Here is a 57,003-nt window from a genome sequence, read left to right as displayed (position 1 = left end):
TGGGAGCAAAGGGGATTGCTTTTTTGTCCGGGAAGTGGGCAGAAGACACAAAAGAACAGGCATATGCACAGCTTCTCAAGACAACCCGCAATATCTGCACTTATGCGGCATCAAAAGGAATGAACGTAGAATTAGAGGTTTTTGACTTTGATATTGACAAAGCAGCACTGATCGGCCCGGCTCCTTTGGCTGCAAGGTTTGCGGCAGACATGAGAATTACACATAATAATTTTGGATTGCTGGCAGATCTTAGCCATTTCCCAATCACCTATGAGAAGTCGCAGTTTGTTGTCCGGACTCTCAGACCTTATATCACACATCTGCATTTTGGAAATGCAGTAGCCAAGAAGGAGTGTGCGGGCTACGGCGACAAGCATCAGCGCTTTGGATTTCCCAACAGCGCCAATGATATGGAAGAGCTGTTAGATTACTTAAGAGTACTTAAGGAAGAAGGATTTTTTAATGCTGCAGATCCCATGGTACTGTCTATGGAAGTATCGCCCTTTGAGGATGAGGAAGCAGATATTATTCTGGCAAATACAAAGCGGGTATTAAATCATGCATGGGCTTTGCTGGATGATTAAAGACAGCAGTCCAAACAGATAAGGATGTGTTGAGAGAATTATTAGGAACTTTTAGTAGGAGGAACTGTTATATGAAAATTGTAGTATTGGATGGCTATACAGAAAATCCAGGCGATCTGAGCTGGGGAGAGTTGGAGAAGCTGGGAGATTTAACTGTATATGATCGCACAAGCATTACCGACGAACAGGAGATTATTGACCGAATCGGAGATGCAGAGGTTGTTTATACAAATAAAACACCTATTACCAAAAAGGTTATAGATGCATGCCCGGGCATTAAGTTTATCAGTGCGCTGGCTACAGGCTATAACTGTATTGATTACAACTACGCAGCAGAAAAGGGGATCCCGGTAACCAATGTACCGTCCTACGGCACGGCATCCGTCAGTCAGTTTTCCATTGCACTGTTGTTGGAGATTTGTCATCACATTGGCCATCACAATGATTCTGTTCATGCAGGCGAATGGGCAAATTGTAAGGATTGGTGCTATTGGAATTATCCTTTAATCGAGCTTGAGGGAAAGACAATGGGGATTATAGGATTTGGCCGGATTGGTCAGGCAGAGGGGCGTGTTGCAAAGGCATTGGGCATGAAGGTATTAGCCTATGACGTTTATCCAAATGCTTCCGGCAAAGAGATTGGGGATTATGTAGATCTGGATACATTATTTGCACATTCAGACGTCATAACGCTTCACTGCAATCTTACACCAGAGAATACGGGAATGATAAACAAAGAAAATATCTCCAAGATGAAGGATGGAGTTATCTTAATCAACAATGCCCGCGGACAGCTGATTGTGGAAGAAGATGTGGCAGATGCACTGAACAGCGGAAAGATGGCAGCTGCCGGTTTGGATGTGGTATATACAGAGCCGATTCGGGAGAATAATCCTCTGCTGAAAGCAAAGAATTGTATTATAACACCGCACATCTCATGGGCGCCCAAGGAGAGCAGGCAGCGTATTATGGATTGTGCTGTAGAGAATCTTAAGGCATTTCAGAAGCAAGAGCCCATTAACGTGGTTAATAAAATAGAAAGATAAATTTGCTGAGAGGTCTAATATGATGGATAAAAAACAAATTTCTTTACGCAATCGGCTGTTTTTCCAATCTACAGCGGCTTCATTTCCCAAGGAGGCATCGCTGGTCAGAAAATTGCTGGAATATGAGAGGGATGCCTATATGACAGCGGAAATAGCTATGGATTTGAGCTCCTACATGGTTCATTATATTTCGGGATACACCAGTGAATGTGAAGCAGCAGCCCATAAGGAGGCAGAAAAATTCCTTGCCCTGCTGAGAAAATGGGGAGAGACAGAACTTTTAAAGACAGCAGAGGAAGAGATAAAAAGCCTTAAGACAAGCAGCTTAATAAAACTTACAGAGCTTGGGGATACAAAAGAACTGGCGGTGCGTTGGGGAAATGATAATGGTCTGGGCATTATGAAGGCTATGCGCCGGGGAGCTATGTTTGTTACCACAAACCCGCCGATTGTAAATATGGCACGAAAAGAAAAGGCAGATGTTTACGATAAAATTCGCAATCGCATCTGTGCAGATTACAAGGACGAGCCTGTGGAGAACCGCATATCCAGATTGACCATGGAGGTTGTACTGAATAACTGCCGGGCCCTCTACGCTGTATTTGAACGAAGCGGACACAGAGCAGGGTATGTTCATTATCAAGTGAATCCCTGCAGCTATCGTGACAGTAAGGCCATGACCCAAGAGATTCTGTTTGCCTATTCGCATATGCAGAAAAAATTAGGCGGCCGGCCGAATGTGCTTTTCAAGGTACCGGGCACAAAGGCGGCTCTGGAGACGGTAGAAGAAGTCAGCAGGCTGGGAATAGGTGTTACGATTACTGTGAATTTCAGTGCAGCTCAGAGTTATGCTTTTGCGAAGCGTATTCAGGAAGGATGTGCAGAGCGTTCCTTTGTTGTAATGATGGCAGGGCGCCTGGACGGACCTGTAGAAGAGGAACTGGAAAAGGCAGGGGTTTCGGATGCGGCTGTAACTGCGAGAGGGGCCAGCCGGGCAGTAACCTATCAGATTTATCACAATGTTTTATTGAAAAACAGATTGGATAAGACCAACATTTTAGTGGCCTCTCTGCGCGGAGCATGGAATTTTGAGGCTTCATTGACGAAAGACAGAGAATCTGAAATTGTTATTTCTTCATTCCCTGATAAATGGGCGGATTATGATGCTCAGGAACAGTGCTATCAGCCGATGGTACAGGAGAAGCCGCCGGAAGAACTCATAAGCCGGCTTAAGAAAAGTGAGACCTTTAAAAAAGCATATGAGCTGGAAGGCATGTCGGAGGAAGAGTTTGATACCTATGGGCCTGTAACAGCCACACTGAATTCGTTTATACAGACTTATGAGGAACTAAAGGAATATATGAGCGCCTGAGTATCTGCCGGCAGGGAAATGTACTGTGAAGGAAAGGAAGAGATAAAATGAACACAACATATTTTGATTGGCTGCAGAGAGAAACGCCTACCAGATGGTGGCATGATTCCGGAAATCCGGACGAAATTGACCTTGCGCTTAAAAGACATGCAATGGGAGTGACAACAAATCCAGTGCTTACATTTCGGACCTTTCGTATGCAGCCGGAGTTTTGGGAGGCAGAGGTAAATAAGGTTTCCCAGGAGCTGGATTTTGAGGAGCGTGCGGAGGCATTGCTTAAGCTGGTTGCGACCCATGCTGCAAGCAAAGTGTATGACATTTATCTGGCAACCAATGGGGAACATGGCTATGCTTTGGGACAATTAAATCCGGGAAGAGCCGGAGACTATGAAGGAATGCTTGCACAGGCAAGAAGATATCGGGCCTGGGCACCCAATATTGCGATTAAGCTGCCGGCAACCGCCGCCGGAATCCAGGTAATGGAGCAGATTGCGGCAGAAGGAATTCCGATTTGTGCGACCCTGAACGTATCTGTCTCCCAGGCATTGGCAGTGGCAGAGGCTTATGAAAGGGGAAGAAAACGGGCTATAGAAAAGGGGATAAAAACAGCTCCCTGCATAGCGGTACAGCAGGTAGGGCGTATCGACGATTACCTGCGGGATGTGGCGATGGATATGAAGCTTGATCTGGATGAAAGAATCATTAAGAGTGCAGGTATAGCAATTGCCAAGCGTTCCTATCAGATCTTTCAGGAAAAAGGCTGTCATGCGGTAATTATGCCGGCCGGCTTAAGAGGAGCTCACCACTTGACGGCCCTGTCAGGCGGTAAAGTAATCTTCAGCATGACAACACGTGTGCAGGATATGGTTCTGGAGGCGAACCCTGAATGTAAGGAGCATATCAATGAGCCGGTGGCGGATGACATTATGGAAAAGCTTCTCCAAATTCCTGAATTTGTACGGGCGTATGAAATAGATGGGATGAATCCTCAGGAATTTATTACCTTTGGTGTTATGCAGAAGATGCTGTCGCAATTTATGGAAACAGGATGGTCACCATTGGAAACCTATCAATCAAATAAAGAATCTGCAAGGTGGATTTAAGTTTATTGTATAATAGCGGCTTTGTAATCCATGTAAGAAAGGAATTGGAACTGGTATGAAAAAGCATATTTTTCCTCTGTGTATCCAGCTCAATATGCCCTCATCTTTGAAGGATGGGGATTTTATAAAAACAATGGAGCTTCTGCAGTCTTTGGGCTTTTATGGTGTGGAACTGAATGTGACGGATTTTGAAGGTGTTTCGCCGGATATGCTTAGCCGATTTCTTTCACAGTATGATCTGAAAATGACCATGCTTGCAACTGGTGTATATGCGAAGCAGGAGGGACTTTCTCTGGGAAGCTTGAAAGAAAAAGTGCGGAAAAAGACCGTAGATGTGATGTGTCAGACATTGGTTCCCTTTGCGGAGAAAATGGGCTGTGATTTGATATGCGGTTATATTAAGGGGGGAGCCGATGCAGCAGTTTCGCAGCTTAAAAAATCTATCCGTGAGATCAGTGAACGTATCGAGGATACAAAAGTAAATCTGTATCTGGAGGCAACAAACCATTATGATTCAGGGATTGTTCATACAGTGAGGGAGGCTGCAGAGCTTGCAGGCACCGTCTGGAGAGTACTGCCGGATATTTATCATATGAATATGGAAGAGACAAGCATGGCAGCGGCAATAGTCGGGCATAGCAATCTTTACCGCAACATTCATATATCAGATAATAACCGCTATTTTCCAGGCTTTGGAGGAATTGATTTTTATCAGGTGTTTCAGCTTTTGAAGGCGATTTCCTATGAAGGAACGGTTTCCATTGAGGGAAGAGTCTGCCGATCGCTTAGAGAGGATATTATAAAGAGCTGCCGGTATCTGGAATCTGTATATTCTCGAATGGAGACATTGGATTAATTTGTTACAAAACGAAAATTAAGGAGGAAAGTAGTATATGAAGAAGAAAATGGTAGCATTATTGTTAACGGCTGCTATGGTACTGTCAATGACAGCATGCAAAAACAGCAGCCAGGCACCCAGCAGTGACAGCAACAGCAGTCAGGAGGAAGGCAGCGAAGCAGCAAGTGATAAGGAGGAAACTGCATCAAGCAAAGAGACCTTTAAGATTGGCGTGTTCCAGCCGCTGTCGGGCGCAAGTGCAGCCTATGGTCAGGAGGCAAAAAATGCCATAGAAATGGCAGTTGATTATGTAAATGAAAACGGCGGCTTTAACGGAGTGCCGGGAGAAGTGGTTACTTATGATACCCAGGGTTCTGTAGAAGAGGCTGTAAAGGTTGTAGCAAAATTAATTAACGAAGATAAGGCGGACGCCATGATTGGTTCTATTATTTCTTCTGAAATGTTTGCAACGGGAAATGCCATGAATGATGCAGGTATTTACTCCCTTGGACTTGGAAATTCAGCAAGCTGGATGGAGGAGGATTGGCCGTATGTGTTCCGGGCGGTTATTAACAGCAGCTTTGTTATGCCGGAAGTAGTAGGATTGATTCAGGAGCTTGATTATAAAACGGTATCAGCTTTTTATGGACAGGATGACGCTTCTCTTTCCACATTAAATGAATTCCAATCATCCTGTGAAGAAGCAGGAATTGAAATTCTGGTATCTGAATCTTACGATCAGGGTGATACAGACTTTTCTGCGCAGGTTGCCAATATCATAAGATCCAATCCGGATTGTGTATTTACGTCTGTTCTCAGTGAATCGGCGCCTACGATTATCAAGCAGCTCAGGCAGCTTGGATATGACGGCATGATCTTTAATAAAGAAGCAGTTACCATGTCACAGATTGAGGTTGCCGGAGCAGAGAATACAAATCATGTTGCTTTTTCTACCCCCTATGTTACCTATAGTTCTGTTGATGACATTGATATTGAGTATGTAAAGGAATTTTGCCAGATGTATCAGGATGCTTATGGAGAAATCAATCAGACAGACTGTGCTTACCGCGGATGGGATACGGTAATAACTATATGGGAAGCAAGCAAGGTGGCCGGTTCCAATGATTCGGAGGCGCTGCGTGATGCTACCAATACCATTTCGGACCTGGAAGGTCTGGGAGGCACTCTTGATTTTACGGCAGGCAATCGGGAAGGATACTTCAAGGGCGTAAATAGCTTTATTCTTCAGGACGGTAAAAATGTACTTTGGACTGATTGGAAGGAAAATGGCGGATACGACACATTTTTAAGCGATACAGGACGTGAAAAATAAAAAACAGGTACAGGAAGGAGCTGTCTTATTTTGCAACAGCTCCTTCTAAAAAATCTAAAAAACACATAAAAGCTATCATACGTAAAGCAGTGTGATTTGCTCAAAGGAGAAGGAGGCTTTATGTTTTTTACATTGCTGATATCAGGGCTCGTGCTGGGCAGTATTTATGGGCTGATTGCACTGGGCTATTCTATGATTTTTAAGTCATCAGGACTGCTTAGCTTTGTTCAGGGAGACATTTTGACACTTGGGGCATTTCTGGGACTAACCTTTTATTCTTATTTAAAATTGCCGTTTGTTCTCTCTCTGTTTTTGACAGTAATCTGTGCCATGGCTCTTGGATTTGCACTGGAAAAGGGCGTGATACGGCCTCTTTTGAATAAAAATGTAATGACGGTTTACATTGTTTTGGCAACCATTGCGGTTTCTTATATTATACAGAACGGTTCTATGGTGGCATGGGGTTCGATTACACTGAATTTCCCTGCCATTTTCAGCAAAAGTACGATTAAAATCGGGAAAATCAGCGTACAGCCGGAAGCGCTGATGTGCATTGCAGTAGGACTTTTGTGTATGATACTGCTGCATTTGTATATGACAAAGACAAAACTGGGTACTTCCATGCGGGCGGCGTCTATGGATGCCATGGCAGCGGAGAGCTGCGGTATTGATGTTTCCCTGTCCACAGGATTGTCTTGGGGAATTTCGGCAGGTCTTGCAGCTATTGCAGGAATTCTCATCGGACCCATTTACGGCGTATATACCACTTTGGGTGCGACCATTGGACGAAAGGGATTTTCCAGTGCAATTATTGGCGGATATGGAAATATGTATGGGGCAATTGTCGGCGGGCTGCTGCTGGGACTTTTGGAAACCTTTTCAGCCAGCCTTATTTCCTCTACCTACAAAAATCTGATTGCTTATTGTCTGCTGCTTTTGTTTCTTTTGCTGAAACCCACCGGAATTTTTAATGAAAGAGCTGTAAATGATTAGGAGGCCCTCACATGAAAACATTGAAAAAGATTAATAAGACGTGGTTATTGCTTTTGGCAGCTCTGATTCTGCCATTTGCTTTTCAGGGGACAGAGTATTTCCTATTGGTTTTCTGCTTTATAGAAATATATATTATTGCAGTATCCGGCCTGGATATTTTATTTGGTTATTGCGGTCAGGTATCCCTGGGACATGCTGCATTTTATGCAATAGGCGCCTATGGATCTGTTCTGCTTCATAAGCTTACAGGGATGCCGGTGCTGCTTACGATGATAATAGGGGCCATGGCCGGGGCTGTTGTGGGAGCGGCTGTTGCCTATTCATGTTCAAAGCTGGTGTTTCATTTTCTGTCTCTGGCAACTCAGGCAATTGGTGAGATTGTATATATTCTGGTTTCTCACTCACCCAATAATATTACCGGAAATTATGTTGGAATGTATACGGATTCGGTAGAGCTGTTTGGGATAAAGCTAAATACAAATTTTAAGTTTTATTTCTTCGGACTTGCTTGTATGGTTGTTTTTATGACAGCAAAGCAATTCCTGATTCACTCAAAAACCGGACGGGCATTCACTGCGATTCGGGAAAATGTACATGCGGCGGACGGCATGGGAATCAATGTGCGGTCCTGTAAGGTGAAGGCTTTTGCAACGAGTGCATTTTATACGGCATTTGCAGGAGCAATGTTTGCTCACCTGCTTCAGTATGTAAGTCCTGACAGCTTTGTGTATAAACAATCGGTTATGTTTTTGACCATGCTTTTGTTTGGAGGTTCCGGTTCCTTCCTGGGACCTGTTATTGGCTCTGCCATCGTGCTTTTAATTAATGAATCCCTTCGGGCTTTGGAGGACTATCAAATGCTGGTATATGGAATTATGATGCTGCTTGTTATCATTGCGATTCCAGGCGGGGTTCATGGACTGCTGAAAAATATAGCAGATAAATTCAAAAACAGAAAAATGAAACCGGATGGGGGGATGGAGAATGCTTGAGGTAAAGGGGGTTACTATTAAATTTGGGGGATTGACAGCCGTTGACCATGTGGATATGATGGTCAGAGACCATAAGATTACAGGCTTAATCGGACCGAATGGTGCAGGAAAGACTACTTTTTTTAATTGTATCAGCGGTGTTTACACGCCCAATGAGGGAACCATTATTTTTGACGGAAAACATATGGAGGGAAAGCGGCCCTATCAGATCTGTCAGGCAGGCATTTCACGGACCTATCAGGTAATTAATCTGTTCTGGAAAATGACGGCATTGGAGAATGTTATGGTGGGAATGCATTCCAGACTGAAAAGCTCTTATCTAAAGGATTTGTTCAGAACGCCGGCGACCCGCAGGGAAGAAAAACAGGCCAGGGAAATGGCTTATGAATGGCTGCGGTTTGTAGGCCTGGAGAAATATGCCGACGAGCAGGCCGGCGCACTGTCCTATGGCGGTCAGAGGCTTTTGGAGATTGTACGTGCCCTGGCAAGTGATGCTAAGCTTTTATTGTTGGATGAACCGGTGGCAGGCATGAATACAAAGGAAAAAGCGGAATTTGACGAGCTGCTGAAGAAGATCCTGGATAAAGGTGTGACGATCTTGATGATTGAGCACGATATGGAGCTGGTCATGGATATTTGTGATTATCTCTATGTGCTGGAATACGGAAAGCTGCTTGCCGAGGGAACTTCAGAGGAAATACAGAGCCATCCGGAGGTGATTCGGGCATATTTGGGAGGTGAATGAAATGGCACCGATACTGGAATTGAAGGACTTCCATTATTTTTACGGCAATATAGAGGCGGTAAAGGGGATTAACCTGTACGTAGACGAAGGAGAGCTGGTTACACTGATTGGAGCAAACGGTGCAGGAAAGACAACCACGATGCAGACCGTATCCGGCCTGATCGGAATGGGGGGTGTGCGGGGTGAAATCTGGTTTGACGGAAAACGGATTGACAGGAAAAAGGGGAATAAGATCACTGCAATGGGATTAAGCCAGGTATTGGAAGGCCGCCATGTTTTTTCACAGCTGACAGTAGAAGAGAACCTGAGAATGGGAGCATATCTGCGGAAGGACACAGCAGGTGTAAAGGAAGATTTCGAGAAGGTATATCATCTTTTTCCAAGATTGCTGGAGAGAAAGGAGCAGTCGGCCGGAACACTGTCAGGCGGAGAACAACAGATGCTGGCAATTGGACGGGCTATGATGGCCAGACCTAAGATGATATTGCTGGATGAACCGTCACTTGGACTGGCTCCGATTATTGTAAAAAATATTTTTGAGGCAATTGTTGAAATCAATAAGCAGGGGACAACTATTTTGTTTGTGGAGCAGAATTCAAAAATTGCTTTGGAAACGGCTCACCGTGGGTATGTTATGCAGAATGGAAAAATTATTTTAAGCGATTACTGCGACAAGCTTGTTGCAAATGATGATGTAAGGAAAGCTTATCTGGGCATGAAATAACAGCAAGTCATCTTTGAATAGATTGAATCGCCGGAGGGAAGGAGTATATGAAATTAAGAGAAGACGCAAATAAAATAATTGAGGCATCCTTAAGAGCAGCGCAGCCGGATCGTGCCGTGCAGATTGCTCTGAAAAATGCTGATTTAAGCGGAAACTTATATCTTGCAGCAGTTGGTAAGGCTGCCTGGCAGATGGCGTATGCCGCCTCAAAGCTTCTTACCTTTCAGGCAGGCATTGTTATAACGAAATACGGTCATTGTATGGGTGAGATTCCGAGGGTTAAGATTTTTGAGGCAGGACATCCGGTGCCGGATAGAAATTCTTTTTGCGGAACGAAGGAAGTTTTGGATATGACTTCTCATTTGACAGGTAAGGATACGGTAATATTTCTGCTCTCAGGCGGCGGTTCCTCTTTATTTGAGCTGCCTTTGATTCCGGAGGATGAGCTTGCAGACATTACACAGCAATTGCTGGCATGCGGAGCGGATATTGTGGAAATGAATACCATCCGGAAGCGTTTGTCCAGAGTGAAAGGCGGCCGTTTTGCGCAGCACTGTCTGCCGGCAAGGATGTTCTCGGTTGTGCTTTCGGACATTGTGGGGGATCCTCTTGACATGATCGCATCCGGACCGGCTGCGGAAGATTGTTCCACCTGTGAAGAAGCAATGGCTATTGTAAAGAAATATAATCTAAAGCTTTCCCGACAGGCGGCCGAATTTTTAAAAAAAGAGACGCCAAAGAAGCTTGGAAATGTGGAAACTCATATTACAGGCAGCGTGCGGCAGCTCTGTGCCGCTGCTGCGAAAGAGGCAGAGAAGCTTGGATACGAGACGCAAATTCTGACAGACAGCTTGACTTGTACGGCCAGAGATGCCGGGAGCTTTCTTGCTTCCATTGCCAGATACCATAAGGATACAAAGAAATCTCTGGCATTTGTTGCAGGCGGAGAAACCGTTGTAAAATTAACCGGGAAGGGAATCGGCGGACGAAACCAGGAATTGGCTTTGGCAGCGGCCGAGGGAATTGCCGGTATGAAAAATACAGCAGTTTTTTCAGTTGGCTCAGATGGAACTGACGGGCCCACGGATGCAGCAGGAGGGTATGTGGATCAAGATACCTTCCGCAAGCTGGAGCAGGCCGGCATTTCGATATCAGATATCTTATGTGATAATAATGCATATTCTGCATTACAATGTGCTGACGGTTTAATTATGACAGGACCAACAGGTACGAATGTTAATGATGTGAGTGTTCTTTTGATTCGAAGATAATAGATAAAAAATTTATAAACAGCTTGCGCAGCTGCCCTGACGTATGATAGGATAAACCTATCCGTTAGGGCAGTTCGCCGTTTTTCCCATTTTTACTTGACAGATGAAGAAAAATATAATAGTATAGTAACCAGAAAACGAACAAACATTCGAAAATAAACGGTGTTTGATACAGGAATAAGGAGAACGATATGGTAAAAGAAGAAAAGTTAAAAGCATTGGATGCGGCCTTGGGCCAGATTGAGAAGCAGTTTGGTAAGGGAGCTGTCATGAAGCTGGGGGATAAGGGAGCTCACATGCAGATTGAGACTACACCTACCGGATGCCTGAGCCTGGACATGGCTTTGGGACTGGGCGGTGTTCCCAAGGGGAGAATCATTGAGGTGTACGGACCGGAATCAAGCGGTAAGACCACAGTAGCCCTGCATATGGTAGCGGAGGTCCAGAAGCGCGGCGGAATCGCCGGATTTATTGATGCGGAGCACGCTCTGGACCCTGTCTACGCCAAGAATATCGGCGTGGATATTGACAACCTGTACATATCACAACCGGATAACGGTGAGCAGGCACTGGAGATTACCGAGACTATGGTGCGCTCCGGTGCAGTGGATATTATTATTGTGGACTCTGTAGCCGCATTAGTACCAAAGGCGGAGATAGACGGAGATATGGGAGATTCTCATGTGGGTCTGCAGGCAAGGCTTATGTCCCAGGCTCTGCGTAAGCTGACAGCCGTTACCAGTAAGTCCAACTGCACGGTAATCTTTATCAACCAGCTTCGTGAGAAGATCGGCGTAATGTTCGGCAATCCGGAGACTACCACCGGCGGCCGGGCTTTGAAGTTCTATTCCTCTATCCGTCTGGATGTGCGGCGGATTGAGACACTGAAGCAGAGCGGAGAGATGGTAGGAAACCGTACCAAGATTAAGGTAGTGAAGAATAAGATTGCGCCGCCTTTCAAGGAGGCGGAGTTTGACATTATGTTTGGCGAAGGCATATCCCGTGAGGGTGATATCCTGGATCTGGCGGTGAATACGGGGGTAGTGAATAAGAGCGGAGCCTGGTATGCCTACAATGGAGAGAAGATTGGTCAGGGCCGTGAGAATGCGAAAAGCTATTTAAGGCAGAACCCAGCCGTCTGCCAGGAGATTGAAGAGCGTGTCCGTGAGGGCTTTGGTCTGGATTCGGCTGCAGTTCCGGAGGAGAAGCCGGCGGAGGAAGCAAAGGAAAAGAAAGCAAAGGCGGCTGCTGAAAAATAATGGATGAGTTAACAAGGGCAAAGCATCGGGCCCTGTATATTCTGGAGCGATGTGATCGGACGGAACAGGAGCTTCGCACCAAGCTTAGCCGGAATTATGAGCCGGAGATTGTGGAGGAAGCGATCTGCTATGTAAAGCAGTATGATTATATTAATGATAAACGGTATGCAGTCAATTATTTGAAAAGCCGCTGCCAGATAAAGAGCCGCCGTCAGGTGGAGCAGGAACTTCTTTATAAAAAAGGAATCTCCCGGGATATTTTGGAGGAGGCCTGTCAGGAGACTGAAGCTCAGGACGAGAGTCTTTTGATTCGAAGATGGATGGAGAAGAAGCATTATTCCCCTGAGACAGCCACGCAGGAGGAACAGCGCAGGTTTTATCAATTCCTGATGCGCAGGGGATTTCAAAGTGAAGATATTTTAAGGGAGATGCGAAGCCGGGCTTTTGAATAGCGGACTTTGCCCCTTAAGGTACACGAATAACCAAGCTTTTGTAAGTATATACTCTTGACCGGGGATCTGTACTTGTGCTAGTATAGTAATAGTGCTTTGAAGCCGGAACCGGAAAGACGGTTTTGAAGCAAAAGGACGGGCGGCTGTGACAGGGAGACGGCAGTCAGGCTCGATTTTAGGAGGAAATTATATGAATTTACTGGCAGCAGCAAATGGCGGAACCATGGGATTTGAAATGATCCTCATTTACGTGGTATTAATCGGTGCCATGATGTACTTTATGGCAATCCGCCCCCAGAAGAAGGAGCAGAAACGTGTCAACGCCATGCTTTCCACAATGGAAGTAGGCGATGTGGTGGTGACAACCAGCGGATTCTATGGAGTTCTGATTGACATTACTGAGGATGACGTGATTGTAGAATTTGGAAGCAACCGGAATTGCAGAATTCCCATGAAAAAAGCAGCAATAGCAGAGGTGGAGAAGAGCGATGAGTAAGAAACCAACAGTATTGATGATTCTGGACGGATATGGTCTGAATGAGAGAACGGACGGCAATGCAGTAGCCGAGGCAAAGACACCTGTAATGGATAAGCTGATGGCAGAGTATCCATTTGTAAAAGGAAATGCCAGCGGACTGGCAGTGGGACTGCCTGACGGACAGATGGGCAACTCCGAGGTGGGACACTTGAACATGGGTGCAGGCCGTATTGTATACCAGGAGCTGACCCGTATCACCAAAGAGATTGAGGATGGCGTATTTTTTGAAAATGAAGCGTTGGTAACGGCGGTAGAGAATGCCAAGGCAAAGGATTCCGCTCTCCATATGTACGGACTTGTATCCGACGGCGGCGTGCACAGCCATAATACGCATATTTACGGACTTTTGGAGCTGGCAAAGCGCCATGGATTAAAGAAGGTCTATGTACACTGCTTCCTGGATGGCCGTGATACACCTCCCACCTCCGGGAAAGATTATGTACAGGAACTGGTAGATAAGATGGCGGAGATTGGCGTAGGAGAAGTAGCATCCGTAATGGGACGTTATTATGCTATGGACAGAGATAACCGCTGGGACAGAGTGGAACTGGCTTATAAAGCCCTCACAAAGGGGGAAGGAGTAGAAGCGGCAGACGGTGTAAGTGCCATTGCAGCATCCTATGAGAAGGGAGTCAATGATGAGTTTGTGGTTCCGGCTGTTGTAATGAGGGATGGAAAGCCTCTGGCTACAGTACAGGATGGGGATTCCATTATTTTCTATAACTTCCGCCCCGACAGGGCGAGAGAGATTACAAGAGCATTCTGTGATGATGAGTTCAGCGGCTTTGCAAGAGAGAAGAAGCTTGATCTCACCTATGTATGCTTTACAGAGTATGATGTGACCATTCCTAATAAGCTGGTAGCCTTCCACAAGGTAGAGCTTCATAACACTTTTGGAGAGTATCTGGCGGCTCATGGGAAGACACAGGCCCGTATTGCTGAGACAGAGAAGTATGCTCATGTAACCTTCTTCTTTAACGGCGGTGTGGAAGAGCCTAATAAGGGAGAGGATCGCATTCTGGTAAAATCTCCGAAGGTTGCCACTTATGATTTGCAGCCGGAGATGAGCGCTTATGGCGTTTGTGACAAGTTGGCAGAGGCTATTAAGTCCGATAAGTATGACGTGATTATCATTAACTTTGCTAATCCGGATATGGTAGGCCATACAGGAATTGAGGCTGCAGCTATCAAGGCAGTAGAGGCGGTAGATGAATGTGTCGGCCGGGCTGTTAAGGCTGTTAAGGAAGTGGGCGGACAGATGTTCATCTGCGCAGACCATGGCAATGCAGAGCAGCTTGTGGATTACGGTACAGGCGCCCCATTTACGGCACATACCACCAATCCGGTGCCCTTCATTCTGGTAAATGCAGATCCTGCCTATAAACTGCGGGAAGGCGGCTGTCTGGCAGATATCATTCCCACCTTGATTGAGCTGATGGGTATGGAGCAGCCGGCGGAAATGACAGGAAAATCACTGTTGGTAAAATAACAGTCTTTTTTCGGAATTTTTTATATGGAAAATAGATGAATTTATATAAAGAATCCGTATAGAACCTTCTTTTTTATGCAAAATATTACTAACGATTCCAAAGGATCGCAAAGGACTGCCTGAGAAGAACGGGACAGGCCAGGCAATCCATACAAGAGTTGTATGTTGCAGAAAAAGGAGGTTTTTTATGCATTTGTTTTTACCAATCACCGATATTCATGCCAGAGAGATTTTGGATTCCAGAGGAAATCCCACCGTGGAGGCAGAGGTTACTGTGGAAGGCGGCATTACAGGCAGGGCTTCTGTGCCCTCGGGAGCATCCACAGGCAAGTTTGAAGCCGTGGAGCTGCGGGACGGACAGCACCGTTATCTTGGCCTGGGAGTGGAAAAGGCAGTACACAATGTAAATGTAAAGCTGACAGATGTTCTCATTGGAGAAAATGCGCTCAGGCAGTCATATATTGACCACCTGCTGGTGGATGCGGACGGCACAGATAATAAGTCTAATTTGGGAGCCAATGCCACCTTGAGCGTATCCATGGCGGTGGCCAAGGCTGCGGCCGGATTTCTGGAAATTCCCCTGTATCAATATCTGGGAGGAGTTCATGGGAAGAGAATGCCGGTTCCTATGATGAATATTTTAAACGGCGGCAAGCATGCGGATAATACGGTGGATCTGCAGGAATTTATGATTATGCCTGTGGGAGCCTGTTGTTTTAAGGAAGGGCTTCGGATGGGTGCAGAGATCTATTATAAGCTGAAGCTGCTCCTGAAAAAACGTGGATTGTCCACGGCTGTAGGTGATGAGGGCGGCTTTGCTCCGGACCTTGCAGATTCCAGAGAGGTACTGGATTGTATTGTGGAGGCAATTCGTATGGCAGAGTTCGAGCCGGGAGAGCAGGTACAGATTGCCATTGATGCAGCTTCCAGTGAGCTTTATGACGAAAAGACCGGAAAATACGTATTTCCGGGCGAGAGCCGAATGACAGGGGAAAAGGTCCTGCGTTCTCCGGAGGAAATGGTGGAGTATTATGAAGATTTGCTGAATCATTACCCCATTGTATCCATTGAAGACGGCTTGATGGAGGAGGATTGGGACGGCTGGCAGCTATTGACGGAGCGCCTGGGACATCGGGTACAGCTGGTGGGAGACGACCTCTTTGTAACCAATGTAAAGCGTCTCGGCATGGGGATTCAAAAGCATGCAGGAAATTCTATTTTGGTAAAGGTCAATCAGATTGGTACAGTTTCCGAAGCGATGGATGCCATCGAGCTGGCAAAGGTGAACGGATATACGACAGTAATTTCTCATCGCTCCGGAGAGACAGAGGAGGATTTCATTGCAGATCTGGCTGTGGCAGTTAATGCCGGACAGATCAAGACAGGAGCGCCCTGCCGGATGGATCGGATTGCGAAATATAACCAGCTTCTGCGAATTGAAGAAGAGCTGGGGCCGGTGGCGGCTTACTATAACCCCTTCTATAAGATCTCATAAGAAGATGGACCTTACTTTTTAAATTTTGGTTAAATCCTGATTAAATGACATTGTTTCTTGACACAATGAGAAAGGTGTGGTAAAGTCTAAACGTATGAAATCTGCCGGTATTCGGTAATCGGAAACTCCGACCGTTGCTTAATACACGGCTTATGAAAAAAGGAGGCAGTCATTATGATCGCAAAAGAAAAGAAGCAGGCTATCATCGCTGAGTATGGCCTGAAGCCAGGAGACACTGGTTCACCGGAAGTGCAGGTAGCTATTCTGACCGCGCGTATTCAGGAATTAACCGAGCATCTGAAGGAGAATCCGAAGGATCATCATTCCAGAAGAGGACTTCTCAAGATGGTTGGTCAGAGACGTAACATGCTGGCTTATCTGAAGAGAACAGATATTACACGTTATCGTAGTCTGATTGAGAGACTTGGACTCAGAAAGTAAGCTTAACAGGGGCGGAGGGATACTTCCGCCCTCATTTGTCGCATGGAAAATTCCATGCGGCTAATGGAATTTCGTTACCTGTCAACCCCACAGGAGAATGGTACCGAGACCACTGATGCATATATGAACAGTTCCGTTATTCCACGTGCAAAGATGCCGTCCGCAGCGCAGCAGAATGTCTGGCATATATAGCAGATTCGTGTATGGATCAGTAGTTTCGGATTCTCCTGAACCAGAGAAGATACCCTATGGGCATTCGGATATGCCCTTGGGTAGAAGTAAAGGAGATTACCCATGTACAAGAGTTATTCCATGGAGCTTGCAGGCCGCACCCTGACCGTTGATATCGGCAGAGTGGCAAAGCAGGCAAGCGGAGCCGCTTTTATGCATTACGGTGACACTACCGTACTGTCCACGGCAACGGCTTCCGATAAGCCCCGGGAGGGCATTGATTTCTTCCCCTTAAGTGTAGAGTATGAGGAGAAGCTGTATTCCGTAGGCAAGATTCCCGGCGGATTCAATAAGAGAGAGGGCAAGGCTTCTGAGAATGCCGTACTGACCTCTCGTGTCATTGACCGTCCTATGCGTCCCTTGTTCCCCAAGGATTACCGCAACGATGTGACGTTAAACAATCTGGTGCTTTCCGTAGATCCGGAGTGCAGCCCGGAGCTGACCGCTATGCTGGGATCCGCCATTGCAACAGCCGTGTCAGACATTCCCTTTGCCGGTCCCTGCGCAATGACACAGATTGGCATGATTGACGGAGAATTTATTGTAAATCCGGGACAGAATCAGTATAGGGGGTCTGATTTAAAGCTGACTGTCGCTTCCACCAGAGAAAAGGTAATTATGATTGAGGCCGGAGCCAATGAGATTCCGGAGGCAAAGATGATTGAAGCCATTTATCTGGCGCATGAGGTCAATCAGCAGGTGATTGCCTTTATTGACAAGATTGTAGCGGAATGCGGCAAGGAAAAGCACACCTATACAAGCTGCGCCGTTCCGGAAGAGCTGTTTGAGGCTATCAAGGAACAGGTTCCGCCTGAGGAGATGGAGAAGGCCGTATTTACGGACGAGAAGCAGGTACGTGAGGAGAATATCCGTCAGATTACTGCCAGGCTGGAAGAGGCATTTGCAGAGAAAGAAGAATGGCTGGAGGTTCTTGGAGAGGCTATTTACCAGTACCAGAAGAAGACCGTGCGCAAGATGATCTTAAAGGATCACAAGCGTCCTGACGGACGTGAGATTACGCAGATTCGTCCTCTGGCAGCAGAGGTGGATCTGATTCCGAGAGTTCATGGCTCCGCCATGTTTACCAGAGGGCAGACCCAGATCTGCAACATCTGTACCCTGGCGCCTTTGTCTGAGGCTCAGAGACTGGATGGTCTGGATGAAAATGAGACAAGCAAGCGTTATATGCATCACTATAATTTCCCAAGCTACTCTGTAGGTGAGACAAAGCCCAGCAGAGGACCTGGACGCCGTGAGATTGGACACGGAGCTTTGGCGGAGCGTGCGCTTTTGCCGGTGCTTCCTTCTGAGGAAGAGTTCCCCTATGCCATCCGTACCGTATCGGAGACCTTTGAGTCCAACGGTTCTACTTCCATGGCCTCTACCTGTGCATCCTGTATGTCCCTTATGGCGGCAGGCGTGCCCATTAAGAAGATGGTAGCCGGCATTTCCTGCGGTCTGGTGACCGGTGAGACGGATGATGACTATGTACTTTTGACGGATATTCAGGGCCTTGAGGACTTCTTCGGAGACATGGACTTCAAGGTAACAGGAACCACCGAGGGTATTACGGCTATTCAGATGGATATTAAGATTCACGGCCTGACACGTCCCATTGTGGAGGGAGCCATTGCAAGATGCCGGGAAGCAAGAATGTTCATTATGGATACCTGTATGAAGCCCTGCATTGCAGAGCCCAGAGCTGAGGTCGGACCTTATGCACCGAAGATTATTCAGATTCAGATCGATCCCCAGAAGATTGGTGATGTGGTTGGTCAGAGAGGTAAGACCATCAATACCATTATCGAGCAGACCGGTGTGAAGATTGATATTGATGATGACGGCGCCGTATCCGTATGTGGTACGGACAAGGCCGATATGGACAAGGCTGTGGAGCTGATTAAGATCATCGTAACCGATTTTGAAGAGGGCATGGTGCTCACCGGCAAGGTAGTCAGCATTAAGGAGTTCGGCGCATTCCTGGAGTTCGCACCGGGCAAGGAGGGCATGGTTCATATCTCTAAGATTGCAAAGCAGAGAATCAATCATGTGGAGGATGTTCTGACCCTGGGCGATGTGGTGAAGGTTGTATGTCTGGGCAAGGACAAGATGGGCCGTTTGAGCTTCAGCATGAAGGATGTAAAATAAGCACATGACAGTTCCGCCGGCGGAAGGATTAATAAAATAGCAGAGCAGGAAAAAACCTGGCTCGGAGAAAAAGAAGCCCCGCAGTTTAAAAGGATAACTGCGGGGCTTTTGTATCAGGCGGAAAAGAATTTTACAATTGCGTATATAAGGGCCTTATGTTAATCTGATAGTGTAAAATAAAAAAGACAGCAAGTCTGCGATTGGGTATAAAGAATCAGGGGTTATGAGAAAGGATAAGGCAGAGTTGGCAGGTTGTGTTTGCTCAGCTTGATTATAGGGAAAGTGCTGTGTGGGGCCTGCTTCTGGCCAGCGGCTATGTGAAGATGAAAAGCTATGTAATTGAGGCAGGAAGAACGAAATGTGAGCTTGTACTGACCAATAAGGAAGTCCATGTGATGTTCGAAGAAATGATAGAGGATTGGTTCTCGGATTTTACTCCGGCGTACAATGCATTTGTGAAGGCTCTGCTTCAGGATAATCTGGAAGAAATGAATTATTATATGAACCGTGTAACAGAGGAAACTTTCAGTTTCTTTGATACAGGGAAAAAGGCATCCGGGGCAGCAGAGCCAGAACGTTTTTACCATGGTTTTGTTCTGGGATTACTGGCGGATCTTCGAGAGCGTTATGCCCTGACTTCCAATCGGGAAAGTGGTTTGGGAAGATATGATGTGATGCTTGAGCCGGTAAGAGAGGATGATGATGCGATTATTATAGAATTCAAGGTGTTTCGCCCGGAAAAAGAGAAAACCCTTGAGGACACTGTACAGGCCGCCCTCACCCAAATAGAAGAAAAACATTACGCCGCCGCTTTGGAGGCAAAAGGCATTGCCCCGGAGCGAATCCACAGATACGGCTTTGCCTTTGAAGGAAAAAAAGTTTTAATAGGATAGGAGAAAAAATGAATCGAATCATATTAAAGGACTGCGAGGCTTTATTCAATGAAAAAACCATGGATTGGTCCCGAATAAAGAATGCTGCCATATTAGTAACCGGCGCCTGCGGCATGCTGCCGGCTTACATGATATGGATGATGATCTATCTGAATGAATATCATAACTATCACATCAAGATTCTTGCCCTGTGCAGGAATGCCAAACGGGCATCTGTGGTTTTTGGAGAATATGCAGAGAGAGATTATTTTGAACTGCTCCTTACAGATGTAACGGAACCGTTCCAGGCAGACGGTCCGGTGGACTATGTTATTCATGCGGCCAGTACCTCCTGCTCACAGTACTTTGGCACGGATCCCGTAGGAGTCATCATGCCGAACACCCAAGGAACCTTTCATACCCTAGAGCTGGCCCGCAAAAAGAGAGCAAAGGGATACCTCTATTTCAGCAGCAGCGAAATCTACGGAAGAATTGATAAGGAGTTTATTGAAGAAAAAGACTGCGGATATTTGGATTCCATGGAGCTGAGAAGCTGCTATGGGGAGAGCAAACGCCTGGGAGAGAATCTCTGTAAGGCATACAGCCATCAGTACGGTCTGCATGCGGTTGTGGTACGCCCTGCTCAGACCTACGGACCAACTATGAACCTGGAGCGGGATACGAGGGTACATTCGGGATTTGTGTCAAATATCTTAAATCATGAGCCTTTGCTGCTGAAAAGCGACGGACTTTCTTCCAGAAACTTCTGTTATCTTTATGATGGGGTGTTTGGCTACTTTAAAGCCTTGCTGGATGGGGAAGCAGGCGAAGCATACAATGTGTCGAATCCGGAAAGCAAGATAGCGATCTGCGATCTGGCAGAAATTTTAGTGAAAGCCTTTCCTGAGAGGAAAATTGAGATTGCTTATGCCAATCATGACAATGTATATCTGGAAAATCCATATAAGAAGCAAAGCACCATATCGGTAGAAAAATTAAAAGCTCTGGGCTGGACCCCCCGTATTTCTTTGGAGGAAGGCTTCCGAAGAACCGTGGCAAGCTTTATGGAGGAAAAAAAGTAATATGGAAACACAGGAAATAGCAATCTATGGAGCCAGAATGGTGGCTATGAGCATCTATCATGCAATAAAAGAACTGTATCCGGATTGCCGTATAACAGCCTTTCTTGTTACAGACAAAGAAAACAATCAAAGCTCTATTGACGGGATTCCCGTTGTGGATTTGAAAGACTTTGAAAGAAAGGATATGAAAATACTGATCGGCGCACAGGACAATTATCATGATGAAATTGCGGCGGCTCTGGAAGAAAAAGGGCTTCGAAATTATGTTAAAATTAAGGGGGAGACAGAAGCAAGGCTGATGGAACAATATTATAGACGGGTCAGGGGGGATTCCTTTCTTCACAGCTTAAAAAAAGGAGAGAGAAAAGCAGATGCGGCTGTTTATATATCAAAATTTCATGGAGACAGGCCCATTCAAAACCAATACAAACTGGAGGAATGGATGCATCCGATTCAATCCGGCGCGGCACTTACAGATTGCTCTGTCTGTGAACTGAAGGATGACAGGGGCGAAAATATATCCTTGAAAAACAGGAACTACAGTGAGCTGACTTCTATGTACTGGATTGGAAAGCACGGGGACGCAGAGTACCTGGGGCTGTTTCATTACCGGAGGATGCTGGAATTATCCGAGGAAGATCTATACCGTCTGCCTGAGAACAACATAGACGTGGTACTGGCATATCCTGCGGTTTATTATCCCGATATTTCAGTCCATCATTCCTATTATTTGAAAGAGGGAGACTGGAATGCAATGAAGCAGGCATTGGGGGAATTGGAGCCGGAATATGCCGCAGCCATGCCGGAAATATTTAAAGAAAAGTTTTTCCATAATCATAATATACTGATAGCAAAAAAGAAAGTCTTTCAGGATTATTGCAGCTGGCTGTTTCCTGTCTTGGAACGGGTGGAAGAGCTGAGCGAACCGAAAGGAAGGGACAGAGCAGACCGCTACATTGGATATCTGGGAGAAAATTTAACGACCCTGTATTTCCTGTATCATAAAAATGATTTGAATATTGTGTACACAGGACGGCGTATGCTGGTATAAGGAATCTGTCAGCCTTCCGTTGAAGCTTCGGGGGTATTCGCATCAGGATTCTCGGAAGCTTTGGCCTCTTCCTGATGCAGTTCCTCCGGATTCTTCGGAACAAACTTCAAAAAATAGGCATAGATATCCACCACCGCCTTATAAAGCTCCTCCGGGATCTCAGAGCCTAAGTTAAGCTGTGTCAGCACCGTGGCAAGTGAATTGTCCTCGTACACAGGCACGCCGTTGTTATTGGCCACCTCTACGATCTTCTCTGCCATATATCCCATACCGGAGGCCACGATAATAGGAGCCGCATTCCGGTTTTCATCATATTTTAAAGCGACTGCTTTTTTGTTCATTACTTCATTAAATTGTGACATTGACCGCATTCTTCCTTTCGAAAATCTTTGGAAATACAGAGGAAACCGGGATGGATCCCGCAGCCTGCTCTACTCCCAGATACTCACAGTTCAAACCGTTCCGATCCAGAATCTCATTCATACCCTGCTTAATCTCAGATTCGAAGGGAGAAAGATTCTCCGGATAGAAAAGCCGCATGCTCACGTTCTCCTTCTCATACACCATCAGCAGATCAAAAAAGCCCACATCCTTAATATCAAACTTAATCAGCAGCTTGGCGGTCCTCTCCTTGGGGTCCGAAGAAGCGCTTCCGTCCTCATCCGGATCAATCCACAGCTCCGAGAACATAAGCTGTCCGTTCAGTTCAATAGGAAGCATCAGGTGAAGCACCGGCATATAGACACTTTCATTCAGCAGCAAGGCATTGACCACATTTTCGAAAACCTGACGGTTCTCTAAACCGGCGTCTCCCCGGATGCCGCTCTCTACAATATTCAGGAACTTGTCAGCCCAGACAGACTTGCCGGCAGCCTTCTCAAAGTTCATCCGCATAAGAAGCTCCCGAAGCTGTTCCTCGTCCATACCCTCAAAAGTCTTCTGGAAAGAGGGGAACTTTAAAAGGTTCTTAAAGTCCGAGATAAGCTGATCCAGATCCCCGTTCTCATACCGTGCGGCATTGAAGGTAAGCTGCGCCACCAGATCACGGAGCGAACCCATATTCCGGGTCTGTGCAATATATTTGGCCAGAAAGGGAATGATATCCTGCTGAAGCCTGGCAGTATTCTGAGCCGTATCCTGAGGACCTCTGTGGTTCAGGCCCTGTGATAACCGTTCCAGCTGCTCCCGCTGCTCATGGAACATGTATTTCTTAATATCATTCAGCAGATCCTTCATATTCTCCATCAGATGCCTGCCGGAGGACATGTCGGAGTAACGTTTGAGAAAGGCAAGAATGGCGGCCCGCTGCTCTACGGTAGGAGCGTTGGTAAGGGCATCGCGCATAAGCGCAAAGAAAGGTCCCTGAAAACGGACGGACCCGGAAAACTGATTTTTTATAAATTCAAGCAGTTCCTCGTTATTCATTTTCAATAGCTGGAAAAAAGTGGAGATATCCTCCGCTGTATCTGCACCGATTCCTGCTTCTACCAGATTGGCCATACCGCCGAACATAAGCTGGGACATAGTATCCGTAAGCTGGGGGGTATCCCGAAGAAGCTGTACAAAGGTTCCGAAATTGGAATCGTAGTTGGCGCTAAGCTGGGAGCCGCTCTGGGAATTGGCATCAGAGCGGTTGTCGGGCCGTACCACACGGCTTGGATCCACCGGATTCTGAATCTGCATTTTATCCGGCTGATTCTGGGCATTATTCCTTACATTATTTTCGTAGCCTGTAGGCGGAGTGGTCACTCTTAAAATATTTGCCATTTTTTTCTCCTGATATGATAAATTTCTCTTATTTTTTTATAATTAGCTTCCGATATATAATATATATCTCAAAATAAGGTGGTGCTAATATTATGGACAATGGTATGGACAACATGTTAGACATGTATCTTTTTGAAACAAATTCATTACTTGAGCAGTTAGACGAGCTGTTAATAGAGGCAGAAAAGAATGAAGAATTCACCACGGATGATGTTAATGAAATCTTCCGGGCCATGCATACGATCAAAGGATCGTCGGCTATGATGGAATTCAACTCTTTGATGACAATTGCCCACCGGATTGAAGATTTGTTTTTCTACGTTCGGGAAAACGGTATCGATTCCCTGAACAGTACGGATAAAAGCGAATTGTTTAATCTAACGTTCAAGTCCACGGATGTGCTCCGCGGCGAAGTTGAGAAGCTGGAGAATAACGAGCCCCTTAGTACTAATATCGACAGTATGACTTCAGAAATTAATAGTTTTCTGAATAAAATTAGCGGTACGGAAGAAGAAAAGGAAGAAGCGGGGCAGGCAGAACCGGCAGCGGAGGGGAACGATTCTGCGGGGCATACCGTAGGACATGAGTTCATTGATTCTTTGGGCAGCAAGTGCCCGGTTTTCCTGCAGGTATTCTTTGAAGAGGGCTGCGGTATGGAGAATCTCCGTGCTTTCATGCTCGTAAATGCGCTGAAGGAAATGGATCTGGAATTTGAATTTTACCCGGCGGATGTGGAGACGAACGGCGCCACAAGCGAAGCGATTATAGAAAATGGCTTTGTGATAGGGATGAATTCGGAGGAAGGTATGCACAAGGCAGTCTCCGTAGTGGAGGAGCAGGGCAGCATTCAGACGTATGAGATCCTTTATGCGGCGGTGGAAGAAAAGAAACCGGAGGAAGTGAAGGCCGAAGAGGCAGCTGCGCCTGTGGAAAGGGCATCGGCTGAGCCGGTGAAAGAAAAGGCACATCCGGCAGTAAAGGAAGCTTCCAGTACGCCGACACAGCATGGTGCGGCCAAGCAAAGCTTGATTAGTGTAAATCTTTCCAAGCTGGATGCCCTGCAGGCTGTTGTGGGAGAGATTGTAATCACAGAGTCTATGGTGACTTCTTCTCCGGAGCTTCGGGGATTGAAGCTGGACAGCTTCCTTAAGTCTACGAGACAGCTGCGCAAGCTGACAGATGACCTTCAGGATATTGCCATGTCTCTTCGGATGGTATCGATCTCCGGAACCTTCCAGAAGATGAACCGGATTGTTCGGGATATGAAGAAGGCGCTGAACAAAGACGTACGCCTTACCATTATTGGTGAAGACACGGAGATTGACAAGACAATCATTGACAGCATCGGTGATCCCATTATGCATATTGTCCGGAATTCCATGGACCATGGAATTGAGACCAGCAAGGAGGAACGTATTGCGGCCGGCAAGGACCCTCAGGGTGAGCTGATTTTGTCCGCTTCCCATACGGGAAGTGAAGTTGTAATCTCCATTTCCGATGACGGCCAGGGTATGGATACGGAGAAGATTCTGGCAAAGGCGGAAAGAAACGGTCTTTTGACCAAGCCGGCCAGTGAGTATTCCAAAAGAGAGATTCTTGCACTGCTTATGCTGCCGGGCTTTTCTACGAATGAAGAGGTTACGGAGTTTTCCGGCCGGGGCGTTGGCATGGATGTGGTAAAGAAGAATGTGGAGAGCGTAGGAGGAACCATCAGTATCACCAGCGAGCTGGGACAGGGAAGCTGCACGACTCTGAAGATTCCTTTGACCATGGCGATTGTTGACGGTATGGAGATTCGGGTTGGAAAGTCTATCTTTACGGTTCCCATTTCCAATATCCGCCAGTCCATTAAGATTGCCAGAGAGAACGTGCTGCATGATGCCAAGGGCAATGAGATTGTAAAAATTATGGATGAGTTTTATCCCATTGTCCGTCTGCATGAGTTCTATAATATTGAGACAGAGGTTACACAGATTGAAGACGGAATTCTTATCTGGGTAGAGGCAGGCGATCATTCCTACTGTATGTTTGTGGATGAGCTTTTAGGAGAGCGCCAGATTGTGGTAAAACCGCTGCCAACCTATTTGAACAGCTTTAATATCAAAGATTACGGAATCAGCGGCTGTACTATTTTAGGCGATGGAAACATCAGTATCATTCTGGAAGTGATGAACCTTTATAATGCGGCAAATGTATAATAATATAGATTTGGAGGAAAACACATGTCTACGGAACAGATGCAGAATACAAATATAGAAGGCCAAGGGACGGAAGCAATGGAAGCGGATATCCCTATGGAGCGTTATCTGACCTTTCGTTCGGATGGTACGACTATGGGAGTAAGCACCAATTATGTGATTGAGATTCTTACGGATCAATCTATTACGGAGCTTCCTATGGTTCCTGACTATATCAAGGGAATTATCAATATGAGAGGACAGATTGTACCGATTATCGATATTCGGGCAAGGATGGGCAAATTTGCGGACTGTACGGATAAGTCCTGCATAATTGTGCTGGAGATTGATTCTACCTATGTGGGTATTTGGGTAGACGGCGTCGAGCAGGTGCTGGACATTGATCAAACACAGATTTCACCTATTCCTGTGGAGGATCAGCAGGGACTGGTAGATGGAATGATTTCCTTAAGCAGCCAGGAGGTACTTCTCTTCCTGAACTGTCAGGAGTTGATTCGGACATATTAAGGTTAGTAAAAACAGTAATATCCTGCCAGTGCACAGAACAATTTACAGACACATGCCATTGTGGCTGGAAATTGTTCTATATAAGGGTGTGCTGGAAGGATATTACGGGACTTTAAATGGAGGATGTTATGCTTACGATAACGGACAGTGACTTTCAACGGTTGATTAGCTTTGTAAAGACCAATTACGGTATTGACTTATCTAAGAAAAAACAGCTTATTATGGGAAGACTTTCCGGAACGATTATGTCTATGGGATTTAACAGCTTCAAAGACTATGTGGATTACCTGTTAAAGAGCAAAAAGCCGGAAGATCTGGAGCTGATGCTGAATAAGCTTACTACAAATTACACATATTTTATGCGTGAGGAAGCGCACTTTAAGTTTTTTACAGAGACAATTCTTCCTTATCTGGAGAAGACAAAGAAGGATAAGGTTCTGAGTATCTGGAGTGCCGGATGCTCTTCCGGCGAGGAGCCATATACGATCTCCATGCTGATTAAAGAGTATTTTGGTGCAAAGGCTTCTCAGTGGGATACCAGAGTGCTGGCTACGGATATTTCCATGAACGCTTTAGGAGCCGCTCAGCATGCGGTTTATGATGAAAGCTCCTTAAAAGAGGTGCCGGCCACCTGGAAGACCAAGTATTTTTCCAGAACAACAGAGCCGGGAATCTATGAGGTGGCTCCTATTATTAAAGACAATGTAATTTTCCGGACCTTTAATCTCATGGATCCCATTCACTTTAAGCTGAAGTTTGACGTGATTTTCTGCAGAAACGTCATGATCTATTTTGATCAGGCCACAAAAGAGGCCCTGGTAAAGCGGTTTTATCAGGCAACCAGTCCGGGCGGCTATCTGCTGATTGGCCATTCGGAAAGTCTGAATAAAGAGAATACGCCTTACCGGTACTTGATGCCGGCGACGTATCGTAAGGAATAGAAAGGTTCGAATAAAATGAACAAAAAAATAAGGGTGTTCGTGGTGGATGACTCCATTTTTTTCCGTCAAATGGTGATCAATGATCTGAATAAACGGAGCAATCTGGAGGTGGTGGGATTCGCAGCCAGCGCTTTTGATGCCCGGACAAAGATTCCAAATATAAAACCAGATGTTATTACCTTGGACGTGGAGATGCCGGGCTTAAGCGGAATTGATTTCCTGAAGGAGCTTTTACCTAAGTATCCGATCCCCGTGATTCTGGTATCTTCTTTAAACTTAAGTGTATTTGATGCGTTGTCTGCAGGGGCGGTGGATTTTGTACAGAAGCCCAATATGAGTAAGGAATACAATGTTGCAAGCTTTTTTAATGTGCTGAACAGTAAGATTTATATTGCCTCCAAGGCAAAGGTCAATGCGGGCGTCCAGAAGCGGGCGACGGGCGCCCCCCAGGCGGCAGCGCCCGGATCGGCCGCAATGTTCAGTTCCAACTTGTCAGCAGCGATTCAGAACAATATGCTGATTGCCATCGGCGCTTCTACGGGAGGAACGGAGGCAACCCTTGAGGTGCTTCAGAGACTTCCGGCGGATATGCCCGGCATCGTTGTGACACAGCATATGCCGGAAGGTTTTACGAAGATGTATGCAGAGCGTCTAAACCGTATCTGTAAGCTGGAGGTGAAAGAGGCTGCAAATGGGGATCGGGTCCGGAGGGGATTGGTGCTGATTGCCCCGGGAGGGCCTTTGCAGATGCGTGTGGAGAAGGATTTAAAGGGATATTATGTATCCTGCCAGCCGGGTGAAAAGGTCAATGGACACCGTCCTTCCGTAGACGTGCTGTTCTCATCTGTGGCAAAGAAGGTCGGAAGAAATGCTGTAGGTATTATTATGACCGGCATGGGCCGGGACGGTGCAAGCGGTCTTCTTGAGATGCGCAACGCCGGGGCATTTACTATCGGCCAGGATAAAGAATCCTGTGTGGTATACGGAATGCCCATGGTGGCCTATGATATCGGAGGCGTCTGCATTCAGGCTTCCTGTACCAATATCTCTAATGTGCTGTTAAATCAGCTTCGTAAGATGTAGCCAAATTTAATCTTCTTTCTTGTTATGTTTTTTCCGTTTTTGCCGATAGATAAAATAAGAAGCAGGACGCAAGTTTCTCTGAAAGGAGTTTCATGTATGAAAATTTCATTAAATAATATAAGTCCATACCGTATGGAAGCCACCGGACATACGAGAACCGATGGAAAAGTCTCCGGTGGGACAAAAGGGAATGGCAACTATGATGCGTTGACCATTCAGTCCAGCTCCAGACAGATTCAGGAAAAGACATTTTCAGAAGCCCTGTCAAAACAGGTAGTGTCGGAGAGCGGCCAGGGAGCGTCCGCAGATAAAGTGGAAGCCATTAAGCAGCAGGTGGAAGCAGGGACCTACCAGATTGACCCCTATATGATTGCAGCCCGGATGCTGGTGAGCGGGGAGGCTTTTGCCCATGCGTGATTTATCGGCCTTTGAGAAAGTGATTCAGCAGATGATTGAACTCTTTGACCGGATGATTCCCCTGGAGCAGTCAAAGCTTGAGGCAGTGAGCAAGAACAAGATTGCTGTTCTGGAGGATATTATAAAGAAGGAACAGGCGGAGATTATGAGTCTGCGCGGGTTGGATCAGAAGCGTGAGCGAACCCAGGAAGAACTGGGGTGGAAGGATCTGACCTTTCAGCAGATTTTAAAAGAGGCGCCTGAGGAGCAGTCAAAACTTCAGGAGCTTTTTGACGAACTGGCCGGCCGGGTGAAAACTTTTCAGTCTGTGACGGAAAGCTCCAAGACGATGATGGAAGTCAATCTTCATGCTATCAATCAGGTGATCGCCCAGCAGGCCGGCGGAACTCAGACCTATAAGGAAGACGGTTCCGTAGAGGCAGGAACATCTCACTTTACCGACAGACGCATATAAAGGAGGATTTTGGCTATGATGCGTTCAACATTTGCCGGTTTTACCACGGCGACTCTTGCTTTAAGTGCAAGTCACCGAGCCCTGGAAGTGACCGGACAGAATATTGCAAATATTAATACACCAGGCTATACCAGACAGCGACTGGACGTTCAGAGTTTATATCTCAGGGGCGGAGAATTTTATAATTCCCATCCCAATGCAAGAATTGGATTCGGTGTGGAGATTACGGGAGTTTCCCAGCTTCGGGATCCGTTCCTGGATGTCCAGTATCGGAATCAGATGGCGAAGCTGGGTACTACAGATGCTCAGGTATCCGGTTATGAGAAGCTGGCCAACGTGTTGGATGAGACGAATCGGGACGGCATAAAAAATGCACTGATTAACCTGAACTCTCAGCTTCAGAAGCTGGCTCAGAATCCTAACAGCAAAGAATATGATTCCATGGTGCGTTCCTCCAGCCAGATTCTGCTGAATCTCTTTCATCAGAATGCAACGGATCTTCAGGAGGTTCGGACAGATTTAACCAGTGAATTCCGGGATACTACGGTAAAGGATCTTAATAAGATTTTAGAGAATATTGCAGAATTGAATGAGAGCATTAAGAACAGTCAGATCTTGGGTAATCCGGCTTTGGAACTAAAGGATGAGCGGAATGAGCTTATTGACGAGTTGTCAAGCTATCTGCCTATTACAACTAAGTACCGGGATCATGATCTGGGCGCAGGGTTTACCGTAGAAGAGTTGGATATTTATTTCACGGATACGGAAGGGAATAAGTTCAAGCTGATTTCCGATAATAAGGCAGGAAGTTTTTCGGCGGATACGGATGGACAGCCGGTGAGATTGTCTCTTACGGATGTTTATGGAGATAGACCGGAGGAGATTACCGATACTCTTGGCGAAGGCGTGTTGAAGGGAACTCTGGATATTCTGAATAAGTCCGGCGGATTTGATAATCCGCCTACGGATGTGCGGGGGCTTGGGTATTATGAGAAGTCTTTGGATTCACTGGTGGCAACATTAGCTGAGACGTTGAATGAGTTGAACAGTATGCCTGAAGTGGATGCGGATGGCAATCCGGTATTGGATGCCAATGGTAATCCCACATATAAATATTCCCATCAGGTAGCTGTATTGGATGCGGATGGCAATCCGGTATTGGATGGCAATGGTGATCCTGTTTATAAACAAGCGCCTAACAATCTCTTTGAGCCCGTTGATTCCGGCAAGCCCATATCAGCCAGCAATATTAAGATTGCCGATGGTTGGGCCAATGGAGAATACGGAGTTGCAACTTCCGGTGTAATGGTACCCAGCGGTGACGGAGACGGAAAGGGCGACAGTATTGACGGCAGCGGAGCTACGGCAGATGAGAATGTTCTGAAGATGATTGAGGCAATGTCAGCAGATCACCAGTTCTCATATAAATATGTCAGAGAAGACGGTACGGACGGGAAGGTAGATTTTTATAAAGGAAATTTCTACAACTGCTTTGTCAATATGGAAAATGTTCTGAACATTGACTTAAAAGCAGGCAACAATACGCTGGATAATAAGATAACCGTTATTAACCAGACGGCGGACCTGAAGGATTCTGTATCCGGTGTTTCTCTGGACGAGGAAGGAATCAGTCTTTTGCATTATCAGCAGTCTTATTCAGCAGCGGCCAGACTGATGACTACACTGGATGAAGCTCTTGATAAGCTGATTAACGGAACCGGTGTAGTGGGACGATAAGCAGGAGGTAATCATGTTAAGAATTACAACAAGCGCATTAATCAGAAATTATAAATCTAATTTGGGCAAATCCATATCCAATTTGGATTTGGCTCGAACTAAGGTAATGACTCAGCGGAACTTTACAAAAGGCTATCAGGATCCGACCGGTGCGGTTCGGGAGTCTGCCCTGAATTGGAAGTATGCAAAGAATCAGGATTACATTGATGCCATTGATGACGCCCAGTCCTTCCAGAATGCGCAGGAGGATGCCATCACCCAGATCAATACGCAGGCACGTTATTTAAGCAAGCAGTATGGCTTGGAGGCAATGAACGGCACCAACTGGACTCAGGATGTGCGTAAGACCTATGCGGCGGCTTTCCGTGAGGCTATGAAGTCTATGACTATGAGTATGAATGCCTCTTACGGTGACAAGTTTGTATTCGGCGGAGCAGACGGAGGACACACACCCTTTGAACTTAAGACAAATGATGACGGCTCCACATCGCTGCTGTACAGGGGAGTGGATGTGAGCCACCCGGAGGAAGCGCTGAAGGAAAAACTGGATCAGATGTCGAGAGAAGAGGTGTATACGGATCTTGGCTTTGGTCTGACTTTGGATGAGGATGGCAAGGTAATAAATTCCACGGCATTTAATACCTCTTTGCCGGGTATCAATGTAGTTGGATACGGAACGCGGGAGGATAACCCGGATATCAGCAACAACATTATCATTTTGGCAGGACAGATTGCGGATGAGCTGGAGAAAGAAGATTTTGATGTGGAGAAGTACAGAGAGCTTCTTACAGCCTTCGACGATACCCGGGGCCGCCTGGTTGATAACCTGACTACCATCGGAACAAGAACAAATTTCCTGGAGACTACAAAGAGCAGACTGGAGGATCAGCAGATAAATCTGACAGAGCAGTTTGACAATGTAGTAAATGTAGATATGGCAGAAGCAATTACAGAATTCTCCTGGGCGCAGTATGCATACAACGCCGCCCTGAAGATAGGAACAAATATTCTCACGCCGTCATTTATTGATTTTATGAGTTGAGTGGCATGAGATAGAAATTGCATGGTTTGGAGGGGAAGCATGGCATGAAGCAGCTAATTAATATTACAACCGTACCGATTCAGTATGAGCTGAAGATACAGAATGCCCGTTTGCAGTACAAAGCTTCGACTGCCGAAGTGGAGATCAGCCGGAATAAGGGCGGAATGCGAATTAAAAGCCGTCCGGTAAAATTGAATATTGATTCTTTTGAAGCGCGGAATTCTGTGGTTCCTACCACGGCCCGCAGCGTTGCTCAGACAGCCCAGCAGGGAAAAGCATCGGCATATGAAGCTACGGCACAGTTGGCACAGGAAGGCCAGCTGATGCTGAAAGCAAAGATTGGCGAGGATGTTTTGGGACAGATTTTCTCTAATAGGCTTCAGCAGCCTACTGGAGAGTTTGAGTTGGGATTTACGCCGTCAGAGCCGGTAGAATTAAGCTATGAGGCGGGGGATCTAATCATTAATTATCAGATGGATAAGCTGAATTTTGATTTGAAGGTTGCCAATGGGAACTTTGAATTTGTTCCCGGAGATATTGAGCTTTCCATTACACAGCATCCGGAAGTAAGGATTGAGTATGTGGGAGGTCCTATTTACGTACCGCCCAGTGCAGATCCCAATTTTGAACCGTTAGATGTAAGGGCTTAGAGATAAGCCCTTTTTTCCTTTTCTAAAGCTCGTCTTTTTCAGGTGATGAGGAGAAAATACAGGTGCGGCGTATATGACTGAGCTATGTTTTAACGGAGGTAATAGATGAAGATTAATAACAAATATTTTGGAGAAATAGAATATGAGGCTGAGGAGAAGCTTTCCTTCCCGGACGGCCTGTTTGGATTTGAAGAACATAAGGAATTTCTTCCCATTCCTTTTGAGGAAGGGACGGATACGCTGATTTGTCTTCAGTCCCTTGCGGATCAGGACCTTAGCTTTATTTTGCTGAATCCCTTTGCGTTTTTTGTGGACTATGATCCGCAGATTTCCAAAGAGGATCAGACAGCCATTGGTTCACCTAAGGAAGAGGACATCTCATATTATGTCATAGGCGTGATTCGAGATCGAGTTGCAGACAGCACAGTGAACCTGAAAGCTCCTATTGCGGTAAATTCCAAAACCCGTAATGCACGCCAGATTATTCTGGAGGATCCGGCCTACACATTTCGTCATGCTTTGGGTGAGACAAAGGGGAGGGAGGAGTAAGATGCTGATTTTACAACGAAAAAGGAATCAATCCATTCTCATAGGCAATGAGATAGAGCTGACAGTTCTGGAGATTGGAGCAGACCAGGTGAAGCTTGCTTTGACTGCCCCCAGAGATATCTCCATATTAAGGAAAGAACTTGTAGAAGCTGCTGATATAAATCGGGAAGCCGCAGGAGTTGGTTCTCTGAATGCGTTGAAGAAAATGATTAAAAAAGAAGAAGCTGAGTAATATTTGAAGTTTATAAGAGGCTGCTGCAGAATATGGGCTGAGAAATATATATAAAGTCAGTTCATGTTTTCGGCAGCTTTAAGATTTTAATATTGCGAATGTATTTATGTTTTCCCGGCAGGATAAAGAGGCAGCCGGCAAGGAAAATTGCAGAAACAAAATTTACAGTTTTTATTTCTGTGTTTATGTAAATTTTCTATTAAATACTCTGGATAATTCTGGAAATCCTTATTTTGTCACTAAATTACCAAAAATAATAGGATCCATATTTGCCAAGATTAGTTGACAATTAGAAGCCCTTCATATATCATATAAAGTGCGTCCGTCAAGTACAGGCAGATGTATTTGGCGGACAATGAATTTATATTTGTTAAAGAAACAGGTATGTATCAGAAAAAAGATTCATAGCTTTAATAGAGGAAAAGGGGTAGACATGGAATCAAATCAGACAGCCGGACTGAATCCGCATCTTTATGGCATCTACGGTCAGTCAGGCATACATACAGCTTATGAAAATAATTCTGCCGTTTCAGCCGGAGCCAGCTTTCGTGATACCTTTCAGAACGCATTGAAAACCACAGAGAGCATGGAGAGCATTTTTGCGGAGGCCTCGGAGCGGTATGGAGTGGCATTGAATCTGCTGAAGGCCATCGGCAAGGCGGAATCCGGCTTCAACCCTCAGGCAGTATCCTCTGCCGGCGCGCAGGGAGTTATGCAGTTGATGCCGTCTACAGCCAGGTCACTGGGAGTGGAAGACAGCTTTGATGCAAGAAGCAATATTATGGGAGGCGCAAAGTATATTGCCGGTCTTTTGGAACGTTATCAGGGCAATACGGCGCTGGCTCTCAGCGCTTACAATGCAGGCAGCGGAAATGTAGACAAGTATGGAGGAATTCCTCCTTTTAAAGAAACGCAGAACTATGTGCAAAAGGTTCTGTCTTATATGGGAGAGGATATTGATCTGAACGGTGTTCTGACAGGGGGAGCCGCAGGCAGCGCTTATCAGTCAGCCATTCAGAATCTGTCATCCCTTGCGTCAGGGACGGGGACGGACGGGCTGGCTTTCAGCCAGGAAAATGCGCAGTATCTCATAGAATTGATGCGGCTTCGGATGGAGAATATGTTCCGCACAGAGCTGGCGTGGGGAGATGAGGAAGAAAACAGCGCTGTAGGAGCCCTTCTTTGAAGCTATGACGGTCAAAAATTGTTAGTTTGAGGCTGCTTTGCAGAAAATTTAAATGTGAAAAATGAATGTTTTTGAAAAAATATAGGAGTTTTTGTTGAAAAAACAAAAGGAAAGGTTTAGAATAGTATCTGTAAAATAGAAATTTCTATAATAGGTAAAAATTTGCCAAAAAGCAAAGGGACTACATAAAAAAGGGGAGAACAGATATGAACTTGATGTTTGGAAATTCAATTTCCATGACCTCAAAATCTTTAGAGTTCTTATGGGCGAAGCAGCTCACAATCGCTAATAATCTTGCGAATGTTGACACGCCTGGTTACAAGTCAAAGTATGTAACCTTCGAGGATGAATTTCAGAATCGCTTAAAACTGGCGAGCGCATCGGGGAATGCTGCACGCACCCGCGGCATTATAAATAATTCCTACTATACGGTAAATGAGACAGAGAGTTCGGCGCGTCTGGATGAGAATAATGTGAATGCAGACGCTGAGGAAGTTGAGATGGCCAGGGCTCAGCTTCAGTATCAGTATGTACTGAATGCCATTAACAGTGATTTTTCCAGGCTGAGAAGCGTTATCAGGGGCCAGTAGGTACCGGATAGCCGGCTTGTGACAGATAGAAAAGGAATGAGGAGCTCTTATGGAGAATATGTTTATTACACCAATGAATTTGATGCAGGGAATCGGCGGGGCAGCCGGAACCTCTGAACCGTTTGGAACATTTGGAACAACAGAGAAGACGGAGGATGCGAAGAAGTCTCTGTTCGGCAGCATCTTTGGAGATATGATTAATAATGTAAAAGAGCTGGAAGATGATTATATGAAGAAGCAGTATTTGCTGTCTACCGGCCAGCTTGATGACCCGCATACAGTTCCTATTGCCGGCGCAGAGCTTCAGCTTTCTGTTGACTTGCTGGTACAGATGCGGAATAAGGCTTTGGAAGCTTACAATTCATTAATTTCCATATCCATGTGATTTTGGATAATGGTATACGAAGTACATCTTCTTGTGTGTTTGATTTCTATCTCCAGGCAGATGTATTTTGTGCGTCAACAGGGCAGTTAGAGCCGTCGGCTGCAGGAACAGGCGGCAGCGAATTGGATTGATAAATATAGAAGGGAAACGGCCATGAAGGAAAGAGTTGAGCAGTTAAAGGCGGTTGTTTCTAAACTGGAAAGCAGGACAAAAAAGATTATTTTAGCAGGTGCTGCGGGATTAATCGTTTTTGCTGTTGTGATAGCCCTGCTTTTAAATAGAAACCGTGGGTTTGAAGTTCTGTTTTCCGGCCTGAACACAGAAGAGGCTCAGCAGATTATAGGAAAACTTCAGGAATCAGAAATTGATTATCAGTATACAGGCGATGGAGAGATCCTGGTACCGGAGAATATTCTGGATCAGACAAGAGCAAGCCTGGCTTTTGAGGGATATCCCAAGAGCGGTTTTGGCTATCAGGTATTTACAGAGAATGCAGGTCTTATGACTACAGATTCCGACAAGGATCGCTATGCACTGTATGATCTTCAGAATCGGATTGCAGCAACCATCAGACTTATTGATGGGGTGAAGGACGCTACAGTGACCATTGCTCCGGGAGAAGAACGCAAATATGTGCTGACAGAGGATGCAGTGCAGGAGACTACGGCTTACGCAATGCTGACCATGGAGAATGACGGTTCTCCCAGCATTGAACAGGCCAGGGCTGTTCAGCGGCTGGTGGCTTCCGGTGTTCCGGGATTGAATGCAGAAGAGGTAGTAATCCTTGACAGTACCGGAAAGGAGATTGATACTACCGAGGAGGACAGCAATCTTTCCAGCCAGGATACGGAAGAGATAGCAAGAATGGTGGAGGATCAGATTACTGAGAAGGTGCTTCATGTACTGATCCCTTTTTATGGTGAGGAAAATGTCCGGGTTTCCACCAAGGCTCAGATCAACATGCAGACACTGCTTCGGGAGAGCATTACATATACTACGCCGGATAAGATTAATCAGGATGACAAGACGGGAATTGTTTCCCATGATCAGGGTTCGGTGGAGATTTCGGGAACAAAGGATGCAGTAACCGGCGGCGTGGCCGGAGCCGAGACCAATGCGGATGTTCCGGAGTATGATACAGGCGCTGAAGACGATGATGTGGAGGGTTACGGAGCCCGCACATGGGACAGGGATTTCTTGGTAAATCAGATCAAGGAACAGGGCCAGATAACTCCCGGTGCATTGGAGGATCTAAGCGTTTCCGTAGCCGTGAACGGAGACAGCTACGGAAGCCTGACAGTGGGCGACCTCCGGTCATTGGTAGGTAATGCGGCAGGAATCGCAGAGATTGATTGGAACAGCAAGATTTCCGTTGTCAGCGGACCATTCTATCAGGATACCTTCCAGCCGGAAGAACCTGAGGATGAGGGAGGCTTCTTCGGAAGAATGGTATCCAGTCCTATCTTCTATATCTTGCTGGTAATTGTACTTGTATTGCTTATTGTAGCGATTGTACTTCTGGTTTTGAACGGGAAGCGTAAGAAGAAAAAAGCGGCAGAAGAGGCGGCTGCGGCAGAAGGCGAAGCAGTGGGAGCGATCCTGGAAAATATGCCGGACTTTGACTTTAACAAGGAGATTCTTGAGTTCCAGAATGACAGAGGCATGGAGTTGAAGCAGAATATTCGAGACTTCACGGAGGAGAATCCTGAGATATCCGCACAGCTCTTGAAGACCTGGCTGAATGGTGGAGGAGGCGAATAACCATGGCAACTGAGATAACAGAGGAAATTACGCAGGAACAGAAAGCGGCGGCAGTTATTGTTTCCATGGGAGCAGATAAAGCATCCTTGATATATAAACATTTAAGTGAGGATGACATTGAGAAGCTGACCCTGGAGGTGGCAAAGCTCAGGCATCTGGAAGCGGATCAGACTGCGGACATTCTGGATGAATTTTATAAGTCCTGTATGACCCAGAAGGTGGTAACGGACGGCGGTATGGAATATGCCCGTTCCGTTTTGGAAAAAGCCTTTGGAGAGACTACAGCCCAGCAGCTATTGGAACGTGTGACAAAGTATCTGAAGGTACGGCCCTTTGAATTTATCCGAAAGTCTGACCCAAAGAACCTGTATACTTTCCTGGCTCACGAGAGGCCCCAGACCATTGCATTGGTGCTCTCTTATGCAGATGCGGACCAGGCGGCAGGGGTGATCGGCAATCTTCCGAAGGATGTTGCCATTCAGGTAGTAGAGTGTATCGCGCGGCTGGAAAGCGTGTCCCCGGAGGCTATCAAGATTGTGGAAAATCAGCTCCGGAGACGGTTTGAGAATATCATGACTACCGACTACACTGCTATCGGCGGAATTGATTACATTGCGGACGTTATGAATAATATGGACCGCAGCAATGAGAAGTTTATTTTTGACGAACTGGCTAAGCGTGATGAAGAGCTTACAGAAACCATCCGTAAGAAGATGTTCGTATTTGAAGATATCCTTAGTCTTGATAATCGTTCCATTCAGAGATTCATTCGGGATTGCGATGTCAAGGATTTGGTATACGCCCTCAAGGGCAGCGACGAGAATGTCCGTCAGGTGGTATTTGCCAACATGTCCGGACGTATGGCAGAGAGTATCCAGTCCGACCTGGAGATTACAGTCAATGTCTTAAGGAAGGATGTAGAGGAAGCCCAGCAGAGAATTGTCGGCGTTATCCGGAGGCTGGAGGCTGCCGGAGAGCTGATTATCGTTAAGGGCGGAAAGGATGAGATCATTGTCTAGGGTTGTCAAAGGCAAAAAGGCAGTAGACGTAATGGATATGTACCAATTCTTCTCGGATTTTGCATTGGAGGAAGAGACAGAAGAGGAAGAGCCTAAGACAGAAGAGGAAGCGGCTTTGGAGGCAGAGGAAGCCAGAGCAAGGGAGGCAGAGGAAGAACGTATCCGAGCCGAACAGGAAGAGGCGGAGCGGGAGCGTGCCAGCGAGATTTTGTCTCAGGCCCGGCAGGAGGCGGCGCAGATTCTGGAGGATGCCAGAAAGCAGGCAGAGCTTCTTCGGGAAGAAGCCTTTGAACAGGGACATGAGGAAGGCGCTGCGGCGGGTGCAGAAGAGGCCCGGCAGGAATGTCAGGCACTGTATGAGGCGGAAGTCAGGAATTTCCAAAAGCATGCAGGGGAGTTTATGGACAGTATCCGTCAGGAAAAAAGCGCTGTTATGGAAAAGTATCTGGATGATCTGAAGCGAACCGTTTTGGCTATAGCGGAAAAGGTAATCCATATCAGCCTTCGTTCCAGCGAAAATGTGATTCATCGTATGATTATCTCGGCTACTGACAAGCTGAAAAAAGCAGAGTGGGCAAAGATTTATATTACAAAATGCGGTACAGAGATCTCTATGGAGACAGATGTAGAATTTTTGAATGCCCTTTCCCATCTGTCGGACAATGTGAAGATTGTAACTATGGACAGTGATGAGGAAGGCATCTGCATTATCGAGCTGCCTGACGAGATCATAGATGCCAGTGTAAGCACACAGTTAGAGAATATCAAGGATATTCTGAACAATGCCCGTGTCTAAGGAAGGTAACAATCATGTTTACAGAGCTGCCGAATCTGATCACCAATGCTGAGACAGTCAGTTACATAGGAAAAATCGAGAATATTGTGGGAATGTCTATGGAGGCATCGGGCAACCGTGCCAGTATCGGAGACATTGCCATGATCTACAATGAAGATAAGAAGCGGCAGATTCCTGTTGAAGTGGTTGGCTTTAAGGATGGCCGAAGTCAGCTGATGGCTTATGAGAATATGAGCGGTATTTCGGCGGGAAGCTTTGTGCGCAATACAAGAAAGCGTCTGAAGATTCCGGTAGGGGAGTTCTTAAGAGGACGCATCATTGATGCACTGGGAAATCCTATGGATGACTTGGGTCCCTTTGAATCTCAGCAGCACTATTATGTGGAAAACCCTTATATTAATCCATTGACCAGGCCGCCCATTACAGATCCTTTGGAGTTCGGCATCAAGGCCATAGACGGATTGAATACAGTAGGGAAGGGACAGAGAATCGGCATCTTTGCAGGCAGCGGCGTTGGTAAGAGTACACTGCTGGGGATGATTGCCCGTAATGTAAAGGCAGATATCAATGTGATTGCTCTGGTAGGGGAGCGAGGCCGTGAGGTTCGGGAGTTTATCGAGAAGGATTTGGGACCGGAAGGACTTAAAAGATCCGTTCTGGTTGTAGCCACCTCGGATCAGCCGGCTATGCTGCGTATGAAATGTCCCTTAGTGGCTACGACTATTGCTGAATATTTTAAAGATCAGGGCAAAGATGTATTGCTGATGATGGATTCCCTGACCCGATTTGCCATGGCCCAGAGAGAGATTGGGCTTGCTACCGGAGAGCCGCCGGTGGCAAGAGGTTATACGCCCTCCATTTATGCAGAGTTTCCAAAGCTCTTAGAGCGGAGCGGAAAGTTTGAGAAGGGTTCCATTACAGGAATCTATACGGTACTGGTAGAAGGCGATGATACCAATGAGCCTATAGCCGATACGGTTCGGGGTATTGTGGACGGACATATCGTTTTGTCCAGGAAGCTGGCTAATGAGAACCATTTTCCGGCCATTGACGTGAATGCCAGTATCTCCCGTCTGATGGTGAATATTGTTCCTGAGGCTCACCAGAGACTGGCGTCCCAGATGCGTGATATCCTGAGTATTTATACAAAGAATGAGGATTTGATTTCCATCGGCGCCTACAAAGCAGGAACTAATCCGAGGCTGGATGCGGCCGTAGGGAAGATTGATGCGGTGAATGACTATCTGATGCAGCGTATTGCGGAAAGCTTTTCTGTTGAGGAGGATCTGGCTGCTATGAGGAAGATTTTGAATTGACGGAATTGCTGCTGACATTTAAAGCAGGCCAGGGATGCTGGTATATGAGAGGCAGGATATTAGGCCATGAAGAAGTTTTACTTTGCACTGGATACAGTGCTGAACTATAAGGAACAGGTTTTGGAGAATCTCCAGGGACAGCATGCACGGATTATTGCAGAACGTGTGGAGTGTGAACGGGGGATTGAAGCTCTGGAGCAGGAACAGCAGGAATGCATGGATGAGCTGGAGGAAAAGAAGCTTCAGGGAATCGGCATCATTGATATGCAGACTTATGACAGGTTTCTTACCAGTCTTCGGAGGAAGATTGAGCGTGAGCGGCAGCGCCTGGCTGAGATTCTGATCCGGGAGGAACGCAAACGTGAAGAGGTTGTAGAAGCCAGAAAGGAAACTGCCTCCATCACAAAGCTGAAGGAGAAAAAGCGGGCACAGTACGACAAAGAGGTACAGAAGGCTGACGAACAGTTTATTGACGAATTCGTATCCAACAAGCGTGCTGTGGACAGAGCGCGTAATACTGCGTAAATGTGCGCAGTTTACGATAGATACATATATTATAATAAGGAAATACCCTACGGGTATACCTGCATGCCCAGAGAGCATGGGCAAATTTAAGGAAATACCCTACGGGTATACCTACATGCCCAGAGAGCATGGGCAAATCTAAGGAAATACCCTACGGGTATACCTACATGCCCAGAGAACATGGGCAAATTTAAGGAAAGGAGGGGAAAGACCATGGGGAATGCAGCAGCCATAAAAGGCACAGACTTAACGGTATCCATGACAACGGGAACCAAAAGTGCGGCAGCCAGACAGGTGGAACAGACAGATGGCGGATTCCAGAAGCTTCTGAACAGCAAGTCTGAGGAAGATGCCGGCGCAAAAGAGACCGCAGACACCAAGAAGGACGACAAAAAAGAGGTCATAAAGGATGAAGCACCGGAGAAGCCGGATGCAAAGGAACAGGAACAGCCGGAAGAAACAACAGCTCCCATAGACTCTTTGGAGCAGGTTCAGGCAGCATTGTTATTCCAGATTCAGCCGGAGGTTCCCACAGCAGAAGCAGCGCCGGAAGAGATGACAGAGATGGTAACAGAGCTTGGAGCAATTCCGGCAGAGGAGATGCCCAAGACGGCAGAGTTTATGGCAGAACAGCCGGTGCAGACGGCGGCAGATGAGACAGAGCTGCCAAAGGAAGCACTGCAGGCAGATGTGGCGCCGGAGCAGGCCGTATTGCCGAAGGAAGACAAGGAAGAACAGCCTGAGCTGGGATTTGACCTGGCAAAGCCGAAGGAGACTGTAAAAGCAGAGGTGAAGGAGGAAACAAAAGCAGAAGTAAGGGCAGAACAGCCTTTAGAGAGTGTTCATCCGGAGACCCAGGCGGCAGAGCGGACATCTGTTGTCAAAGAAGTTCCCACAGAGCATGTGAAGGTTTCACAGCCGGAGGAGATTCCGGAGAAGCTTTTGGATCAGCTTTTGGTAAAGACCACGGCAGGCATTAAGGAGTTCGAGATTCAGTTGGAGCCCTATGACCTTGGAAAAATCATTATCAAGGCAGCCTTTGGAAAGGAACACACAAGCATCTCTATTATGTGTACCGAGCAGAAGACCATGGAGCTGATGGCTAAGAATGCCAGAGAGCTTGGAGCAATCATGGAGGATAATCTGGGAACGCCTACCACCATCGTAGTGGAGGATAAGGAGACCGGATATCTGGAACAGCAGAATCAGAACAACGATGGCAGCAACGCCAATCAGAACCAGGATGATTCCAAGAAGCAGGGTGAGAAGAACCAGGAAAAAGAGGGAATGGACTTCCTTCAGCAGCTTCGTTTGGGGTTGATTTAAGGAAATACCTTACAGGTATCCCTTTATGCCAAAAAGATGGCGAATTAAGGAAACACTCTTCGGGTATCCCTTTATGCCAAAAAGATGGCAGATTAAAGAAACACCCTTCGGGTATCCCTTTATGCCAAAAAGATGGCGAATTAAGGAAAGGAGTGAGAAAGATGGCAGTATCAGGAGTAGACGGAACTACAAATTTGTCCAATACTTATACGAGAAAGGAAGTAGATCCCACTACCAACAGAAAGAATCTGTCGGAGACTTATGTGAGAAATGATGTGCAGCCCAATAACAGCATGTCCATGGATGATTTCTTTAAGCTGCTGGCAGCACAGCTTCAGTATCAGGATATGTCGAATCCCATGAGCAACAGTGAGATGATGAACCAGTTGACCCAGATGTCCAGTATGAGCACCATGAGTAATCTGACAACGACCATGGAGGCCATGTCTACTACTATGACGGATGCTATGGAGAGTCTTTCGCAGATTTCACTTTCCAGCTATGCGACCAATTTGCTTGGAAAAGAAGTTACGGTGGCGGATCTGGATGATAAGGGCGAGTTGATAGGACACACCATAGGCGTGGTAGAAGGTGTGGCATTGACAGGAAGTAATCCTTATATCTATGTAAACGGCAAGGCTTATACCTTAACACAGCTAATGTCCATGGGCGCAGTTCCGCTTAAGAGCGAGGATGGCACCGACAAGGATGACAGCGAGGGCAATGAGGACGGCGGAGACAAAACCGAGACAGAGACCGTATAGGAAGACATATGAGGGGGAAAGGCGGTGCAGAGAATGCTGCAGAAATTGAATCAGACAGTCAGTGTCCAGCAGCTTCGGCTGGAGCATGAGCATTCTTCCGTTGGTTCCAGGCAGGAAACCGGATTTGGAGCGCTTCTTCAGAATGCCATGGAGGACAGCCAAAATGTTCGGTTTTCCAAACATGCGGCAGCCCGTGTGGAGCAGAGAGGGATTGAAGTTACGGATAGTCTCTTGAAGGATCTGAACCAGGCAGTGGGCAAGGCAAGGGAAAAGGGTGCGAAGGATGTGGTGGTCATTGGTCAGCAGGGAGCATTCATTGTAAATATTCCCAATAACGTGGTAGTTACGACCATGACGAGCCAGGAAATGAAGCAGAATATTTTTACCAATATAGACAGTGCTGTTCTGTTGTAAGCCGGACCATTTATGGGGGTTTTTCCCCAGGCGGAAGTCCTGAGGGAAGGAACAGCAGGATATAAGTAAGAAAGGACGATATTAAATGGTTAGATCAATGTTTGCTGGTGTGGCGGGACTTAAGTCTCATCAGCAGAAAATGGACGTAATCGGTAACAATATTGCAAATGTAAATACCTGGGGTTATAAGGCATACAGCTTCAACTTCCAGGATTCTATCTACAGTACATCTATCCGGAGTTCGGGTGGAGTTACGAGCACAGGTTCCTATGGTGGACGAAATCCTTCTCAGGTCGGCTATGGTTCCTCTATGGCCTCCATCAGTTTTCAGTATACGACAGGAGCTCCTTCACCTACAGATAATGATCTGGATTGTATGATCGATGGAACAGGTTTGTTTTTGGTAGGTGGTATGGTAAATGGTAGTATCACGGATATTAAGTCTTCAGGTTTGATGCTGACCAGAGTGGGCCTTTTTACAGTGGATAATAATGGATATCTGGTAGATGCCAATAAAAATTATGTATATGGTTATGCTCTGAAAGATGGAACTGGTATTCCAGAAGTGCCGGAGACGTCATATATGACTAAAGGAACAACGGATGTTAATGTGACGGATAATGGGGATGGCACGTTTGATGTTGAAATTTTAGGAATAACGATAAAAACGAACATATCGGATATAGAGGGTCAAGTTGCAAAATGGGCCCGGGAAGTGCAAAAGGATGCCACATATGAAAAAGATGGTACTACTTTAATTACCCCAGCGGGGAAGTTGTCCGGTTATAAGATTGGGCAAACAGTAAATAAACATGATAAAACTGTAGAGATAACGATTACTTCAAAAACCCCAGGCACAGCTGGTAATGGTGGTATTAAAGAGACAACAACTGACGTGGATCCAGATCAGACCGGTAACTTTGATACACCACTTGTGGCTGGTTGGAAGGCAGAAGATGGTCAAAATTATGAGGCTGCTATTCCGGCGGAATTTGAAGAGACATTGTCTCCTATCCAGATTCCTTATGATCCAAATACAGGAGCTCAATACAACCTCCAGAGTTACAGCATCAGCGACACAGGCGTTATTGTAGGTATTGATATTGAGAATCGTCCCATCACCATGGGACAGTTAGCCCTGATTGCCGTAGAGAACCCCAACGGTCTGGAAAAGACCAGCGGTTACTACTTCAATATAGGTGAAAATGCCGGAGACGTAGAGTTTGTAAAGCCCGGCGAGGGGCCTGTGGGCTTCATCAAGAGTAAATTCCTGGAGATGCCTAATGTAGACCTGGCAAACGAGTTCTCGAATATGATTACCACTCAGAGAGGCTTCCAGGCCAACTCTAAGATCATCACTGTCACCGATGAGATGCTTCAGGAACTTGTAAATATGAAACGTTAGTAATGATTGATAAGTTTTGGCATTGCCCTGGGGCCGCCTGGTTCCGGGGTAATGCCGTGACAAAGGGGAGGAAAGACCCATGATTATGTTAACGAAGCTGAATAAGCAGCACATTGTTATTAATGAAGATCAAGTAGAGTGCATTGATTTAATTCCGGAGTCAAAGGTTATTATGATGAACGGCCGCTTCCATGTAGTGAAAGAGTCACCGGAGGAAATTATACAAAAGACTATCGAATACAAAGGGGCAATCAAAAGCACCTTTCAAATAAATAAGCAAGCAGAAGCGTAAGAGGAGAGATAGAAATGGATTTGTCAACAATTATTGGACTTGTCCTTGGATTTGCCTTGATTGTATGGGGAATTGGTATCGGACAGTTAGGTAACTTCTGGGACCCAAAGAGTTTAGCACTGACTGTAGGCGGTACGGTTGCCGCAGTTATCGCCAGTTTTCCTTTCGGCCATTTGAAGAAAATGGGAAGCCATTTTAAAATACTGGTTGCGGGGGGCAAGTACAATTACGGCGCACTGATTGAGCAGATGGTGGAGATGGCCCAGTTAGCCAGACAGAATGGTCTTCTTTCATTGGAAGAGAAAGCCAACGAGATTGACGATCCCTTTTTTAAAGAAGGTTTGATGCTGGTGGTGGATGCCACAGAGGAGGACGAACTTCGGGCCAGACTTCAGAATGAGCTGGATGCTATGGCAGAGCGTCATGACGCCGGTGTAGCGATTTATGAGAAGGCTTCCGGATATGCGCCGGCATTTGGTATGATTGGTACTCTGGTAGGTTTGGTAAACATGCTGAAGAATATGAATGTGGATGAGGGAGGCGCCAGCAGCTTGGGAGCTGATATGTCAGTAGCGCTTGTTACTACATTTTACGGATGTATTTTTGCAAACCTGATTTTCGCACCCATTGCCAAGAAGCTTCGTATCCGCAATGATGAAGAGATGCAGTACCGGATGATTATGATGGAAGGCATTATATCCATTCAGGCAGGTGACAATCCCAAGCTGCTGAAAGAGAAGCTTCTCTCCAATCTGGATCAGAAGACTCAGAAGAAGCTCCGTGACAGCGACGGCGGAGGCGGCGGTGACGACGGCGGCGGAAAGAAAAAGTCCAAGAAATAGGAATAAGGTGAGATTATGGCAAGAAAACAAAAAGCGCCGGAAGAGGGCGGAAGCTGGATGGACACATACGGCGATATGGTTACGCTGTTGCTGTGTTTCTTCGTACTCCTTTATTCCATCTCCACGGTAGATGCCATGAAGTGGGAGCTTGTAGTGAAAAGCTTCAACCCCAAGGCAGAGGAGGTCTCCCAGATTGTTGTGGAGACGGAACAGAATGAAGAGGGTATGGAGGTTCCCGGCGGAACGGATGTCCCTCTGGATGAGATTGAAGATTTTGAGGATCTGTATTACATGCTCCAACAAGCCATTGCGGAGAACAATCTGGAAGGCGAAGTGGAATTGGAAAAGGGAGAGGGCTATACATTTATCAATTTTCGTGATAATATTTTCTTTGACGGGGACAGCGCAGTCCTGCTGGATGGGGGCAAGCAGATTCTGGATGCCCTTAACGGAGCCCTGAACAGCGTGAGCAGTACCATAGGGGAGATTCAGGTGTTGGGACACACTTCCCAGGCGGATCCGGACCGGCCGAATAATCCGGTAAATGACCGGGTACTTTCCAGTGAGCGGGCGGCAAGAGTGGCGGCATATATTCATCAGTACAGTCAGGTGGCACCGGAAAAGATCATAGCTATTGGATATGGTCAGCATCGTCCCATTGCCAGTTTTGACACGGCAGAGGATCGTGCCAAGAACCGGCGCGTGGAGATTCTAATTACCAAGGATGATGCGATTTTGCAAAGTCTGGAAGAGTATTATAATGAGGTATATGATGATTCCACAGATACAGAATAAGTAAAGGCGGGAAAGAAATGGCAGAGGTATTATCACAAAGCCAGATTGATGCGCTGCTGAATTCCATGCAGAATGGAGGCGGTGCTGAAGAGGAAAAAAAGGAAGAAAAGCCGGAAATTAAATACAAAAAGTATGATTTCTACAGCCCTAAGAAGTATACGAAGGATAGGCTTAAGATGCTTCGGACGATCTATGACAACTATGCCAGGATCGCATCCTCTCAGATCAATGGTCTCTTTAAAGTAGCCAGCGAGGTGGAGGTTATAGGCGTTGAGGAACAGAGGTATTATGAGTTTGGCAATGCCTTAAGTGATACCGATGTGCTGACCATTGCCAGAGTAAAGCTTCAGGGAGAGGCTCAGAAGGTTCCTATGCTGGTGCATATTACACCGGGTATCATGATTTCCATGATTGACCGGATGATAGGCGGAATGGGGACAGACAGTGTTCCGATGTCTTATGTTTACACGGACATTGAATATGCGCTGTACCAGAGGGTTATCCGCTATTTCCTGAATATTAATAAGGATGTATGGAACAGCAATGTGGGACTGGAGGTTGAGTTTGACCGTCTGGAAGAGAATCCCAGCATGTATCAGGGTGTCAGCGTAGATGAGGCTGTGGTGATTATTATGCTGGAGATTAAGATGCAGGGCCTAAGCGGAGTCTTGAATATCTGTATTCCGGGAACCCTCATGTCAGATATCTTTGAGGTCATTGACAAGACCAAGCATCTGGCGGATGTGGACGGTGCAAACCTTCGTCAAAATGACAGGGAGGATATTCTGGACAGTATCCGAAATTCCGAGCTGGATGTAATGGCCCAGCTTGGCGTTGCAAGATTGAGCCTGGATGATGTATATAATTTCCAGGTGGGCGATGTCATTAATCTGAATAAGCCCAAGGATTCCGATGTTACACTCCATATAGCAGGCCAGCCGTGGTTTGTGGGCCAGCTGGGTGTTCATAATAAAAATATGGCGATTAAGATTCAGGATCGTGTGGAGGAAGACTAAACTGCTCCTCACAGAACAAGATTATGAAAAAGAAAGAGGTATGAGAGATGGCAAAGATTATGTTAGTTGACGATGCGGCATTTATGCGGATGATGGTGAAGGATGCCCTGACCAAGGCTGGCTATACGGACTTAATTGAGGCTCAGGACGGCGCTGAGGCAGTGGAGAAGTTCAATGCGGAGAATCCGGATCTGGTATTCATGGATATCACCATGCCTAATAAGGATGGTTTGGAGGCATTGAAGGAGATTAAGGCATCTCATCCCAACGCAAATATTGTAATGTGTTCCGCTATGGGACAGGAGGCCATGGTAATTGAGGCTATTAAATCAGGAGCAAAGGACTTTATCGTAAAACCCTTTAAGCCGGACCGTATTCTGGCAACTGCTGAAAAAATTCTTTCTTAGGAGGAAGCTATGTCTTTTCTAAGTGCATTCAATATCTGTGCCTCCGGTCTTACGGCACAGCGGAAGCGTCTTGATGTTGCTTCCGAGAATATCGCAAATATTGAGACTACAAGGACAGAGTCAGGGAACCCCTATCGAAGAAAAATGGTAGTGCTGGAGGAGATTGGGGATAATACCACATTTCGTTCGCATCTTGCAAGGGCATCCAGACTTCAGAGGACAAACCAGGGCGGTGTACGCGTAGCTGAGATTGTTGAGGATCAGAGAGATCTGATACCGGTTTACAATCCGGAACATCCGGATGCGGATGAAGACGGCTATGTTCAGATGCCAAATGTGGATTGGGTAAAGGAAACCATCGATGGTATGTCCGCAACTCGATCCTACGAAGCGAATATTACGGCTTTCAACGCAATTAAGCTGATGGCCCAGAAAGCGCTGGAGATTGGAAAATAGAACTGTGAAAGCTAATATTCACAAAAGGAGCGAAGTGAAATTATGAGTTCGGAGATTTTAAGCGCATTGGAGATCGATGCGATAGGTGAAATACTAAATATCAGCTTAGGATCATCCGCTACCGCAATCTCAAATCTTTTGGGTACCCGTGTGGATATCACAACCCCCGTGGTGAATGTGGTATCCAAGGAAGAATTTGAGATGGGCAGGGTTGAGCCTGCGGTGGGCGTGGAAATCACCTATGTGGCCGGCTTGGAGGGAAGCAATGTTATGCTTCTGAAGCGCCATGATGTAAAGGTGATTGTGGAAATGATGATGGGCTTTGAGGTGCCGGATGAAGAGTTCGTCCTGGATGAGATCAATATCAGCGCAGTCTGTGAGGTCATGAACCAGATGATGGGCGCATCCGCTACGGCCCTTTCGGAGTTTTTCGGGAAGATGGTAAATATTTCCACTCCCGTTTCCTTTGAACTGAAGAATGAACAGGAATTTGTTGACAAATACTTTACGGATGACAGCCCATGGGTGGTGGTATCCTTTGTACTGAAGATTGCGGATAAGCTGGAGAGCGAGTTCTTTAATGTGATGCCCATGAATCTGGCTAAGAGCCTTGTACAGGGATTTTTACCTGAGGGATATGATGAAGAGCCTGCGGCCCCGGCGCCTGAACCGGCTCCTGCCCCGGCACCTTCGCCGTCTTCATCAGGCGGTGTTCTTTCTCAGGAAGAGATTGAGCGTCTTTTAAACGGCGGCGGTGCAGCGGAAGAGCCAGCACCGGCCCCGGCACCAGCGGCGCCGTCAGGCGGTGTTCTTTCTCAGGAAGAGATTGAGCGTCTCTTAAACGGCGGCGGTGCAGCGGAAGAACCGGCCCCGGCACCAGCTCCGGCCCCGGCTCCTGCCCCTGTGCAGCCAGCTCCGACTGCTCCGGTACAGCAAGCCCCGGTACAGCCGGCACCAGCTCCTGCAGTCTCTGCAGGCGGTTCAGAGATGGCACAGATGATGCAGATGCAGATGCAGATGATGCAGCAGATGATGCAGCAGATGATGACCATGCAGCAGCAGCCCCAGAAGAAGGAGGCGCCTGCTCCGAAGACCATCAACGTGCAGCCGTCGGTACAGCCGAATCTCAATCAGGATACTGTTCTGGATGATGAGCAGGAAGAGAATATGGAACTGATTATGGGCGTGCCTCTTGACATTTCTGTGGAGATCGGCAGAACGCAGAAGAGAGTGAAGGATATTCTGGAGTTCACCAAGGGTTCTCTCATTGTGCTGGATAAGCTGGCCGGTGAGCAGGTTGATCTCTTCGTAAACGGCCGCTGCATTGCTAAGGGTGATGTGGTAGTGGTGGAGGATAATTTCGGCATCCGTATTACGGAGATTTTAAAGCCCAATATTTTGAGCCTTGAATAAGGAAGGAATGGAACATACTTATGCCAGGAGTTTTAACCGGAATTGTAACCTTTCTTTTGGCAGCAATTATTATTTATCTCAGCTATATTTGCAGTAAATATCTGGGGAAGGGACTGGCAAGAGGCGGCAGTTCCCAGTATATGCGTATGCTTGATCAGTTGATTGTGGGACAGAACCGTACCCTGGTGATTGTTCAGGCAGGCGGGCGGTATCTGCTTCTGGGTGTGAGTTCAGATAAGATTGAGACCCTGGCAGAGCTTTCTGAGGAGGATCTGCTTCCCCTTGGGGGAAGAGATCAGGATACGCCTATGGATTTTGCCCAGCTTCTTTTACGGATTGGGCGGAAAAAGAATGGCAGAGAGGACGAGGAGTAATGAGGTAAGGCTATGGAAAATGAGACATTTGCCAATGACGCGCTCATAAACATCAACGGAGAACAGGTTCCTACCCTGGAGCTTCTCCTGATGCTGACATTGATTTCCCTGCTTCCGTCCCTTTTGATTATGACTACGTCCTTTATGCGGACGATTATTATGCTTTCCTTCCTCCGGAATGCCATGGGAATTCAGCAGAGCCCTCCCAATATGGTATTGGTAGGCATTGCGCTGTTCTTGACATTATATATTATGACACCGGTTATCGACGAGATTAATGAGACAGCTTATCAGCCCTATGTGAACGAAGAGATTACCCAGACGGAGGCATGGGGACGGGCTCAGGTGCCCTTAAAGGAATTCATGCTGAGGAATACGGAGGAGGATACCCTGAATTTATTTATGGATATGGGGAATGCCGAAGCGGTGGAGAACGCAGTGGATCTGCCTTTGACCATCGTGATTCCTTCTTTTATGACAACCGAATTAAAGCGGGCGTTTACAGCAGGCTTTCTGCTGTATATTCCCTTTCTTTTGATAGATATTATTGTTTCCAGTACCCTGATGTCCATGGGTATGATGATGCTTCCGCCGGCTATGATTTCCTTACCATTCAAACTGCTTTTGTTTGTAACGGTAGACGGCTGGCAGCTTCTTTTCTCTACCATAGTAACTGGTTTTAAGTGAGGAAACTAAGAAAGGCAGGCTTTTATGACAAACGGTGAGGTTACTGATTTGATGTATGAGTTCTTTGTTATGGCCATTCAGCTTGCAGGGCCTCCCCTGCTTCTCAGTATGCTGATTGGAATCCTGATTGCGATTATTCAGGCGGCCACCCAGATTCATGAGCAGACCCTGACCTTTGTGCCGAAGCTTCTGGTGATCGGTCTGGTACTGGTATTTACGGGAAGCACAATGCTGGCCACCCTGCAGGATTTTACAGTGAGACTGTTCCGAATGATACAGGTAGGATAAGTCGATGGATATTGTTTTATTTTCTATGGTTGCCATGCGGATGTCCGGGCTTATCTTTTTGAATCCCATCCTCGGCAGAAGAAATATACCCAATAATGTGAAGGCGGGTATGATCCTGGTCTTTACTTTTCTGGTTTATTCAACTATGGAAGAGCCGGAGCTTAACTATGAGTTTTCCTCTTCCTTTCTCTATGGCTTTCTGCTGCTGAAGGAATTTTTGGTAGGGTATGTGCTTGGGTATGTGATGGAGCTGTTTTTTTTCGTTATTACCCATGCAGGCAGTATCATTGACTTTCATATGGGATTGTCCATGTCGATGGTTTATGATCCCCAGACCAATGCCCAGATAGCCATGACGGGTAATCTGTTTCAGATCTTCTATGTACTGCTTTTTTTCGCAGTGGATGGGCATTTGGTTTTAATACGGACGCTTCTGACTTCCGGAGAACTGGTGCCTTACGGCCAGGTTGCTTTTACCCAGGGGTTAGCTCTGGCAGTTCTGGATTTGTTCCGGGGCTGTGTGGTACTGGCAGTCCGGTTTGCGTTTCCCATCATTGCCATTGAGTTTCTGGTGGAGGTTGCAGTGGGGATTATGATGAAGGTGGCTCCCCAGGTGAATGTGTTTGTAATTAATATTCAGATTAAGATTGCAGTAGGTTTTCTGACACTGTTGCTGCTGATTTCGCCAATGAAGTCCTGGCTGGAGAATCTGATGCACCAGATGCTTATGACTATGCAGGAGATTTTGACATTGCTTTGATAAAAAGGAAGTGATTGATCCGTGGCAGGTGAAAAGACAGAAAAAGCCACGCCGAAAAAGCGAAAAGACCAACGAAAAGAAGGTAATGTATTCCAAAGTAAGGATGTTGTTACCGTAATTTCGCTGCTTGGAAGCTTTTGCTGTCTCCAGCTCTTATTCCCTATGATTTACCGTACTCTTCGGGATTGTCTGATACAGTTTATCGGTTATGCAGGAACTGTGGAAGAGCTTGGACAGGGGGATGTGCCGAAGCTTGGATTTCAGGCCGGGCTGGTGATAATTAAAGGCGCCCTGCCGATTCTTTTGATTGCTTGCGCTCTGGCAGTGATTGCTACAGGCATACAGACGAGATTTCTCTTTGCCTCCAAGGCTTTTAAGCCGAAGTTCAGCAATCTGAATCCGCTGAACGGCATTAAGAATATGTTTTCTTTAAAAAGCCTGGTGGAGCTTTTAAAGGGAATTGTGAAGATTATTCTGCTTGGAGTGATTCTCTTTAATATTTTAAAAGGAGAATTGTTCCGGCTTACCAATACCATGTATATGGATCTGGGGGTTTCCACGGTCTATGTACTGAAAAAAATCATGAATTTGGTTTTTCAGGTCTGCATGTATTTTACGGCGGTTGCGGCCCTTGACTATTTTTACCAGTGGTGGTCTTACGAGAAAAAGCTTAAAATGTCTAAAGACGAGGTAAAAGAGGAATACAAGCAGTTGGAAGGAAATCCGGAGATTAAGGGACGTATCAAGGATATGCAGCGTCAGAGGGCCCGTTCCCGTATGATGCAGGCTGTTCCGGAGGCGGATGTAATCATCCGAAACCCAACCCATTATGCAGTTGCCCTGAAATACGATCCCAATCGGGATAATGCGCCTCACCTGATTGCCAAAGGGCAGGATGAGCTGGCGCTGCGAATTGTAAAAGTCGCTGAGGAGCATGATGTGACCGTCATAGAGAATAAGCCTCTGGCAAGAGGAATCTATGCGAGCACGCCATTAAATGCCGAGATACCGGGAGAATACTACGGAGTGGTAGCAGAGATTCTGGTTCAGGTATATAAACTGAAGAACAGGAAACTGGTGTAGGTAGGATATGAAAAGATTTCTCTATAGTGCGGTTTCGCTGGCAGTTGTAGCCATCGTACTGCTTTTGATTATTCCATTAAGTCCATTTTTAATGGACGTAATGATTATATTGAATATATCCCTGGCCATGATTATTCTGCTGATCAGCATGAATATTAAGGAGGCGCTGGAGTTTTCCATTTTCCCCTCCCTTTTGCTGGTTACGACGCTGTTTCGTCTGGCGCTGAATGTTTCCTCTACCAGAAACATTCTGACCAATCAGGGACAGTCGGGGCAGGTTATCCAGGCTTTTGGTGATTTTGTACTGCAGGGAAATGTAGTAGTAGGATTTATTATCTACATAATCATTGTTTTGGTGCAGTTTATCGTTATTACCAAGGGTGCTGAGCGTGTTGCTGAGGTTGCAGCCAGATTTACGCTGGATGCCATGCCCGGTAAGCAGATGGCTATTGATGCGGATTTAAGCTCCGGCCTGATTACCGAGCAGGAGGCAAAGATCCGCCGGAATAAGATTCAGAAGGAAGCTGATTTCTACGGCGCCATGGATGGTGCTACGAAGATTGTAAAGGGCGATTCGATTATGTCCCTGATTATGACCCTGGTAAATTTTATCGGAGGCATTATCATTGGTCTGGTGCAGGGGGGGATGGAGTTTGGGCAGGTGATGTCCGTCTATTCCATCGCTACAGTAGGCGACGGTCTGGTATCTCAGATTCCGGCATTGCTGATTTCCACAGCGACGGGTATGATTGTAACCCGTTCCGTATCTGAGGGAAGCTTGAATGACGACGTATCCAAGCAGTTTATGGCACAGCCCTTCTCCATTATGGCAGGCGGCATCGCCATGCTGGTTATGGCTATGGTTCCCGGAATGCCGAAGCTCCAGATGCTTGTTATCGGCGGTAGCCTTATAGCAGGCGGATGGCAGCTGAGCCGTCAGATGGAGGCTCTTGGCACAGGCATGCCCGAGGCGGAGGAGGAACAGCTCCTGCCGGGTGAGGGGCAGCCTGTCAGCGAGGAAGAGTACTATAAGGACATCAATAATGTCTATTCCCTTATTGGAGTGGAAGCCATTGAGATGGAATTTGGCTACAGCCTCATTCCTCTGGTGGATGAATCCAGCGGTGGAAAGATGATCAATCGAATCGTCATTTTCCGCCGGCAGTATGCCCAGGAGATGGGACTTGTAATTCCTTCTATTCGTCTGCGTGACAGCTCAAGCCTGAACACCAATCAGTATGTGGTGAAGATTAAGGGCGAAGAGGTGGCAAGAGGCGAGATTCTGGTGGATTACTATCTGGCCCTGGAGCCTGTGAATCCTACCAAGGAAATCGACGGCATTGATACTATTGAGCCGGCTTATGGAATTCCCGGCAAATGGATCAGCATTGATAAAAAGGAGATGGCGGAGATCTATGGCTATACGGTTATTGATCCTCTGTCGGTTATGCTGACACACCTGTCAGAGACGGTGCGGAAGCATGCCTACGAGCTGTTAAGCCGTCAGGAGGTGGTACAGCTTGTGGAGAATGTAAAGGCGAATGCACCGCAGCTTGTGGATGAGCTGTTCCCCAATGTGGTTTCTTATGGTGTTTTCCAGAAAATTCTGGTGAACCTTTTGAAGGAGGGCATTCCCATCAAGGATATGGAGACCATTATGGAAACCATTGCAGATTCAGCCATGACAGTGAAGGATATGGATACCATTACCGAGAACATCCGGACGGCTCTCAAGCGGACCATTACCAGAAAGTTCTGCGAGGGCGGTGTGATGAGGGTGATTACTCTGAGCGCAGATTTGGAGAAAAGTATTATTACCAGTCTGACCAAGGGAGAGCAGGGAATGTATCTGGCCCTGAGTCCCGATACCATGCAGAGTATAATCCAGCAGCTTGGGGATGAGATCAAGAAGTTTCAGGAGTTGTCCCAGGACCCAATCGTTCTCACCAGCCAGGTGGTCCGGCAGCATTTTTACCGCCTGATAGAGCAGTTTTATCCCAGTGTGTATGTGCTGTCCTTTAACGAGATCAGCAACAACATCCAGATACAGGCAGTCGGAAATATCGGGGCATAATTTATATAGTATCGGTGCATAAAAAGGATGGAGTGTGCAGGTATGGAAGCGGGGAAGCAAATCGACAGTCTGACCAATGAGGAATTATTAACAGAATATAGAAAGACCGGCGAGCTGTCTCTTAAGCAGGAATTGGTTATGCGCTACGTGTATATTGTGCGCAGCATTGCCATACAGATGCGTGATGTCTATGTGAGCTTTGCGCAGATAGAGGATATTGTCAACGAGGGCGTTCTGGTGATTATGAGTGCCCTGGATAAATTCGATCCGGAAAAAAATGTAAAGTTTGAAACTTATATCTCCAAGCGCATTAAGGGGATGGTCATCGATATGGCAAGAAAGCAGGACTGGATCCCAAGAAGTGTGAGAAAAAATGCAAGAGATATTGATGAAGTGACAACAAAGCTGTATAATGAACTGGGGAGATACCCCACACCGGAGGAGATTGCAGCATATCTCAATATCAGTGTGGAAAAGTATCAGGAGGCTCAGAGAAAGACGACTCTCTATAATGTGCTTTCCCTGGATCTGGTTCTGGACGACGGCGGAGAGAATAAGAAGACGGCATATCTGCCTTCTAAGGATGAGAATGAGCAGCCGGAGCTTAAGTGTCTGAAGAAAGAATCCGGCGAGATATTGGCGGAGGGAATTCGGAAGCTTAAGGAGAATGAGCAGATGGTTATCTCCATGTACTATGTGGAGGAGCTGAATATGAAGCAGATTGCAGAGGTGCTTTCTGTCAGTGAGCCGAGAGTGTCCCAGATTCATGCCAATGCAGTAAAAAAGTTAAAGGCGTATCTGCAAAAGGAATACGGAGAGGAGAATAGATAGATGTTTCAGGGCTTTTATACCTTAGGTTCCGCTATGATATCCGAGAACCGGAATCTGAATGTAATCAGCAACAATATGTCCAATGCAGCCACTACAGGCTATAAGAGCGACACGTATATTGCCAGCACCTTTCGGGAGGAGGTTCTGTACCGAAGCGGCAATATTACGCCGAACAAACGGACGGCGATTGGAACTACGGCTATGATTCAGGCTACCAATGACCGGGTAACCAGCTATGAGCAGGGAGGTCTGGAGCCTACAGATATGCCTCTTGACGTAGCCATCAGCGGAGAGGGCTTTTTTCAGGTTCAGCGGGAAGACGATGACATTGTGTATACCCGTAACGGCTCCTTTATCACAGATGATGAGGGGTACCTGGCAGTACCCAATATCGGACGGGTGCTTGGAGCTAACGGACCTATTCGGGTGGATACAGATAATCTTGTAATTGATACGGACGGTACTGTCCGGGGGGAAGAGACGGAAACTGTCTACGGAGTTATTGAGCTTGTAGACTTTACAGATTATTACGAAGCTCTGATTAAGGGAGACAACGGAACCT

At 46.5% G+C, this 57,003-nt stretch carries 61 protein-coding genes (2 of these 61 only partly in view); 59 read left to right on the top strand and 2 right to left on the bottom strand.

Annotated features, from left to right (window positions below; translation table 11 throughout):
* The 21 genes from VSQ61_RS01330 to VSQ61_RS01230 form a co-directional block, all read left to right on the top strand.
* A protein-coding gene (locus tag VSQ61_RS01330) for a sugar phosphate isomerase/epimerase family protein (protein WP_334342627.1) crosses the window boundary here: on the top strand, window positions 1-584 show its 3' portion. Its footprint begins 313 nt before the window's first position; the window shows 584 of its 897 coding nt (coding positions 314-897); its start codon lies beyond the left edge, outside the window; its stop codon occupies window positions 582-584.
* 71 nt (window positions 585-655) lie between these two features.
* Entirely contained in the window at window positions 656-1,630 is a 975-nt protein-coding gene (locus VSQ61_RS01325) for a D-2-hydroxyacid dehydrogenase (RefSeq protein WP_334342626.1), read from the top strand.
* A 19-nt stretch (window positions 1,631-1,649) separates the two neighbouring features.
* On the top strand, window positions 1,650-3,002 hold the full coding sequence (locus VSQ61_RS01320; protein ID WP_334342625.1) for a transaldolase family protein: 1,353 nt from the start codon (window positions 1,650-1,652) through the stop codon (window positions 3,000-3,002).
* Window positions 3,003-3,049: 47 nt separating this feature from the next.
* Window positions 3,050-4,105: a transaldolase family protein gene (locus tag VSQ61_RS01315; RefSeq protein ID WP_334342624.1), complete on the top strand. Its 1,056-nt coding sequence runs from the start codon at window positions 3,050-3,052 to the stop codon at window positions 4,103-4,105.
* 55 nt (window positions 4,106-4,160) lie between these two features.
* Complete coding sequence (locus tag VSQ61_RS01310; protein WP_334342623.1) at window positions 4,161-4,961, top strand: sugar phosphate isomerase/epimerase family protein; 801 nt, start codon at window positions 4,161-4,163, stop codon at window positions 4,959-4,961.
* 37 nt (window positions 4,962-4,998) lie between these two features.
* Window positions 4,999-6,276, top strand: coding sequence for an ABC transporter substrate-binding protein (locus tag VSQ61_RS01305; protein ID WP_334342622.1), 1,278 nt, complete (start codon window positions 4,999-5,001; stop codon window positions 6,274-6,276).
* Between the two features lie 120 nt (window positions 6,277-6,396).
* On the top strand, window positions 6,397-7,269 hold the full coding sequence (locus VSQ61_RS01300; RefSeq protein ID WP_334342621.1) for a branched-chain amino acid ABC transporter permease: 873 nt from the start codon (window positions 6,397-6,399) through the stop codon (window positions 7,267-7,269).
* A gap of 11 nt (window positions 7,270-7,280) precedes the next feature.
* Window positions 7,281-8,261, top strand: a complete 981-nt coding sequence (locus VSQ61_RS01295; protein WP_334342620.1) for a branched-chain amino acid ABC transporter permease — start codon at window positions 7,281-7,283, stop codon at window positions 8,259-8,261.
* Window positions 8,254-9,006, top strand: coding sequence for an ABC transporter ATP-binding protein (locus VSQ61_RS01290; protein WP_334342619.1), 753 nt, complete (start codon window positions 8,254-8,256; stop codon window positions 9,004-9,006). The genes VSQ61_RS01295 and VSQ61_RS01290 overlap by 8 nt, the downstream gene beginning before the upstream one ends.
* Before the next feature lies 1 nt (window position 9,007).
* Entirely contained in the window at window positions 9,008-9,730 is a 723-nt protein-coding gene (locus tag VSQ61_RS01285) for an ABC transporter ATP-binding protein (RefSeq protein ID WP_334342618.1), read from the top strand.
* A gap of 47 nt (window positions 9,731-9,777) precedes the next feature.
* Window positions 9,778-11,001 (top strand): glycerate kinase type-2 family protein, encoded by a 1,224-nt coding sequence (locus tag VSQ61_RS01280; RefSeq protein WP_334342617.1) that lies wholly within the window; start codon window positions 9,778-9,780, stop codon window positions 10,999-11,001.
* Between the two features lie 191 nt (window positions 11,002-11,192).
* A complete protein-coding gene (gene recA, locus VSQ61_RS01275) occupies window positions 11,193-12,260 on the top strand; it encodes a recombinase RecA (protein ID WP_334342616.1) in 1,068 nt (355 codons plus the stop codon).
* Complete coding sequence (locus VSQ61_RS01270; RefSeq protein WP_334342615.1) at window positions 12,260-12,712, top strand: regulatory protein RecX; 453 nt, start codon at window positions 12,260-12,262, stop codon at window positions 12,710-12,712. The genes recA and VSQ61_RS01270 overlap by 1 nt, the downstream gene beginning before the upstream one ends.
* Window positions 12,713-12,902: 190 nt before the next feature.
* Window positions 12,903-13,208, top strand: coding sequence for a preprotein translocase subunit YajC (yajC, locus tag VSQ61_RS01265; protein WP_334342614.1), 306 nt, complete (start codon window positions 12,903-12,905; stop codon window positions 13,206-13,208).
* Window positions 13,201-14,739, top strand: coding sequence for a 2,3-bisphosphoglycerate-independent phosphoglycerate mutase (gene gpmI / locus VSQ61_RS01260; protein WP_334342613.1), 1,539 nt, complete (start codon window positions 13,201-13,203; stop codon window positions 14,737-14,739). The genes yajC and gpmI overlap by 8 nt, the downstream gene beginning before the upstream one ends.
* A gap of 187 nt (window positions 14,740-14,926) precedes the next feature.
* Complete coding sequence (eno, locus tag VSQ61_RS01255; protein ID WP_334342612.1) at window positions 14,927-16,234, top strand: phosphopyruvate hydratase; 1,308 nt, start codon at window positions 14,927-14,929, stop codon at window positions 16,232-16,234.
* Between the two features lie 174 nt (window positions 16,235-16,408).
* Window positions 16,409-16,675 carry a 30S ribosomal protein S15 gene (gene rpsO / locus VSQ61_RS01250; RefSeq protein ID WP_172540689.1) on the top strand — a complete coding sequence of 89 codons (267 nt, stop codon included), beginning with the start codon at window positions 16,409-16,411 and terminating at the stop codon, window positions 16,673-16,675.
* A gap of 294 nt (window positions 16,676-16,969) precedes the next feature.
* Window positions 16,970-19,054: a polyribonucleotide nucleotidyltransferase gene (locus VSQ61_RS01245; RefSeq protein WP_334342611.1), complete on the top strand. Its 2,085-nt coding sequence runs from the start codon at window positions 16,970-16,972 to the stop codon at window positions 19,052-19,054.
* A 254-nt stretch (window positions 19,055-19,308) separates the two neighbouring features.
* Window positions 19,309-19,947 carry a PD-(D/E)XK nuclease domain-containing protein gene (locus VSQ61_RS01240; protein WP_334342610.1) on the top strand — a complete coding sequence of 213 codons (639 nt, stop codon included), beginning with the start codon at window positions 19,309-19,311 and terminating at the stop codon, window positions 19,945-19,947.
* 8 nt (window positions 19,948-19,955) lie between these two features.
* Window positions 19,956-21,008, top strand: coding sequence for an NAD-dependent epimerase/dehydratase family protein (locus tag VSQ61_RS01235; RefSeq protein WP_334342609.1), 1,053 nt, complete (start codon window positions 19,956-19,958; stop codon window positions 21,006-21,008).
* A gap of 1 nt (window position 21,009) precedes the next feature.
* A complete protein-coding gene (locus VSQ61_RS01230) occupies window positions 21,010-22,059 on the top strand; it encodes a DUF4422 domain-containing protein (protein WP_334342608.1) in 1,050 nt (349 codons plus the stop codon).
* An 8-nt stretch (window positions 22,060-22,067) separates the two neighbouring features.
* On the opposite strand, the gene VSQ61_RS01225 is transcribed toward VSQ61_RS01230, so the two are convergent.
* Both VSQ61_RS01225 and VSQ61_RS01220 read right to left on the bottom strand, forming a co-directional pair.
* On the bottom strand, window positions 22,068-22,421 hold the full coding sequence (locus VSQ61_RS01225; protein ID WP_334342607.1) for an EscU/YscU/HrcU family type III secretion system export apparatus switch protein: 354 nt from the start codon (window positions 22,419-22,421) through the stop codon (window positions 22,068-22,070).
* Window positions 22,408-23,826 carry a hypothetical protein gene (locus VSQ61_RS01220; protein ID WP_334342606.1) on the bottom strand — a complete coding sequence of 473 codons (1,419 nt, stop codon included), beginning with the start codon at window positions 23,824-23,826 and terminating at the stop codon, window positions 22,408-22,410. The genes VSQ61_RS01225 and VSQ61_RS01220 overlap by 14 nt, the downstream gene beginning before the upstream one ends.
* 92 nt (window positions 23,827-23,918) lie before the next feature.
* Between VSQ61_RS01220 and VSQ61_RS01215 the strand changes: the two genes are divergently transcribed.
* From VSQ61_RS01215 to VSQ61_RS01030, 38 genes are all read left to right on the top strand, one after another.
* Window positions 23,919-26,024 (top strand): chemotaxis protein CheW, encoded by a 2,106-nt coding sequence (locus VSQ61_RS01215; RefSeq protein ID WP_334342605.1) that lies wholly within the window; start codon window positions 23,919-23,921, stop codon window positions 26,022-26,024.
* Window positions 26,025-26,048: 24 nt separating this feature from the next.
* Window positions 26,049-26,531, top strand: a complete 483-nt coding sequence (locus VSQ61_RS01210) for a chemotaxis protein CheW (protein WP_334342604.1) — start codon at window positions 26,049-26,051, stop codon at window positions 26,529-26,531.
* 128 nt (window positions 26,532-26,659) lie between these two features.
* Window positions 26,660-27,472: a CheR family methyltransferase gene (locus VSQ61_RS01205; protein WP_334342603.1), complete on the top strand. Its 813-nt coding sequence runs from the start codon at window positions 26,660-26,662 to the stop codon at window positions 27,470-27,472.
* 15 nt (window positions 27,473-27,487) lie between these two features.
* Complete coding sequence (locus VSQ61_RS01200) at window positions 27,488-28,555, top strand: protein-glutamate methylesterase/protein-glutamine glutaminase (protein WP_334342602.1); 1,068 nt, start codon at window positions 27,488-27,490, stop codon at window positions 28,553-28,555.
* Between the two features lie 96 nt (window positions 28,556-28,651).
* A complete protein-coding gene (locus tag VSQ61_RS01195) occupies window positions 28,652-28,972 on the top strand; it encodes a flagellar biosynthesis anti-sigma factor FlgM (protein WP_334342601.1) in 321 nt (106 codons plus the stop codon).
* Window positions 28,965-29,426, top strand: coding sequence for a flagellar protein FlgN (locus VSQ61_RS01190; protein ID WP_334342600.1), 462 nt, complete (start codon window positions 28,965-28,967; stop codon window positions 29,424-29,426). The genes VSQ61_RS01195 and VSQ61_RS01190 overlap by 8 nt, the downstream gene beginning before the upstream one ends.
* 15 nt (window positions 29,427-29,441) lie before the next feature.
* Window positions 29,442-31,163 (top strand): flagellar hook-associated protein FlgK, encoded by a 1,722-nt coding sequence (gene flgK / locus VSQ61_RS01185; protein ID WP_334342599.1) that lies wholly within the window; start codon window positions 29,442-29,444, stop codon window positions 31,161-31,163.
* A gap of 13 nt (window positions 31,164-31,176) precedes the next feature.
* Window positions 31,177-32,205: a flagellin family protein gene (locus VSQ61_RS01180; protein WP_334342598.1), complete on the top strand. Its 1,029-nt coding sequence runs from the start codon at window positions 31,177-31,179 to the stop codon at window positions 32,203-32,205.
* A 44-nt stretch (window positions 32,206-32,249) separates the two neighbouring features.
* Entirely contained in the window at window positions 32,250-32,855 is a 606-nt protein-coding gene (locus tag VSQ61_RS01175; RefSeq protein ID WP_334342597.1) for a DUF6470 family protein, read from the top strand.
* Window positions 32,856-32,960: 105 nt separating this feature from the next.
* The gene (gene fliW, locus VSQ61_RS01170; RefSeq protein WP_334342596.1) at window positions 32,961-33,404 is read left to right on the top strand and encodes a flagellar assembly protein FliW; all 444 of its coding nucleotides are present in this window, start codon (window positions 32,961-32,963) and stop codon (window positions 33,402-33,404) included.
* A gap of 1 nt (window position 33,405) precedes the next feature.
* Window positions 33,406-33,636: a carbon storage regulator gene (locus VSQ61_RS01165; RefSeq protein WP_334342595.1), complete on the top strand. Its 231-nt coding sequence runs from the start codon at window positions 33,406-33,408 to the stop codon at window positions 33,634-33,636.
* A 433-nt stretch (window positions 33,637-34,069) separates the two neighbouring features.
* Window positions 34,070-34,822 carry a lytic transglycosylase domain-containing protein gene (locus VSQ61_RS01160; RefSeq protein ID WP_334342594.1) on the top strand — a complete coding sequence of 251 codons (753 nt, stop codon included), beginning with the start codon at window positions 34,070-34,072 and terminating at the stop codon, window positions 34,820-34,822.
* Between the two features lie 206 nt (window positions 34,823-35,028).
* Window positions 35,029-35,412, top strand: coding sequence for a flagellar basal body rod protein FlgB (gene flgB, locus VSQ61_RS01155; RefSeq protein WP_334342593.1), 384 nt, complete (start codon window positions 35,029-35,031; stop codon window positions 35,410-35,412).
* Between the two features lie 49 nt (window positions 35,413-35,461).
* A complete protein-coding gene (fliE, locus tag VSQ61_RS01150; protein ID WP_334342592.1) occupies window positions 35,462-35,797 on the top strand; it encodes a flagellar hook-basal body complex protein FliE in 336 nt (111 codons plus the stop codon).
* Between the two features lie 153 nt (window positions 35,798-35,950).
* Window positions 35,951-37,558 carry a flagellar M-ring protein FliF C-terminal domain-containing protein gene (locus tag VSQ61_RS01145; protein ID WP_334342591.1) on the top strand — a complete coding sequence of 536 codons (1,608 nt, stop codon included), beginning with the start codon at window positions 35,951-35,953 and terminating at the stop codon, window positions 37,556-37,558.
* A 2-nt stretch (window positions 37,559-37,560) separates the two neighbouring features.
* Window positions 37,561-38,577, top strand: a complete 1,017-nt coding sequence (gene fliG, locus VSQ61_RS01140) for a flagellar motor switch protein FliG (protein WP_334342590.1) — start codon at window positions 37,561-37,563, stop codon at window positions 38,575-38,577.
* Window positions 38,561-39,373: a FliH/SctL family protein gene (locus VSQ61_RS01135; RefSeq protein ID WP_334342589.1), complete on the top strand. Its 813-nt coding sequence runs from the start codon at window positions 38,561-38,563 to the stop codon at window positions 39,371-39,373. The genes fliG and VSQ61_RS01135 overlap by 17 nt, the downstream gene beginning before the upstream one ends.
* Window positions 39,374-39,387: 14 nt before the next feature.
* Window positions 39,388-40,689: a flagellar protein export ATPase FliI gene (gene fliI / locus VSQ61_RS01130; RefSeq protein ID WP_334342588.1), complete on the top strand. Its 1,302-nt coding sequence runs from the start codon at window positions 39,388-39,390 to the stop codon at window positions 40,687-40,689.
* 66 nt (window positions 40,690-40,755) lie between these two features.
* Complete coding sequence (fliJ, locus tag VSQ61_RS01125) at window positions 40,756-41,214, top strand: flagellar export protein FliJ (RefSeq protein WP_334342587.1); 459 nt, start codon at window positions 40,756-40,758, stop codon at window positions 41,212-41,214.
* 213 nt (window positions 41,215-41,427) lie between these two features.
* A complete protein-coding gene (locus VSQ61_RS01120; RefSeq protein WP_334342586.1) occupies window positions 41,428-42,540 on the top strand; it encodes a hypothetical protein in 1,113 nt (370 codons plus the stop codon).
* Between the two features lie 161 nt (window positions 42,541-42,701).
* A complete protein-coding gene (locus tag VSQ61_RS01115; RefSeq protein ID WP_334342585.1) occupies window positions 42,702-43,304 on the top strand; it encodes a flagellar hook capping FlgD N-terminal domain-containing protein in 603 nt (200 codons plus the stop codon).
* A 33-nt stretch (window positions 43,305-43,337) separates the two neighbouring features.
* Complete coding sequence (locus VSQ61_RS01110) at window positions 43,338-43,718, top strand: TIGR02530 family flagellar biosynthesis protein (RefSeq protein WP_334342584.1); 381 nt, start codon at window positions 43,338-43,340, stop codon at window positions 43,716-43,718.
* Between the two features lie 85 nt (window positions 43,719-43,803).
* The gene (locus VSQ61_RS01105) at window positions 43,804-45,123 is read left to right on the top strand and encodes a flagellar hook-basal body complex protein (protein WP_334342583.1); all 1,320 of its coding nucleotides are present in this window, start codon (window positions 43,804-43,806) and stop codon (window positions 45,121-45,123) included.
* Window positions 45,124-45,202: 79 nt separating this feature from the next.
* Window positions 45,203-45,415, top strand: coding sequence for a flagellar FlbD family protein (locus tag VSQ61_RS01100; RefSeq protein ID WP_334342582.1), 213 nt, complete (start codon window positions 45,203-45,205; stop codon window positions 45,413-45,415).
* A 14-nt stretch (window positions 45,416-45,429) separates the two neighbouring features.
* Complete coding sequence (locus VSQ61_RS01095) at window positions 45,430-46,257, top strand: motility protein A (protein WP_334342581.1); 828 nt, start codon at window positions 45,430-45,432, stop codon at window positions 46,255-46,257.
* A gap of 15 nt (window positions 46,258-46,272) precedes the next feature.
* Entirely contained in the window at window positions 46,273-47,052 is a 780-nt protein-coding gene (locus tag VSQ61_RS01090; protein WP_334342580.1) for an OmpA/MotB family protein, read from the top strand.
* 17 nt (window positions 47,053-47,069) lie between these two features.
* A complete protein-coding gene (locus VSQ61_RS01085; RefSeq protein WP_334342579.1) occupies window positions 47,070-48,068 on the top strand; it encodes a flagellar motor switch protein FliM in 999 nt (332 codons plus the stop codon).
* A 47-nt stretch (window positions 48,069-48,115) separates the two neighbouring features.
* A complete protein-coding gene (locus VSQ61_RS01080; RefSeq protein ID WP_334342578.1) occupies window positions 48,116-48,475 on the top strand; it encodes a response regulator in 360 nt (119 codons plus the stop codon).
* 9 nt (window positions 48,476-48,484) lie between these two features.
* Window positions 48,485-48,931: a flagellar basal body rod protein FlgC gene (gene flgC / locus VSQ61_RS01075; protein WP_334342577.1), complete on the top strand. Its 447-nt coding sequence runs from the start codon at window positions 48,485-48,487 to the stop codon at window positions 48,929-48,931.
* A gap of 42 nt (window positions 48,932-48,973) precedes the next feature.
* Entirely contained in the window at window positions 48,974-50,344 is a 1,371-nt protein-coding gene (gene fliN / locus VSQ61_RS01070) for a flagellar motor switch protein FliN (protein ID WP_334342576.1), read from the top strand.
* A 20-nt stretch (window positions 50,345-50,364) separates the two neighbouring features.
* Window positions 50,365-50,718: a flagellar biosynthetic protein FliO gene (gene fliO, locus VSQ61_RS01065; RefSeq protein WP_334342575.1), complete on the top strand. Its 354-nt coding sequence runs from the start codon at window positions 50,365-50,367 to the stop codon at window positions 50,716-50,718.
* A 12-nt stretch (window positions 50,719-50,730) separates the two neighbouring features.
* Window positions 50,731-51,405, top strand: a complete 675-nt coding sequence (gene fliP, locus VSQ61_RS01060; RefSeq protein ID WP_334342574.1) for a flagellar type III secretion system pore protein FliP — start codon at window positions 50,731-50,733, stop codon at window positions 51,403-51,405.
* Between the two features lie 24 nt (window positions 51,406-51,429).
* A complete protein-coding gene (locus VSQ61_RS01055) occupies window positions 51,430-51,693 on the top strand; it encodes a flagellar biosynthetic protein FliQ (protein WP_334342573.1) in 264 nt (87 codons plus the stop codon).
* Between the two features lie 4 nt (window positions 51,694-51,697).
* Complete coding sequence (fliR, locus tag VSQ61_RS01050) at window positions 51,698-52,453, top strand: flagellar biosynthetic protein FliR (protein WP_334342572.1); 756 nt, start codon at window positions 51,698-51,700, stop codon at window positions 52,451-52,453.
* 21 nt (window positions 52,454-52,474) lie between these two features.
* Window positions 52,475-53,536 carry a flagellar biosynthesis protein FlhB gene (flhB, locus tag VSQ61_RS01045; protein WP_334342571.1) on the top strand — a complete coding sequence of 354 codons (1,062 nt, stop codon included), beginning with the start codon at window positions 52,475-52,477 and terminating at the stop codon, window positions 53,534-53,536.
* 7 nt (window positions 53,537-53,543) lie between these two features.
* The gene (flhA, locus tag VSQ61_RS01040) at window positions 53,544-55,610 is read left to right on the top strand and encodes a flagellar biosynthesis protein FlhA (protein ID WP_334342570.1); all 2,067 of its coding nucleotides are present in this window, start codon (window positions 53,544-53,546) and stop codon (window positions 55,608-55,610) included.
* 42 nt (window positions 55,611-55,652) lie between these two features.
* Window positions 55,653-56,441, top strand: a complete 789-nt coding sequence (locus VSQ61_RS01035; protein ID WP_334342569.1) for a sigma-70 family RNA polymerase sigma factor — start codon at window positions 55,653-55,655, stop codon at window positions 56,439-56,441.
* On the top strand, window positions 56,442-57,003 hold the 5' portion of the coding sequence (locus VSQ61_RS01030) for a flagellar hook-basal body protein (protein WP_334342568.1). 200 nt of this gene lie beyond the right edge of the window; only the first 562 of its 762 coding nucleotides appear in the window; the start codon lies at window positions 56,442-56,444; its stop codon lies beyond the right edge, outside the window.

This window comes from Candidatus Merdisoma sp. JLR.KK006 (assembly GCF_036941035.1).
GTDB lineage: Bacteria > Bacillota > Clostridia > Lachnospirales > Lachnospiraceae > Laedolimicola.
The sequence above is the reverse complement of the archived record's forward strand: the minus strand, read 5'-3'. Positions and strand labels throughout refer to the sequence as shown.

What these genes read in the sequence shown, in the direction of transcription:
- VSQ61_RS01175 (WP_334342597.1), top strand. Translation starts at nt 32,250, where the DNA reads ATGAAGCAGCTAATTAATATTACAACCGTACCGATTCAGTATGAGCTG.
- VSQ61_RS01135 (WP_334342589.1), top strand. Translation starts at nt 38,561, where the DNA reads ATGAGATCATTGTCTAGGGTTGTCAAAGGCAAAAAGGCAGTAGACGTA.
- VSQ61_RS01230 (WP_334342608.1), top strand. Translation starts at nt 21,010, where the DNA reads ATGGAAACACAGGAAATAGCAATCTATGGAGCCAGAATGGTGGCTATG.
- VSQ61_RS01295 (WP_334342620.1), top strand. Translation starts at nt 7,281, where the DNA reads ATGAAAACATTGAAAAAGATTAATAAGACGTGGTTATTGCTTTTGGCA.
- VSQ61_RS01310 (WP_334342623.1), top strand. Translation starts at nt 4,161, where the DNA reads ATGAAAAAGCATATTTTTCCTCTGTGTATCCAGCTCAATATGCCCTCA.
- VSQ61_RS01325 (WP_334342626.1), top strand. Translation starts at nt 656, where the DNA reads ATGAAAATTGTAGTATTGGATGGCTATACAGAAAATCCAGGCGATCTG.
- rpsO (WP_172540689.1), top strand. Translation starts at nt 16,409, where the DNA reads ATGATCGCAAAAGAAAAGAAGCAGGCTATCATCGCTGAGTATGGCCTG.
- VSQ61_RS01315 (WP_334342624.1), top strand. Translation starts at nt 3,050, where the DNA reads ATGAACACAACATATTTTGATTGGCTGCAGAGAGAAACGCCTACCAGA.
- VSQ61_RS01245 (WP_334342611.1), top strand. Translation starts at nt 16,970, where the DNA reads ATGTACAAGAGTTATTCCATGGAGCTTGCAGGCCGCACCCTGACCGTT.
- VSQ61_RS01215 (WP_334342605.1), top strand. Translation starts at nt 23,919, where the DNA reads ATGGACAATGGTATGGACAACATGTTAGACATGTATCTTTTTGAAACA.
- VSQ61_RS01180 (WP_334342598.1), top strand. Translation starts at nt 31,177, where the DNA reads ATGTTAAGAATTACAACAAGCGCATTAATCAGAAATTATAAATCTAAT.
- flgC (WP_334342577.1), top strand. Translation starts at nt 48,485, where the DNA reads ATGTCTTTTCTAAGTGCATTCAATATCTGTGCCTCCGGTCTTACGGCA.
- flgB (WP_334342593.1), top strand. Translation starts at nt 35,029, where the DNA reads ATGAACTTGATGTTTGGAAATTCAATTTCCATGACCTCAAAATCTTTA.
- yajC (WP_334342614.1), top strand. Translation starts at nt 12,903, where the DNA reads ATGAATTTACTGGCAGCAGCAAATGGCGGAACCATGGGATTTGAAATG.
- VSQ61_RS01205 (WP_334342603.1), top strand. Translation starts at nt 26,660, where the DNA reads ATGCTTACGATAACGGACAGTGACTTTCAACGGTTGATTAGCTTTGTA.
- flgK (WP_334342599.1), top strand. Translation starts at nt 29,442, where the DNA reads ATGATGCGTTCAACATTTGCCGGTTTTACCACGGCGACTCTTGCTTTA.
- VSQ61_RS01280 (WP_334342617.1), top strand. Translation starts at nt 9,778, where the DNA reads ATGAAATTAAGAGAAGACGCAAATAAAATAATTGAGGCATCCTTAAGA.
- VSQ61_RS01220 (WP_334342606.1), bottom strand. Translation starts at nt 23,826, where the DNA reads ATGGCAAATATTTTAAGAGTGACCACTCCGCCTACAGGCTACGAAAAT.
- VSQ61_RS01055 (WP_334342573.1), top strand. Translation starts at nt 51,430, where the DNA reads ATGACAAACGGTGAGGTTACTGATTTGATGTATGAGTTCTTTGTTATG.
- fliR (WP_334342572.1), top strand. Translation starts at nt 51,698, where the DNA reads ATGGATATTGTTTTATTTTCTATGGTTGCCATGCGGATGTCCGGGCTT.
- VSQ61_RS01235 (WP_334342609.1), top strand. Translation starts at nt 19,956, where the DNA reads ATGAATCGAATCATATTAAAGGACTGCGAGGCTTTATTCAATGAAAAA.
- VSQ61_RS01285 (WP_334342618.1), top strand. Translation starts at nt 9,008, where the DNA reads ATGGCACCGATACTGGAATTGAAGGACTTCCATTATTTTTACGGCAAT.
- VSQ61_RS01035 (WP_334342569.1), top strand. Translation starts at nt 55,653, where the DNA reads ATGGAAGCGGGGAAGCAAATCGACAGTCTGACCAATGAGGAATTATTA.
- flhA (WP_334342570.1), top strand. Translation starts at nt 53,544, where the DNA reads ATGAAAAGATTTCTCTATAGTGCGGTTTCGCTGGCAGTTGTAGCCATC.
- fliP (WP_334342574.1), top strand. Translation starts at nt 50,731, where the DNA reads ATGGAAAATGAGACATTTGCCAATGACGCGCTCATAAACATCAACGGA.
- fliG (WP_334342590.1), top strand. Translation starts at nt 37,561, where the DNA reads ATGGCAACTGAGATAACAGAGGAAATTACGCAGGAACAGAAAGCGGCG.
- VSQ61_RS01290 (WP_334342619.1), top strand. Translation starts at nt 8,254, where the DNA reads ATGCTTGAGGTAAAGGGGGTTACTATTAAATTTGGGGGATTGACAGCC.
- VSQ61_RS01090 (WP_334342580.1), top strand. Translation starts at nt 46,273, where the DNA reads ATGGCAAGAAAACAAAAAGCGCCGGAAGAGGGCGGAAGCTGGATGGAC.
- VSQ61_RS01145 (WP_334342591.1), top strand. Translation starts at nt 35,951, where the DNA reads ATGAAGGAAAGAGTTGAGCAGTTAAAGGCGGTTGTTTCTAAACTGGAA.
- VSQ61_RS01085 (WP_334342579.1), top strand. Translation starts at nt 47,070, where the DNA reads ATGGCAGAGGTATTATCACAAAGCCAGATTGATGCGCTGCTGAATTCC.
- VSQ61_RS01080 (WP_334342578.1), top strand. Translation starts at nt 48,116, where the DNA reads ATGGCAAAGATTATGTTAGTTGACGATGCGGCATTTATGCGGATGATG.
- fliO (WP_334342575.1), top strand. Translation starts at nt 50,365, where the DNA reads ATGCCAGGAGTTTTAACCGGAATTGTAACCTTTCTTTTGGCAGCAATT.
- VSQ61_RS01120 (WP_334342586.1), top strand. Translation starts at nt 41,428, where the DNA reads ATGGGGAATGCAGCAGCCATAAAAGGCACAGACTTAACGGTATCCATG.
- fliW (WP_334342596.1), top strand. Translation starts at nt 32,961, where the DNA reads ATGAAGATTAATAACAAATATTTTGGAGAAATAGAATATGAGGCTGAG.
- recA (WP_334342616.1), top strand. Translation starts at nt 11,193, where the DNA reads ATGGTAAAAGAAGAAAAGTTAAAAGCATTGGATGCGGCCTTGGGCCAG.
- VSQ61_RS01100 (WP_334342582.1), top strand. Translation starts at nt 45,203, where the DNA reads ATGATTATGTTAACGAAGCTGAATAAGCAGCACATTGTTATTAATGAA.
- VSQ61_RS01305 (WP_334342622.1), top strand. Translation starts at nt 4,999, where the DNA reads ATGAAGAAGAAAATGGTAGCATTATTGTTAACGGCTGCTATGGTACTG.
- VSQ61_RS01115 (WP_334342585.1), top strand. Translation starts at nt 42,702, where the DNA reads ATGGCAGTATCAGGAGTAGACGGAACTACAAATTTGTCCAATACTTAT.
- VSQ61_RS01200 (WP_334342602.1), top strand. Translation starts at nt 27,488, where the DNA reads ATGAACAAAAAAATAAGGGTGTTCGTGGTGGATGACTCCATTTTTTTC.
- VSQ61_RS01105 (WP_334342583.1), top strand. Translation starts at nt 43,804, where the DNA reads ATGGTTAGATCAATGTTTGCTGGTGTGGCGGGACTTAAGTCTCATCAG.
- VSQ61_RS01165 (WP_334342595.1), top strand. Translation starts at nt 33,406, where the DNA reads ATGCTGATTTTACAACGAAAAAGGAATCAATCCATTCTCATAGGCAAT.
- fliJ (WP_334342587.1), top strand. Translation starts at nt 40,756, where the DNA reads ATGAAGAAGTTTTACTTTGCACTGGATACAGTGCTGAACTATAAGGAA.
- VSQ61_RS01195 (WP_334342601.1), top strand. Translation starts at nt 28,652, where the DNA reads ATGAAAATTTCATTAAATAATATAAGTCCATACCGTATGGAAGCCACC.
- VSQ61_RS01160 (WP_334342594.1), top strand. Translation starts at nt 34,070, where the DNA reads ATGGAATCAAATCAGACAGCCGGACTGAATCCGCATCTTTATGGCATC.
- VSQ61_RS01225 (WP_334342607.1), bottom strand. Translation starts at nt 22,421, where the DNA reads ATGTCACAATTTAATGAAGTAATGAACAAAAAAGCAGTCGCTTTAAAA.
- VSQ61_RS01320 (WP_334342625.1), top strand. Translation starts at nt 1,650, where the DNA reads ATGATGGATAAAAAACAAATTTCTTTACGCAATCGGCTGTTTTTCCAA.
- fliI (WP_334342588.1), top strand. Translation starts at nt 39,388, where the DNA reads ATGTTTACAGAGCTGCCGAATCTGATCACCAATGCTGAGACAGTCAGT.
- fliN (WP_334342576.1), top strand. Translation starts at nt 48,974, where the DNA reads ATGAGTTCGGAGATTTTAAGCGCATTGGAGATCGATGCGATAGGTGAA.
- gpmI (WP_334342613.1), top strand. Translation starts at nt 13,201, where the DNA reads ATGAGTAAGAAACCAACAGTATTGATGATTCTGGACGGATATGGTCTG.
- fliE (WP_334342592.1), top strand. Translation starts at nt 35,462, where the DNA reads ATGGAGAATATGTTTATTACACCAATGAATTTGATGCAGGGAATCGGC.
- VSQ61_RS01095 (WP_334342581.1), top strand. Translation starts at nt 45,430, where the DNA reads ATGGATTTGTCAACAATTATTGGACTTGTCCTTGGATTTGCCTTGATT.
- VSQ61_RS01300 (WP_334342621.1), top strand. Translation starts at nt 6,397, where the DNA reads ATGTTTTTTACATTGCTGATATCAGGGCTCGTGCTGGGCAGTATTTAT.
- VSQ61_RS01110 (WP_334342584.1), top strand. Translation starts at nt 43,338, where the DNA reads ATGCTGCAGAAATTGAATCAGACAGTCAGTGTCCAGCAGCTTCGGCTG.
- VSQ61_RS01210 (WP_334342604.1), top strand. Translation starts at nt 26,049, where the DNA reads ATGTCTACGGAACAGATGCAGAATACAAATATAGAAGGCCAAGGGACG.
- eno (WP_334342612.1), top strand. Translation starts at nt 14,927, where the DNA reads ATGCATTTGTTTTTACCAATCACCGATATTCATGCCAGAGAGATTTTG.
- VSQ61_RS01270 (WP_334342615.1), top strand. Translation starts at nt 12,260, where the DNA reads ATGGATGAGTTAACAAGGGCAAAGCATCGGGCCCTGTATATTCTGGAG.
- VSQ61_RS01190 (WP_334342600.1), top strand. Translation starts at nt 28,965, where the DNA reads ATGCGTGATTTATCGGCCTTTGAGAAAGTGATTCAGCAGATGATTGAA.